Origin of the sequence: Sphingobium sp. YR768 (assembly GCF_900111125.1) — a bacterium.
Lineage (GTDB): Bacteria > Pseudomonadota > Alphaproteobacteria > Sphingomonadales > Sphingomonadaceae > Sphingobium.
The window spans coordinates 1-56,144 of the sequence record NZ_FOGE01000017.1; the positions used below are offsets into that span (position 1 = coordinate 1).

Here is a 56,144-nt window from a genome sequence, read left to right on the forward strand (position 1 = left end):
ATCGCCCAGATGAAGGCATAGGCCTTGGTGCCCGATCCCATATGCACCGACCAGGGCGGCGAGATCACCGCTTCCTCATTGGCCATGACGATATGGCGCATCGCCTCGCCTTCCCCCATATAATGGAAGACGCGGTCGGCCGGACCATCCAGCTCGAAATAGAAATAAATCTCGCTGCGCCGCTCATGGATATGCGGGGGCATGGTGTTCCACACGCTGCCCGGCTTGAGCACTGTCAACCCCATCACGAGCTGCGCGCTGTCGCACACGCCGGGGATCACCAGTTGATAGATGGTCCGCTCGTTCGATTCCTCCAGCGACCCGCGCTCCAGCGCATTGGCGTCGGCAATGCCCAGCTTGCGGGTCTGGAACCCCTTATGCGCCGGGCAGGAGGCCAGATAGAAGCGCGCACCGGCGCCAGCGAAGATCACCTCCTTCGCGCCCATCGTTACATAGAGGCAATCCTTGTTGCCCAGCGTGAAGACCTCGCCATCGACCGTAACGGTGCCTTCCACGCCCGATACATTGACGACCGCCAGTTCGCGCCGCTCCAGAAAGGGATGGCCCGCAGCGGATGCCGGTTCGCTCTGCGCGGGCAGCGCCACCGGCGCATCGACCACCGCCACGCCGCCGATCACGAACCGCTCGGCATGGGTATAGTTCAGCACGCATTCGCCATCCCGGAACAGACCCCCGATCAGATAGCGATCCCGCAACTCCTCGTTCGACACGCACTCCATCATGTCGGGATGCGTCGCATAATAGGTCTTCTCAAACATCAGGCGTCTCCGTTGCCGCTTTTGCCGCAGCTTATACCGGAGCGTGGATCGAATGTAAGCCTGTTTTCCCGTAATGTGGACTAATGTTCCTACATGCGGTTGTTATTGCCGCAGCAACAGGACATGCAGGAAGCGCGGGCCATGGGCGCCGCGAACATAGGTGCCCTCGATATCCGTGGTGCCCGATACGCCGGTGATCCAGTAATGGGCGCGCGGCTGCACGCCGGGCAGGGGTGCATCCTCCAGATAGGGCATGATATCGTCCACCCGCAGCAGCACTATATGATGCAGCGCCAGGAAATTGGGCAGCATCGGCGCCGTTGGGCCGGTTTCGAAAATCAGCGATCCGCTTTCGGCAATGCCCCGCCGCGCGACGGCGATGGCGGCGGCTTCGTCGGGCGCCGCCCGATCGTGCAGGGTGAAGCCCTGCCAGTCGCAGGCCACCAGCCGCGGGTCGGGCGGCATGCACAGCGTCAGCGCTTCATTCTGGCTCTCCAGATAGCGGGCGACCGCCGCCGGCAACTGCGCCATATCGTCGATGACGTCATGGGTCGCGCTGATGCTGGGCAGGGCAAGGCGCGCCAGAAACTCGGCCTCCAGCGCCGCTTCGTCCACCCTCGGCCGCTCCGGCGCGATCAGCAGGGCATCGGCTTCCGCCTTGCTCGGCGCATCCCCCTTCAACCGGGCGAAGATCGTGTCGCGGGCGCTCACGAACGGCGCTCCTTCTTATATTGCGCCATGAACGTGCGAGCGGCAGGCTTGGGCATGTCGCGATAACGGGTCCAGCCGCCCACCAGCGGCAACTTGTCGATCCAGCCCTTCCGCCCCAGCATCCGCATCGCCCGCACCGCCATCCCCGTCCCCAGCCGGTAGAGGCGCGGCCGGGTCGCGACCCAGGCCCACAGGCTCAGGCCCGCCCGCATCGATGTCGGCTCCAGCCCCTCGCGCCAGCTCTTCTCGCGCCAGCCGCGCAACAAGGTGGGCAGCGGAATGCGCACCGGGCACACTTCCTGGCATTTGCCATTGAGCGTGCAGGCGTTCGCCAGTTCACGACTTTCCTTCAACCCGTCGAATACCGGCGTCAGCACCGCGCCCATCGGTCCCGGATAGGTGCCGCCATAGGCATGGCCGCCAATCTGGCGAAACACCACGCAATGGTTCATGCAGGCGCCGCAGCGGATGCAGCGCAGCATTTCGGCCAGCCCTTCCTCGCGCATCTTCGTGCGGCCATTGTCGACCAGCACGATATGCATCTCTTCCGGCCCGTCCCGGTCGCCCGCCCGCTTGGGCCCGGTATAGAAGGTCGTATATTGGGTCAGCGCCGCCCCGGTGGCGGACCGCGCCAGCATCCGCAGCATATGGATGGCGTGCGGCATGCTGGGCACGATCTTCTCGATCCCCGCCGTCACGATATGCACGCGCGGTGGCACGAGCGACAATTCGGCATTGCCTTCATTGGTGACGGTGCAGACCGCGCCTGTGTCGGCGATCAGGAAATTGGCGCCCGATATGCCCACATCCGCGCCCAGCATCTGCGTGCGCAATTCCCGCCGCGCGCTTTCCGCCATGGCGGCGATCGTTTCTTCCGCATGCGGGCTGCGATGCTTCGCCTTGAACAGCGCCGACACCTGCTCGCGCGTCTTGTGCATGGCGGGCCAGATGATGTGGGACGGCCGCTCATCGGCCAGTTGGATGATATGTTCGGCCAGATCCGTCTCGACCCGGCCGATCCCGGCTTCGGCCAGCGCATGGGGCAGGCCGATCTCCTCGCCCAGCATCGATTTGGACCGCGCAACGCTCTTCGCGCCTGCCGCCTTGCAGATGTCGATCACGATCCGGCACGCTTCGTCGGCCGTGCTGGCCCAATGCACCTTCGCCCCGGCGGCGGTCGCGCTCGCCTCAAACTGTTCCAGATAGGCGCCCAGATGCGCGACGACATGATCCTTGATCGCCGCCGCCCGGTCCCGCGCAGCCTCGAAATCCGGGAAGGCATCGACCGCGACCGCCCGCTTGGCCTCCGCCGTCCCGGCCGTCCGCTCGACCGCCACCTTCAATATGCGGTCGGCCAGCGCTAAGTCAGCGCGATCCTTGAACCCACTCATGCCTCTTCCCCGATCGCCGGGCCATCCGCCATACCGGCAATCAGTTCGATCGCATGATAGGCGCGCACCTTGCTCCCCTTGCGGTTCAGTTTGCCCGCCATGTTCATCAGGCATCCCAGATCGCCTGCCAGCAACAGGTCCGCGCCGGTCGCATCGATCGCATCCGCCTTCTCGCCGACGATCGCGTTGGAGATGGCGGGATATTTGACGCAGAAGGTGCCGCCAAAGCCGCAACACGTCTCTTCCCCCTGCAACGGCGCGAAGCTCAGCCCGTCAATCGCCTTCAGCAACCGGCGCGGCTGCGCCTTGATGCCCAGTTCGCGCAGCCCCGAACAACTGTCATGATAGGTCGCCCTGGCGTCCACGCGCACGCCTTCGGGTTTCCATCCCAGCACCTCGTCCAGATAGGCCATGACCTCGAACGTCTTGCCCGCCACCGCCTGCGCCCGCGCCAGCCATAGGGGATCATGCTCGAATATCTCGGGATAATGGCAACGGATGGTTCCAGCACAGGAGCCTGACGGCACGACCACCGCTTCATAGGGTTCCAGCGCCGCGATCGTCTGCTTGGCCAGCGCCATGGCATGATCCCGGTCGCCGCTGTTGAGCGCGGGCTGGCCGCAACAGGTCTGTCCCTCCGGCACGACCACCTCGCACCCCGCCGCCTCCAATGCGCGGATCGCGGCAAAGCCGATGCGCGGCCGCATCATATCGACCAGACAGGTAACGAACAGGGCGACACTCTTGGTCATGCTATATGGCGTTTCGCAAATTGGAGGAACAGGTCGGGCCAGGGCGCCGGCGCGGCGGGCGGCGCCACCAGCCCGAAGCCATGGCCACCATTTTCGAACAAATGGCATTCGGCCGGAATCCGGCGCGCGCGCAGTGCCGCCAGCATCGCCAGACTATTGTCGATCGGCACCGCAGGATCGTCGATCGCATGGGCCAGAAAGACCGGCGGCGTTTCCGCACTCACATCCTGATCCAGCGAATAAGCGCGCATCCGCTCTGCCGTAGGATTCGGCCCCAGCAACTGGGTGCGCGATCCGGCATGGACGAACGGCCCTTCCATCTGGATCACCGGATAGAGATAGGCCGCGACCGCCGCTTTGATCGGCTCCCGGTCGGCCGCATCGATCGGCTGATAGGTTTCCATCGGCGCGCGGCTGGTCAGCCATGCGGCCAGATGCCCGCCCGCTGAAAAGCCCATCACGCCGACCCGGTTCGCATCATAATGTTCGCGTGGCGCGAGGGCGCGGACCAGCCGCAACGCCCGCTGGGCATCCTGCAACGGCGCTTCCGCGCCCGCCGCCCAGCCATCGCCGGGCAGGCGATAGAGCAGCGAAAAACAGGCATAGCCCGCCGCCGCCAGCCGCCGGGCGATATTGTAACCCTCATGGCCGATCGCCACGCGGCTATAGCCACCGCCGGGGATCAGCAACATCGCCGCGCCATTCGGCTTGGCCCCCACCGATGTCGGGCGCAACAGCGTCAGCGTCGGCGTCACCACATGGGCGAAGGCGCCATCGTCCGGCCCGCTGTCCGGGCGGCGCAGCGTCTCCACTTCCTGCACGGTCACATGCTCGCCGCCCGGCGCCTTGCCCGGCCAGATCGGGAAGCGCTCGAACCCGGCGGGCAGGGGGAAGGCGCCGCTGCTGATAGTCTGCCCCAGAACAGGCCCGGACATGGCGGCGCTTGCCACCGTTCCGGCGATCAGGCTGCGGCGATCGATCATCGGCATCTCGTGCTCCCCAAAGGCGTCGCCCGGGTCAGGTCCGGACGCTCGGCCAGAATTTTCCGCGAAACCGGCAGGTCCAGCGCCCGAAGCCCTTCTGCGACCAGATTGGCCACCTGCCGCGCGCCCAATTCGCTGAAATGCGTATTATCCTCTATCCCCTTGGGAAAGGCGGCGATCTCGTCCTGCGCGCGATAATGGAGGTAGAGCGCCTTCGACGCCTCCGGTCCCGCCCGGTCGAGCCAGACCCGCGACCGCGCTTCCAGATCGATCAGCGGCACATGCAGGGTTGTCGCCAGATCGCGCATCACCCCCGACCATGCCGGATAATCGGCGATGGCCTTGCCATCGGGGCCGAAGTTGCGCCGCGCGACCGGCGTCACCAGCACCGGAATCCCGCCTGCCGTCCGCACATCCCAGATGAAACGCATCAGATTATTGCGATAGTCGGTTTGCGCAGGCGCCCAGCGTTCGGGCTTCCCCCGCGCCTGATCATTATGGCCGAACTGGATCAGCACCGTGTCGCCCGGCATCAGATCGGCCAGCAACCTGTCCCATCGCCCTTCCGCCAGAAAGCTGCGGGTCGATCGCCCACCCATCGCATGGTTGATCACCCGCACGTCCGGCTGCAACCCGCAAGCCAGCATCTGCCCCCATCCGGTCTGCGGATAGCGGTCCGGCGCATAGCTGGCAGCGGTGGAATCGCTGGCAATCAGGATCGTGTCGCCCGGCCGCGTGGCATGCGCCGATGTGACAGCGAACAAGGCTGCGGCCATAGCGGCGATCTTCCGGGCGATCCTCATCGGTACACTCCATTGTCCGTCATCCCCGCGCAGGCGGGGACCCATCTCCCGCCTTATCCACAAGCGCAGGGGCGAGAGAGGAATTCCTGCCTGCGCGGGAATGACGCTGTTGCAAGAGTTACTGCAAATTCACATACATGCCACCGTCCACCAGCAATGCCGCGCCGGTGACATAGGCGGCCATGTCGGAGGCGAGGAAGACGATCGGCCCGGCCAGATCCTCAGGCTGCCCCAGGCGGCCGAGTGGCGTGCGCGCTTCCATATATTGGCGCTTCTCGACATCGGCCAGATCATCCTTGTTGATTTCGGTCAGGATGGTGCCGGGCAGCACGCTGTTGCAGCGAATGCCATGTTTGCCCAGCGCGATCGCCGTGGACTGCATCAGCGAATGCACCCCGGCCTTGGTCGGGGTGTAATGCGTCTGATATTCCCCGCCGACCAGCGCGGAAATGGAGGATACCGCCACGATCGACCCGCCATGCCCCTGTTTCACCATCTGCTGCGCGGCCGCCTGCACCATGAAATAGGCGCCATGCAGGTTCACCTTGAAGGTCCGCTCCACCACATCGACCGGCATGTCGAGGAAGGCGTGGAACGGGCAGATGCCGGCATTGCTGACCATCACGTCGACCTTGCCGAACGCCTCGACCGCCTTGGCGACGAAGTCCTGCGCGGTCTGCGGGTCGGCGACATCGCCCTTCACCGCGATCGCCCGCTGGCCCAGCGCCTCGATCTCCGCAACGCAGCTCTGCGCCGGGCCGTCGCTATGGGCATAATTGATCGCGACATCGGCGCCATGCTGCGCCGCGCCGATGGCGGCGGCACGGCCGATGCCGGTGGATGCGCCGGTGACGAGGACGGTCTTGCCTTCAAGCAGCTTCATGGGATCGCTCTTCCTTGAGTTTATCGCCGCGCGGGGCGGCGGGATGGTTTCACGGCCGGGGTCCAGCCCAGATCCGCGCTGATCTTCTGTGCGGTATCGCGCACCTCGCCGCTCAGGGCGGCCATGCGCTCGTCATCCATATATTGCGCCGCGCTCGACAGGCTGATGGCGGCGACGATCGCGCCGGACGCATCGCGCACAGGCGCCGCAACACAGCGAATCTGGTCCTCATTCTCCTCCAGGTCGAAGGATCGGCCGTCGCGCACATAGCCGTGCATCCGCTCCAGCCATGTGGCGCTGTCGGCATTATGAGTGCCTGCCTCGCACTCGGCCTCGAGCAGGCGGGTCCATTTCGCTTCCGGATCGTCCAGCATCAGCGCCTTGCCCAGCCCCGTCGATGTCAGCGGATGCCGGTCGCCGATCCGGCTGGAAATGTCGACGCGGCGGCGGCCGGCGATCTTGTCCAGATACAGCGCCTGATCGCCATCCAGCCGGCCCAAATGCACCGTATCCTCGCTTAGCATCGCCAGCGCTTCGAGATGCGGCCGGGCGATCTGCACCACGTCCGCCTGACTCTGCGCCAGAAACCCCAGCTGCAACAGCTTGGGGCCCAACTGATAGCCCTCACGCGGCAGGAAGATCAGGAAACCGCGCTCCACCAGCGCATTGGCCAGCCGATGCGTGGTCGATCGCGTCAGCCCCATGCGCGCCGACAGGTCGGCGAGCTTGATCGGCCCGTCGATGACCTGATCGAGCAGGTCCAGTCCGCGTTGCAGGGTCTGCGATCCCTGCACTTTCGACTTTTCCTCTCGCTCTCCCGATTCCGGGTTTGACGCATTCTGTATCATCTTCTAATACTCTATCCCACAAAATGAGAAAAACAAGGGTCAAGGAGAGGCCGGACATGATTCTTCGGATCGGTCCAATCTCCCCGTCACCCGGCTTTATGCCCATTTTGGCCATATGTTGGAAGTTTTGGTCAGATCGTCCCATATTTTGGACGTCTGGCGTGATCCGGGGAGTTTTCGCGTGCCGATCGTGACGTTGCCGAAGATCAAGCATGTCCGCGCTTTCACCGTGCGCGGCGGTGGTGCCGACTATCATGACCAGGGCGAAGGCCACTGGATCGACGACCATATCGCCACGCCCATGTCGAAATATCCCGAATATCGCCAGTCGCGGCAGAGCTTCGGCATCAACGTGCTGGGCACTTTGGTGGTGGAGATCGAGGCGGAGGACGGCACTGTCGGCTTCGCAGTGACCACCGGCGGCGAACCGGCCGCCTATATCGTGGAAAAGCATCTCGCCCGCTTTCTCGAAGGCCGCGCGCCGACCGACTATGAGAAAATCTGGGACCAGATGTATTTCTCGACCCAATATTATGGCCGCAAGGGCCTGGTCATCAACGCCATTTCCGGCGTCGATCTGGCGCTCTGGGACTTGCTCGGCAAGCTGCGGCAGGAGCCGGTCTATCATCTGCTCGGCGGCGCGGTGCGCGACGAACTGCAATTCTACGCCACCGGCGCGCGGCCCGACAAGGCGAAGGAATTCGGCTTCATCGGCGGCAAGATGGCGCTGCATCACGGCCCGGCCGAAGGTGTCGAGGGCCTCAAGAAGAACATCGCCGAACTGGCCGACATGCGCTCGAAGGTCGGCGAGGATTTCTGGCTGATGTGGGATTGCTGGATGGCGCTCGACGTCGACTATGCCACCCGCCTCGCCATCGCCGCGCATGAACTCGGCCTCAAATGGATCGAGGAAGCGATCAGCCCGGACGATTATTGGGGTTATCAACAGCTCAAGCGCAACGTGCCCAAGGGCATGCTGGTCACTACCGGCGAGCATGAGGCGACCCGCTGGGGCTTCCGCATGCTGCTGGAAATGGATTGCTGCGACATCATCCAGCCCGATGTCGGCTGGTGCGGCGGCGTGACCGAATTGCTCAAGATCAGCGCGCTGGCTGACGCTCATGGCAAGATGGTCGTGCCGCATGGCTCGTCGGTCTACAGCTATCATTTCGTCATCACCCGCCACAACTCGCCTTTCGCCGAGTTCCTGATGATGCACCCCGGACCGACGGAAGTGGTGCCGATGTTCCACCCGCAATTGCTGGGCGAGCCGGTGCCGGAAAATGGCCGGATGAAGGTGACCGCGCTCGACAAGCCGGGCTTCGGTGTCGACCTCAACCCCGACATCAAAATGCACCGCCCCTATACCCACTGATCTGACAGAGAGACTGACTCCATGAAATTCGTTCGTTTCGGCCAGCGTGGCCAGGAAAAGCCCGGCGTCATCGACAGCGACGGCAATATCCGCGACCTGTCGGGTATCGTGTCCGATCTGACCATCGAAAGCCTCGCCGCCGCCAAGGCTGCCGATATCGCCTCGCTCCCGATCGTCGAGGGCGAACCGCGCTACGGCGTGCCGGTCAAGGGCATCGGCAAGATCGTCGCCATCGGCCTCAATTATGAGGATCATGCGATCGAATCGAACCTGCCGATCCCGACCGAACCGATGATGTTCATGAAGGCGCTGTCCTCGCTCAACGGCCCGAACGACGAAGTCGTGCTGCCCAAGAACAGCACCCATGGCGACTGGGAAGTCGAACTGGGCGTCGTCATCGGCGAAACCTGCCGCTTCGTCAGCGAAGAGGACGCCCTGTCGAAGGTCGCGGGCTACACCCTGGTCAACGACGTGTCGGAACGCTTCAACCAGAAGCAGCGCGGCACCCAGTGGAGCAAGGGCAAGGGGCATGACACTTTCTGCCCGGTCGGCCCCTGGCTGGTGACGGCCGATGAAGTCGGCGATCCGCAGAATCTCGACATGTATCTGAACGTTAATGGCGAGCGGATGCAGACCGGCAACACGAAGACGATGATCTTCAACGTCGCCCAGCTCATCTCCTATGTCAGCGAATATATCACCCTCTATCCGGGCGACCTGATGATCACCGGCACCCCGCCGGGCGTGGGGGAAGGCAAGAAGCCAGAAGCCATTTACCTCAAGGCCGGCGACGTCATGGAACTGGGCATCGAAAAGCTCGGCGTCCAGACGCAGAATGTGTCGGAATGGCGGCACCTCGGCGACGTGGTGCTCGGATGAGCGTCTATGCCGGCCGTTTCGCGGGCCGTAACGCGATCATCACCGGCGGCGCGTCGGGCCTCGGCAAGCAGGTCGCCGCGCGCATCGTCGCCGAAGGCGGTCAGGTGGCGCTCTGGGATCTCAATCCCGAATCGCTCGCCGCCACGAAGGAAGAAGTCGGCGCGGCTCATGTCGTTGCACTCGACGTCAGCGACTATGCCGCCGTCGCCGCAGCGGCCAAGGAAACGGCCGCAGCCCTCGGCAAGGTCGATATCCTGATCTGCTCGGCCGGCATCACCGGCGCCACGGCAACGGTGTGGGACTATCCGGTGGACAGTTTCCAGCGGGTGATCGACATCAACCTCAACGGCCTCTTCTACTGCAACCGGGAAGTCGCGCCCTTCCTGCTCGAAAACGGCTATGGCCGGATCGTCAACCTCGCCTCGGTCGCAGGCAAGGAAGGCAATCCCAACGCCAGCGCCTATTCGGCGAGCAAGGCGGGCGTGATCGGCTTCACCAAGAGTCTCGGCAAGGAACTGGCCGGCAAGGGCGTCATCGCCAACGCGCTGACCCCCGCCACCTTCGAAAGCCCGATCCTGGCCCAGCTTCCCCAGAGCCAGGTCGATTATATGCGCTCGAAAATCCCGATGGGCCGCCTTGGCCTGATCGAGGAATCGGCCGCCATGGTCTGCTTCATGGCCAGCGAGGAATGCAGCTTCACCACCGCGTCGACGTTCGACACGTCGGGCGGCCGCACCACCTTCTAACCAAAGTTGCGCGGCGCGACCGGCCAAAAAGAGCCGGAGCGCCGCTAAACATCCTACCTCCGTTCGGGCTGAGCGAAGTCGAAGCCCCCGCCTGAGCATGGCGAAGGCTTCGACTTCGCTCAGCCAGCCCTTCGACAGGCTCAGGGCGAACGGACTTTATGTTTCTGGAGAGGATAGCCATGATCCCCTTTGTCGACGCCCATATCCATCTGTGGGATCTCAAGCATATCCGCTACGACTGGCTCAGCGCACCCTTTTCGGACGACGGGCCGAACGGCAGCGTCGAATCCATCGCCCATGATTATGGCGTCGCCCAATATCGCGCCGATCTTGCCCGCTGGAATGTCGTGGGCGCCGTCCATGTCGACGCTGGCGCCGCAGCGGACAGCGCACTGCGCGAAACCCAGTGGCTCGACGGCCTCGCCCAGATCGAAGGCTTGCCCACCGGCTTCGTCGCCTTCGCCGCGCTCAATGACCCGGATGTCGATGCCCTGCTCGCCGCGCAGGCCGCCCATCCCCGCGTCAAGGGCATCCGCCATATCATCAACTGGCATGCCGACCCGAAGCGCAGCTACACGCCCGCCGACCTGACCGTCGATCCCCAATGGCAGGCCGGCTATGCCCTGCTCGCCAAACATGGCCTGTCCTTCGACCTGCAATGCTATCCCGGCCAGATGCCGGGCCTCGCCACGCTGATCGCCCGTCATCCCGATATCCCGGTCATCATCAACCATATGGGCATGCCGGTCCTGACCGATCCCGATGGCCTCGATGACTGGCGCCGGGGCATGAAGGCGCTCGCCGCGCTGCCCCATGTCGCAGTCAAGCTGTCGGGCATGGGCTTCATCCGCCGCGACTGGACCCGCGAGACGATCGAACCGCTGGTCCGCGAAACCATCGACCTGTTCGGCGTGGACCGCTGCGCCTTCGCCAGCGACACGCCGACCGACAAGCTGTTCGGCTCCATCGACCGCTACATGGAAAGCTATCACGCCATCGTCGCGGATTTTCCGGAAGCCGACCGCCGCGCATTCTTCGCCGGCAATGCCAATCGCCTCTATCGTCTGGGACTCGACCTATGATCGCCAATCCACTGCTCGGCGTGCTGTTCCACTGGCTGGGCGGCCTTGCCTCGGCCAGCTTCTATGTCCCCTTCCGCGGCGTCAAACGCTGGAACTGGGAGATTTTCTGGATCACCGGCGGCATCTTCTCCTGGGTGGTCGCGCCCTGGTTTTTCGCCTCGGTCCAGACCCAGGACCTGATGGGCGTGATGCGGCAGGTGCCGTCTTCCGTCGTCGGCTGGTGCGTCTTCTTCGGTTTCCTCTGGGGCTTTGGCGGCCTGACCTATGGCCTCACCATGCGCTATCTCGGCCTGTCGCTGGGCATGGCGGTGGTGCTGGGCCTGTGCACCGTTTTCGGCACGCTGATCCCGCCGATCTTCGACGGCACCTTCATGACGGAGATTGCCGGCACGACCCATGGCCAGATCGTGCTGCTCGGCCTTGCCGTCACCCTGCTGGGCATCATCGTCGTGGCCATGGCCGGCGCGCGCAAGGATGAAGCGCTCTCCCCGCAGCAAAAGGCCGCTGCCGTCGCCGAGTTCGATTTCAGGAAGGGCATCGCCGTCGCCATCTTTTCCGGCATCATGTCCTCCTGCTTCGCCTTCGGTCTGGCGGCGGGACAGCCGGTCAACGAACTCAGCCGCGCGGCGGGCACCGGGCCGCTCTGGGTCGGCCTGCCCACCTTGTGCATCGTCATGTTCGGCGGCCTCATCACCAACGCGCTCTGGTGCGCCTGGCTGATCGTGAAGAACCGGTCGGCCGGCCAGTGGATCGGCGCGCCCGACGCATCGGGCCAGCGCCCGAAATTGCTGCCCAACTTCCTGCTCTGCGCGCTCGCCGGCACCGCCTGGTATTTCCAGTTCTTCTTCTACACGATGGGCGAAAGCCAGATGGGCCGTTTCGGCTTTTCCAGCTGGACGCTCCACATGGCATCGATCATCATCTTCGGCACCCTCTGGGGCTTCGCCTTCCGCGAGTGGAAGGATGCCGCCCCGGCCGTCCGCCGCATGGTGTGGACCGGCGTCGGCCTTCTGGTCTTCGCCACCATCATCATCGGCTATGGCAACCGGCTGGCGGTGTGATGCGCCGCCTTCTGCTCGCCCTGCTGCTGGCATGGACAGTCCCGGCCGGGGCGACGCAAGCGCCCTTGCTGACATCGCATCTGCGCATCCACGATCCCTGGATCGTCGCGGAGGAAAGCGCGAAGACCTACTGGCTCTTCTCGAAGAACGACCCGGCCGTCACCGGCGACCAGCGGCTTGGCATCATGGCCTATGCCAGCACCGACCTTGCCCATTGGCGCAAACCAAAGCTGGTCTTCGCCTTGCCCGAATCCAGTTGGGCCAATGAGGGCGGCTGGGCGCCCGAAGTCCAGCAGTGGAAGGGCCGCTGGTATCTGTTCGCGACCTTCCACAATGACAAGGCGCTGATCACCGCCACCGGCAAGCGCCCGCTCTACCGCCGCGCGACCCTGCTGGCGGTGGCCGATCGGGTCGATGGCCCCTACACATTGATCCACAGCGGCGACCCCGTCACCCCGCCCGGCGACATGACCCTCGACGGCACCCTGCATGTCGATCCTGCGGGCAAGCCATGGATGGTCTATGCCCATGAATGGATGCAGATGGGTGTCGGCACGATCGAAGCACTTCCGCTCAAGGACGATCTCTCGCCCGCCGGTCCGCCGCAATTGCTGTTCCGCGCCAATGAAGCCGACTGGGTCATCGGCCAGAAACAGCCCGAAGGCGAAACCGGCTATGTCACCGACGGCCCCGAACTCTTCCGCACCAAGACCGGCACCCTGCTGATGCTCTGGTCCAGCTGGGGCAAGGGCGGCTATGTTCAGGCGCAGGCGCGCTCGAAGAGCGGGACACTGGCCGGCCCCTGGGAACAGCTTGGCCCGCTGGTCGAGCAGGATAGCGGCCATGGCATGCTCTTCCGCACCTTCGACGGGCGGCTGATGCTGGTGCTGCATCGCCCGTTCAAGCGTGCGCTGGCGAAATTCTACGAGATGCGCGACGCGGGCGACCGGCTGGAAGTCATGCGCGAAGCGGTCGAGCTGGATGGCGAGGCCTATCCCACCCATGGCTGCCCTATGGAGACAAAAGATGCTGGCTGCTGATCTGGTCTGGCCGCTGCATGGCGCGCCAACGGGCGCCTTCACGCTGGAGGATGCGGCGGCCTTGCCCGAACAGGCCGTCGTCACCGCCGTCGATCGCCCGGTCCTGCTCGGCTACGCCCCCGAGACGCCCAATGGGCGCGCCATGCTGATTCTCGGCGGCGGCGGCTATACCGCGCTGATGGCGGGGCGGGAGGGGGTGCAGGTCGCCCGCTGGCTGACCGCGCTCGGCTATCACGCCTTTGTCCTGATCCACCGCTTCCCCCATAAAGGCACCGGGCCCTCCGCTCCGCTGGACGATGCGCTGGCGGCGATGGCGATGATCCGCGCCAGCGGCCTTGGCGAAGCAGGCGTCGGCGTGGTCGGCCTGTCCTCGGGCGGTCATCTCGCCGCCTGCCTGATCGCCGATTATCCGGCGGCATGGGGCCACGCACAGCCACGGTGCCCGGACGTGCTGGTCGTGGGCTATGCCCCCATCTCCACCAATGCGAAGGGGCGGACGATCATCCCGGACAAACCGCCGCTGCCACCGCTGGAAAAGCAGGCCCTCTATGATGCGCTCCAGCCCGACGCCCAGCTTCTGCCCGCCCCGCCGCCAACTTTCATCGCCTATGCCGGCAATGACCCGGTCGTGCCGGTGGCCAACGCCCATCGCCTGCACGATGCCCTGAAAGCCGCAGGGGCCAGCCCCGAACTCCACATCTTCGCCGACGCCCCGCACGGCTTCGCGCTCGATACGCCGGACCTGCCGGTATCGCTCTGGCCCCGCCTGTGCGAAGCCTGGTTACGGCAGGTGGGATTTCTCTAGACGCTCAATGCCGCGCCGGCACCGCGTCCGACTGGCGACGGATCAGCTGATAATCCAGCTTCACCTTGCCGATAATGTCGCCCGCGCCATCCTCCCGGTTGCGGAACCGCATCGCCAGCAGGCCGATCGCCTCCCGGCTCATGTCGCGGATCGGCTGGCGGATGGTGGTCAGCGCCGGCCAGATCGCGGCGGCCAGCGGCGTATCGTCAAAGCCGCAAATGCTGATTTCCGCCGGCACGTTGATCTTGCGCTGATGCGCGACGGTGATCGCGGCCGCGGCCATATCGTCATTGCAGGCGAAGATGGCGGTCGGCCGCGCCTCCAGCCCCATCAATTGCTCCGCCGCATCCAGCCCCGACCGATAGCTATAGTCGCCCGGCACGATCAGCTGCGCGTCCAGTTCCAGCCCATGGTGAATCAGCGCGTCGCGAAACCCCTGCAATCGCCGCGCGCTCGACCGGTGGCGGGGATTGCCCTCGATGAAACCGATCCGCTGATGCCCCAGCTCGATCAGGTGCCTGGTCAAATCATAGGCGGCATGGCGGTCGTCGGTGCCCACGGTCAGCATGTCCGGCCCGTCATGGTCCGGCGCGATCGCGACGATGGCGATGTCGCGCGCCCGCAGCCCCTCGATCAGTTCCGCCCAGTCGCACAGCGGCGGCGGCAGGATCACGCCCGCCACATGGCCATGGGCGACCTGATCGACGATTTCCTGCGCGAAGGCGCCCGGCGCGCATTGCTCGACCACCAGATGCAGGTGCCGTTGCGGCGCTTCGCTCAGCGCCCCCAGCAACAATTCGCCCAGATAGGCCGAAGTCGTGCTGTTGCTGTGCAACAGGGCGACCCGGTGCTGCGCGCTGCCGGCCAGCGCCCGGGCGGAGGCATTGGGGATATAGCCCAGTTCCTTGACCGCCAGTTCCACCGCCCGCTGCGCCTTGGCGCTGACCAGCGCCTTGCCGTTGATCGCGCGCGACGCGGTCATGATCGACACGCCGGCGCGGGCGGCGACCTCCTTGATCGTGGGGGGCTTTTTCTTCGGGTCGCTCTTCTGCATCCCCACCTCCCTAGCCGCTTTTACAGCCAAGGAAAATCGGGTGATTCAGGGGATCAGGCGAACATGGGTCGGCGTCTCGCGATCGACGCTGATGACGCCATCCTTCTCCGTCAGTTCGGCTATTTGCAGTACGCTGCGCCGCTTCCAGTCGGGATTGGCTTTCGCCTCCTCCTCGCCCTCCTGATGGACGAAATAGAGAATATAGGCGCGCTTGCCCGCCACGATGATGTCGGGATGCTGCCCCTTCGCCCGGTCGGTCGGCTGTAAGCCCGGCGTCGCAAGAATATGCCCCGGCTGCGTCGTCCAATGTTCGCCATCGTCGGACCGCATCACCAGCAATCCCTTCCACGCATCGGAAATCAGCCAGTATCGCCCCTTCCATCGAAAAGCCTTTGGCCCTTCGCCCGGCGTCTGGGTCAGCCGTTGTCCGACCGTCCAGTGGATCAGGTCCGGGCTGTCGGCGGTGACGATCGCCTTATTCTGCTGCTCATCGTTGAAGAACAGGCGATACCCACCTTTAGGCAGCGCCAGCACGCTCGCGTCGATCACCCGGTCGGACCCCAGCTCCAGCCGCGCGCCACAGGTCCATTGTTTCAGGTCCGGGCTGGTCAGATGAACGATGAAGCGCGGCGCGTTCCAGTCGCGATAGATGCCCGGCACCACCGTCAGCCACATATGCCATTGGCCCGCCAGCCACTGCACTTCGGGCGCCCACAGCGTCTCGCCGGTGCAGGTCTTGGGAATATCGGCCGTCCTGCCATAAGACCAGTGCGCGCCATCCTTCGACTGCGCCACGCCGATCGCGGTGCCATGCACCCAGCGCACATCCTTGGCATCGTCCATCGGCAAATCGGCGCGCCGGTTGGTGTAGAACATCACCCATTCGCCCGTCTTGCGATCCCGCACGGTGGAGGCGTCGGCCGCCCCGTCATGCACCGGATCGCGGAACAGCGGCTTGGGCGCGATCGGGCCACCGGCCGCTGCCGCCATCATCAGCAGCGCCGTGATCATCGCAGCAGCCCCAGGTCGACCGCATCGGCCATCATGCGGAAACCCGCATCATTGGGATGCAGCGCATCCCCCACATCATAGGGCTTGGCCATGCGCGCCGGATCGGCCGGATCGGCCACCGCCTTCGCCAGATCGACATGGCCATCGGCTTCCTTGGTGCTGCGGATCCAGTCATTGACCGCGATCCGCACCGCCTCGCCCTGTTCGCTCCAGTAACCGGCCCCCTTATAGGGCAGGATCGTCGCCAATATCACCTTCACGCCCCGATCATGCGCCCGCGCGATCATCTGGCGATAGGCGCCGATCAGCTCGTCGCGCGTCGGGATCGGCCGTTGCTGGGCAAAGGCGCTGCCAATGTCATTGACGCCCTCCAATATCACCACATGGGTCACGCCCGGCACCGCCAGCACATCGCTGTCGTATCGGGCGAGGGCGTTGTTCCCATCGCCTTCGGACAGCAGCCGGTTGGCACTGATCCCGGCATTGGCCACCCCCACGGATCGCCGTCCGGCCTTTTGCAAACGCTCCGCCAGCAGGTCCGGCCAGCGCCGGTTGCTGTCAGGCGTTGCTCGCACGCCATCGGTGATCGAATCGCCCAGCGTGACGATGGTCGTCCCGGCCTTGCGATTATCCACCTCGACACCCGACAATATGATGCGCGGGCCGATGATCGTCGGCGCGTTCAGGCTGGTCGCCCCGCTCTGGTCGCCCGGCGCGGTCCAGCCGGTCGCGGCGGAATAGCTGTGCACCGTCGCATCCGGCGCGCCTTGCGGCAGGTGGATGCTGATGGTCAGGCGGGTCAGCGGCTTCACCGGCATGGCGATCGGATCGCTCAGCATCGGCGCGCGCGTCGGCACGGTCGCGCCCTGCGCCCCGTTGAAGGTCACGACATGGTCCGACCCCGGCAGGATCGCGCCATCCTCGCCCGCCAGCGCGACATGCACCGCGCCCAGCAGCAGCGGCTGGGTCGACATTTCGTTCGACAGGCGCAGCCGGATGCGCGTCCCGCCGCTGCTGATCCGCACCACCTGCCGCAGCGTGCGGTCCTTGAGGTCAGGCCGCTTGTCGACCGGCGCCTTCGATGCCAGCGGCGCCGCCATCCAGCTACGCGACCAGCCTTCCGCCTGCACCGGCGCAGCGGCCAGCGCCAACAGCATCACCACCGGTCCCGCCATAGTCCGCATCACGCCCGTCTCCCTCATTGCGCCGCCGATCCGGCCACCGGGTTGTTGCCCCACAACCGGTCATAGCGCCAGCCTGACAGATCCTCGACCACATGGGCCGCGCCCGCCGAACTGGGGGTGCGCGCGCCACTGCGCAGATGCTCGATCTCGCGCATCAATATCTCGTGGGTCGCCGGGCTGAGGCGAAAGCGTCGGGACACCAGGATGCCGAACATCAGGCACCCGACCGTGCCGACCCCCAGCAGCAGGGCCATGGTCAGGATCGCGCCATCGCTCTGCACCGGCGCGCCGGACAGGAATCCGCCAGCCTGCATGATGAAGCCCACGCCCGCCACGGCCGCCGCCTGTGTCGCCTTGCGCACGAAGGTCATCACCCCGGCAAAGCTGCCCTCGCGCCGCTGGCCGGTCACGATCTCGTCGACATCGGCCATATAATTATAGGTCGCCCAGGGAATATAGTTCAGCGCCCCGCGTCCCAGTCCCACCAGCACGATCGGCAGCCAGATCCACGGCGACGTCGCCGGCACGCCCAGCAGCCACAGAGCCAGCAGCGCGAACACCCCGACCGCGAAGTCGGCGGCCGCGACCTGATAAGCGCGCGAAGGCGACGCCCGCAGCGCCAGATTGATCGCGATGATCACCGCCACGAACTGGACGATATACATGGTGCCCAGCAGCCCGGCGGCGATCGCGGTCGATCCCGCCAGCGCGAAGATAACGAAGAATGTGAAGGCCGCGTTGAAGATATCCTGACTGATATAGCCGCCCAGATACATGCCCAGATGCAGTCGGAACGCCCGGATGCGCATGGTGGAAAAGAGATTGCGATAGAGCGCCTTCAGCGCCTGCCCGGCCCCGCCGGCTTCGGCCCGCGCGGGCACCGCCTCCAGCGCGCCGGGCATATGCCGTTCCCAGCTGAACAGATAGAGCAGCCCGGCCGTCACCATGAACAGGGCCGCGAAGATCATCCCCATATAGAAGAAGGTGTCGGCGCTGTCCCGGCCCAGCGCATTGATCAGCCATAGCGGCAGGAAACCGGCGAGGATGGCCGATGCCTGTCCGAACAATATGCGCGACCCGGCGAATTTCGCCTTGGTGCGATAGTCGCTCGACATTTCCGCCGCCAGCGTCTCGAACGGGATGATCTCCATCGCATAGACCAGCTCGAACAGCACATAGCTGACGAGATAATACCAAAATCCCTGACCCGGCAGCCACATCAGCGCGAAGCTGGGCAACAGGGGAATGGCGGCCAGAATGAAGAAGCGCCGCCGCCCGAATTTCCGCCCCAGCCAGGTCGAGCCGAAATGATCGGAAATATAGCCGATCATGGGTGAGGCGAAGGCGTCCAGGATGCGCGCCACGGCAAAGATCGTCGCCGCCTGTCCCGCGCTCAGCCCGCAAAATTGGGTGTAGAAGATCAGCACCCAGCCCGAAATGACCGCCATAGATCCGGCGCCCAGCACATCGTTGGAGCCATAAGCGAGATAATTTTGCAGGCGGACCGGTCGGGTGGTTTCAGACACGTGCTATCTCATCCTCGCCTTGGAATGCGCCTGCGATTCTTATCGTCCGGCACGGCATTAAATGCCACATAGTGGACTTCTATCACGCAATATGAAATTAATGCAAGGTGGGATCGGCGTCCACAGGCAGGAAGCGGATCGCCTCGACCCTCACTCCGCTGTCCTGCGCATCCAACCCCACCAGATGCTGTCCGCCCGCCACGTCTTCCGGCAGGGTCAGGCTCAGCCGATTGTCCAGCACCCCCATCGCCCAGTCGCGATTGCCGGTTTCCCGCGCCGCCTCCAGCATCTGCACCCGCCCGTCGATATGCAGCATCAGCCGCAGCGGATCGCCATCCCGGTCGGCATAGGCGGGCAGCAGGTCCACCACCATCCGCCATCGCCCGGCGGGCAGGGTGACGCTCGCTGTCGCGCTCCCGCCCTTGCCGGTCGTCGCCAGCAAAGAACCCTGCCGCCCCAGCCCGTCAACCAGTCGCCAGCCTGCCCCCGCTACAAAATCGCGCGGCGCAACAACTGTCTCCTTCGCCGTCTCTTTAGCGAACGCCTTCGGCGCGGCCACCGGCGCAACCGCATCACCCGGTGGCAGGATCGGCGGCGTCAGCCGATAGCTGCGCCATTGCCCGTCGGCTGGCTCCATCGCCATCATCCCGCGCCATTTGCCGCCCGCAACATCCCGATTATAGCGCCGGGTCAGCGCCGCCAGCGCCTCGTCCGCACCATGGGCGATCGCCCCGCGCCGCGTCGCTTCCGCCATATCCGTGTCGCGCAGCCGGTCATGCGCCTCCGCCGCGAAGAAGCGCCGGTTCGCCGCCGCCGAAGCCAGCACCGGATAGCCCACCAGTTCGAACCAGGCATCGCGCCGCGCCTCTGGCACCAGCTTCTCGATCCGCGCCGCCTCCGCCGCCATCGCCCCGAACGCGGCCAGCCGCTCGTCTGCCTGCGGAACCGTCAGCGGGCTTGGCCGCGCCTTCTCGCCCGGCAGATAATATTGCAGATGTTCGGGCCGCCGCTCGAAATTCAGCCGATGATAATCGCGCAGCACCGTCGCGATCGGCGCCGCCTGTGCCGCATCGATCGTCTCGGCCGCCCATTTCTCCACAAACTTATCCACAGCCTGTCCCCGGATCTTATCCACATCCCAGGCCAGGCTCAGAAAATAGTCGGTGGCCAGTTCGGCGGGCTTCAGGTCGCCGACATTGGCCACCCACATATGCCGCGCGCCCTTGTCCCAGGCCCGGCCCATCTCCTCCCGGATCAGCGCCGGCGGCGTGGTCGACAGCCACAGATAGGATAAAGGCGCGCCCAGATAGGACAGATGATAATAGACGCCCGATCCGCCCTTGCGCGCGCGTTCCGCCGCATCGGGGAAATGGCGGATATAGCCGAAATTATCGTCCGGCCACATCAGCGTCACATCGTCCGGCACCTTCAGCCCGGCGCGATAGACGTCCAGCACTTCCTTATAGGGGGTGAATATCTGCGGCGCGTCGCCGATTCCTGCCTTGCCCAGCATCTTCCGCTGGTCGGCGAAGATGCGCTCCAGCGTGGCGCGCCGCTCCTCCACCGTGGTCGGCCCCACCATCCCGCTGTCGTGAATGCCCCGCATCCCCAGCGTCCAGATGCTCTCATAGGCCGCGTTGGTCCCGACCCGCTCCGCCCAGTAGCGGCGCACCCCATCGGGATTCTTCAGATAGTCGAAATCCGCCGCCGGCGCGGTCCATTCGCCCACATTGTTGCGCAACATCGGCTCGGCATGGCTTGATCCCATGACGATGGCATAGCGGTCCGCCAGCGCCGCATTGGACGGATTGGCGTTGAACGGCGCCGTCACCTTGTGCATCGCGGGCCACAACAGATTCGCCTTCAGCCGCAACAACAGTTCGAAGACCTTTTGATAGGTCTTTGGTCCCAAGGGTGTCTCGCCCGGCGCATGGGCGCCCGCCGCCCAGGGGACCAGCCCCCAATCCTCGTCATTCAGGAAGATGCCGCGATATTGCACCGATGGCGGACCAAAGCGCCGCGTGCCCCGCGCCACATAGAGTGCATCCCGGTGCAGCGGCGCGACATCTGCCCACCAGTGCCAGGGCGACACTCCGATCGCGCGCGACAATTCATAAGCGCCATAGGCCGTGCCGCGCCGGTCGCTGCCGATGATCAGCAACGCGCGCGCCACGCCCGGCGCGGGCCGCTCCACCGGCACGATCAGGAAGCTCTCCCACGCGCCCTTCAACTTGCTGACGTCGATCCGCCGCGCCGCCACCAGCCGGTCGATCGCGGCATTGCGGCCCAGCGTGCCTATCCACAACTGCGCCGCGCCACCCTCCCGCGCGCCCGTCACCGCTTCTATGTCGGTGCGCAGGTCCGCGGCGGCGATCCGCACCACGTCATGATCGGCCGGGTCGGTGACGATCCGTGCCGCCTGTCCATCCGCCGCCAGCGCAAAGTCGCCGACCTGCGCCTTGTCATGCACCCATGTCCCGGCCAGCGCAGGCGCGCCGCACAAAAATGCCGCCAGCCCGATCAGGCCGGCGGCACCTCTGGGCAGAAAGCGAAAGAGGCACAGTCCTTCCACAGCCGTCCCCTCGTCGCCACCCGTCTCAGATATAGGTGCGCAGGAATTCGCCCAACGCACAGATGGCCAGGCTCTGGCCATAGGGCATGGAGGTCAGCGCAATATCCTTGTAGAATTGCTGGGTGTCGCCCATCGCGGTGCCAAAGCTCACCTGCTGCAACTCGCCCGCCGCGTCGATATTGGCCAGCACGCCACGCACGGCCTTGATCCCGACATCTTCATAATGGCGCGGAAGATAGCCCTTCCGCACCGCCTTGAGGATACCATAGGCAAAACCGGCGGTGGCGGATGCTTCCAGATAGCTGGTCGGGTCGACGATCAGCGTATGCCACAGGCCGGTGTCCGCATCCTGCGTCTCGGCCAGCGTCTTCACTTGCGCCGCCAACGTGTCGATCAGGAAAGTGCGGAAGAAATCGCCTTCCGGCAGGTCCAGTATCTCGATGATTTCCGGAATGGCGATCGTCACCCAGCAATTGCCGCGCGCCCACAGCGCCTCGGCAAAATTATGCCGACCGTTAAAGTCCCAGCCATGGAACCACAAGCCCGTCTTCGTATCGAACAGATATTTGATATGGACCAGGAACTGCCTTTTGGCTTCCTCGATATAAGCCGGGCGGTTCAGCAGCAGGCCGATCTTGGCCAGCGGCAGCACCGACATCATCAGTGTGTCGTCCCACATCTCGCCGGGATTCACATCATTATAGACGATATGCTGGAACCCGCCCTCTTCGGTCTTGGGCAGGCCGTCCGGCGCCATCAGCCATTCGGCCCAGATATCCAGATAGGGGATGTAGCGCGGGTCCGGCTCATGCTCGTACAGATAGGCCAGCGTGATGAACGGGGCCATGGTGTTGATATTCTTGGTCGGCGTGCCTTCGGCAAAACGATCCTCGAACCATTGTTTGATGATCGTCAGCGCCTTCTGGTCGCCGGTCTGCTCATAATAGCGCCACATGCCGAACAGGCCGACGCCATGGGTCCATTCCCATCCGGCCCATCCCTTGGTGTCGATGATGCGGCCGTCTTCCAGATGCAGCAGGAATTCGCCCGTCTCGTCCTTGATATTGACCAGATTGTCCATCAGCCGGTCGATGGCTTCCACCACCGCGCCGCGCGGGACATCATGATTGAGAGCGGCCACTAATTTACTCCTTGAGGTCTGAAGGTGCAGAGGGGGCGGTAACCATCTGCACTGGCAGACCGCCTTTCACATTATGCAGGGTGACGAGGCGCACGGTTTCGAGCGCATCGCCGGGCGCGCCGTCGGACGTGACCGCCAGCGCGACATGATTGCGGCCCCTGTGGTTCAGGATGCCTTCGGGAATGGGGAAGGTGCGTTGCGGCCCGACATGGGCGACGAACTGCCCCATATTCCAGCCATTGACGAAGATCAGCACGCGGTAACGGACCGGCGATCGCGGCTTGCTCGCATCGCCGAAGCTCAGGCCAATGGTGGCATCCTGCCCCTTGGGCACGTTCAGCGCAAAGCTGGTGCGATACCAGTTCGTCCCCGCATCGGCCTGCGTCGTCGGCACGCTGGCCTTGGCCCAGCTCCGGTCATCGAAGCCCGGCAGGTGCCAGCCCATCCGCTCGCCATATTGGCCGCCATTGTTGGCCGGGCCGCGCGCCGGATCGGGCAGGGTTTCGCCACCCTGCTTGCCCTGAATCTTCCACTGGATCGGCACCGCGAAGCTGCGGCCGCTCGGCCCGCCCTCCAGCGATGCAGAGATCAGTCCGCGCGCTTCCTTGTGGAAATCGTCGCTGTCCAGATCCCAATTATGGCCATTGTTGCGGACCATGACGGAGAGCATATGCTCCCCGCTCTGCGCCGCTGCGGGCAGGGGGAAGCGCGCCGTGCCGGTCGTGATGGGGCGCGGCAGGCCGCTGGGCGTTTCCGCCTCGCCCACAAACTGCCCGTCGACAAAGGCCTGCACCAACCCCGCGCCGCCCGCACCATAATAAAGCGACAGCGCCCTGGCGTCCGGCGTCCCGGTGAAGCGCCCGCGATACCAGACATCGCCATCATGAAAGCCATAGGCGTCCATGCTCATATTGGGCTGTCCGTCCGGCCGCGCGGTGGTGCTGGCATAGGGGCGCTGGTCGATCGCCTGCCATTTGCTGTCGTCAAAGGCCGGATCGGTTTCCGGCGATCCCTTCGCCATGCGCCAGTCGGTCAGGACGGGCAGGGCAATGTCCGCCGGCCCGGCCAGCGGCTTGACGGCAACCAGATGGCCCGCGCCGCCCGCCTTCGTCGCGATCGCCGCGCCATTCCAGGTCAGGGATCGCACGGCTCCCGGCGCCCAGACTTCCAGCGGACCTTGCGCCGCCATGTCTCCGGTCAGCGCCAGCGTGCCGCCTTTGACCGTCGCGCTGCGTACCAGCGCCGGCCCGCGCACCAGCGCATCGCCCTGCCGCCAGTAGAGCGCACCCTCGGCTTCATCCGCCAGAATCAGCGTCAGCGCCGGTCGCCCGCCACCCTCGATCCGCAGCACAACGCGGCCCTGATGGGCGTAATCGATCTTCAAATCGCCCTTTGCCGCGTCGAACGCGCTGGTCGCCTGACCCTCCAGCACCGTCACCGTCGGTGCGGAGGCATAGCGCAGCACCGTCTCGCCCGGCTCCCCCGCCCGGCCATAAAGCAGCATCACGCCATCCTGCGACGATTGCAGTTCGGACGTCGAATAGACCAGCCGCTGCCCGTTCAGCTTCACGCCCGCGACCAGCCATTTCGCGTCGAAGCCGTTCAACTGCATCGGCACAGTGTAGCGCCCGTCGGGCAGGTCGGCAGTGAAGCGGAAAGCATCGTTCGTCTGCCCGTTGGACGGCTTGTGCGTCACCATCAGGAAGCGCGCGTCCGTCTCCGGGCTCTTATTGTGATAGATCTGGATATCGGGCGATGAAATCGCCACCGGCCCGGCCGGGACCATCCCCGCCAGATCGGGGACGGACGCGATCAGTCCGCCCAGTTGCTTCATCTCCGCCGCCTTCTCGCGCAATTCGCGCGGCTCGGAAATGGCCGACCCATAATCATAGCTGGTGAACACCACCGGCGCAGGCAACCAGCCCCAGCTTGTGCCGCCATAGGTCATGTAGAAGCTCTGGATGCCGATCCCGTTGGCCAGATTGGTGCCATAGAAGACCCGCTGGAACCGCTTGCCGCGCTGGATCGCGTTGCACTCATAGCCGCCGTTCGATCCCCAATAATCGAACCAGCCGCCACCGAACTCTGCCAGAAATCCGGGCGTGTCAGGGGAGGCGGACGCACCCCCCTTCGCCCCGCCCGGACCATAATAGCCCCAGTCGGGCGCGGCCACGTCGCGGGTCGGCTTGCCCTCCACCGTACAGGTGCCGCCGGGATAGCCGTCAAACGCATACATGTCGTTGGGGCCGGTCACGACCTTGTCGATCTTGCTGCTGTCCGGCGTCCAGTAGCCGTTGCGCCCCTGATCATTGTGGAACAGCGGCACGGTGATGCCGTCGGCCCGCGCCTTGGCATAGAGATGGTCCATATAGCGCCGCTGCGCCGGCGTGGTCAGCGCCAGCTCATTTTCGATCTGGTGCAGGATGACGCCATATGTGCGTTTGGGATCGGCGTTGATCTGATGCTTCGCCACGATCGCATGGATATGCGTCAGCCACTCGTCCACCGCCGCCAGATAGGCCGGATCGTCGGTCCGGGCGCGGGCGCGCTGGTTGACCAGCCAGCCGGGAAAGCCGCCGCGCGACAGTTCCGCATTCACATAGGGGCCCGCGCGGGTGATGACATAGAGGCCTTCTTCCTCCGCCATGGTCAGCAGCCGGTCGATGTCGCGGATACCGCTAAAGTCGTACACGCCCTGTTTCGGGCTGTGATAGCCCCAGTCGAAATAGAGGGCGACCGTGTTGAACCCGCTCGCCTTCATCTTTTGCAGGATATCGCGCCATAGATCGGGGGAGGGCAGGCGGAAGGGGTGGAATTCCCCGCCCCACACCACCAGCCGCTTGCCATCGATCATCAGCGACCGGGCGTCATAGGACACACGGCCGAATGTCTTGACCGGAGCAGCCAGATTGGCGGTAGGCTTCGCCTGCTGCGCCAGCGCCGGGGTGGCGAGGGCAGTGGCGATCAGCAGGGCTGGCATGAACGCGCGCATCGGCTCAATCCATGTGGAACAGCAGGGGGAGCGGCCATTCCTTCGGCTGGTTGCCGGGCTGCACCTCCATCAGCGGCGCCATATAGTCCCACCAGCGCTGCATCACCGGATGGCCGGGCAGCGTGTCGCGGCTATTATCCTCGCGCAGCTTCAGCACCGCGAACAGGCTCAGCGTCTCTTCGTCCAGAAAGATCGAATAGTCGTAAATGCCCGCTTCCGTCAGCAGGGCGGACAGTTCCGGCCAGATTTCGTCATGCCGCTTGCGATATTCGTCCACCACGCCGGGCTTTAGCTGCATCTTGAAGGCATGGATGGACATATTCTCTCCCCTCGCTCCCGGTCGTTAAACCATATTGTGGAACGTTCTACCTATATTTGGTAACACTGTCCCATATGTTCGTCAACGCCAGAGCGGCGTGTTCCGCACCGAAAAGCGCTGCACATCCTCCAGCACAAGGGGCGGTCGTTGGTCTGCCGTCATCGTCTCGGCGGTCAGCCGGTCGATCGTCAGCCCCTCCGCATGCCGCGCCCACAATGCCCAGCCCGGCAGTACGCCGAACATGCTGGGTTCGGGATAGGCGTCGGCCAGTTCCGCCGGCACCCGCGCCGCATCCGCCGCCGTTCCGCCACCGCGATAGGCCAGATGCACGTCGCGCAGGGTTATGTCCCGGATCGGATGGCCCGGCAGCCCGGCGATCGCGGCGGGAAAGCGATGGTCTATCCCGCGCGCATCCACTTCGCTGATCCTCACGTCCCTGATCGCGCCGATGCCCGTCCCCTCCGGCCCGCGCCGCCGGTCGCCCAGCCGCAGGAACAGCGGCGCGGTCGTCACGTCCCGCATGGTCAGGCCGCGCGCGACGACATGCTCCATCACCCCGCCGTCCACCGTCTCCAGCGCCAGCCCACGGCAGCGGGTGAAGCGGCAATCCTCGATCCGCACATTGCGATATCCGCCATTGCTCTCGGTGCCGAGCTTGATACGGCCCGTCACCCGGTCCCGGTCCGGCGCGATCTCCTGGGTCATGCGCTTCGTCCCGTCGATCAGCGACCCCATGTCATAGCCCGACACGTCGCAGTCGCGGATCAGGATATTCTCCGCCGCGATGGCCCGGCCCAGCGCATGGCTGCTCTTGACCACGATCCCATCATCATTGGGCGAATTGACCCGGCAACGCTCCACCAGCACGTCGCGCACGCAATCCAGGTCGATGCCGTCGCGCTCCGTGTCGATGGTCAGCCCGTCGATCCGCAGGTCGCGCGTGCCCGTCGCCAGGATCGCGAAATGCCCGCCTTTCAGGATCGTAAAGCCCGACAATCTGATGTCGCGCCCATTTTTCAGCGCGATCGCCTTGTTGCCCAGTCCCTGCATCGCGGCGGCATCCGGTTCCAGATGGCCGATCTCCGCCGCGCTCATCCCCTGCATCGACAAGGGCCGCTCGCCCGCCTGTTTCTTCCAGCGCGCGCCCGGCCCATCGCGGGTCAGGCCGATCCCGTGGATCAGCCCCGGCCCGATGATCGCTACCTGCTCCACATCCTCGCCCCAGATCAGGCTGTTGTGCCAATGGCTATGGCCGAAATCCTGATAAAGCTGCTCGATCCCCGCTTCGGGCAGGTCATAGCGTCCGGCATGGCGCGCCGGATCGGCCGCCTCGATCACCGCACCCTCGCTCAGCAACAGCGTGACCCGACTCTGCAAGCGGATCGAAAAGCACAGATAGCGCCCGCGCGGCAGGATCACCGTGCCACCCCCAGCGCGGGACGCCGCCGCGATCGCCGCATTGATCGCGTCGCTATCGATCGCCACGCCATCGCCGCGCGCCCCGAAGTCGCGCACATCCTGCCGACGTGCGGCATGGACCGGAAAGGGCAGGGCGGCCAGCGCCAGCCCTATCGCTACATCGCGGCGACTCATCCGCATCAATTGCCTGCCGGCCGCTGGTCGCTTCGGATCAGACTGGGGGCAATGGCTACGGCGCTGGCGGCTGGCGGCCGATCGGGCACGAAAGCCGGCATCGTCACATGCGCCGCCAGATCCGGCACCTGCGCCCTGATCCGTTCCGCCACCGCGCTGGCCATCAGCCAGGCGCCATAATTGTCATGATGCGTCTTGTCCCTGCCGCCATCGTTGAAGGCGGTCGGCGCCACTTCCGGCCCCAGCGCTTCATAAATGGCCCGGCTATCGGCATTCAGGTCGATCAGCGGCACGCCATCCTCCGTGGCGACCTTGCGTACCGCCGCCGCATAGGCGCCCAGCGTGTCGCTGATCTTCCCCTGCGCATCGAAATTGCGCCGTTCGGGGGATGTCACCAGCACCGGATGCGCCCCGCGCCGCCGCGCTTCGGCCATGTAGGCGCGCAGATAGGCGGGATAGGTCGTCGCCGGATCGGCATAGGTTTGCGGCCATTCCGCCTTCTGGTCATTATGGCCGAACTGGATGAACAGCCAGTCGCCCGGCTTCATCCCCGACAGAAGCTTGTCGAATCGCAGGTCGGTCAGGAAGGATTTCAGTGTCGCGCCCGACTTGGCATGATTGGCCACCACGATCTTGTCGTCCAGCATCGCGGGCAGCATCTGGCCCCAACTCGCCGCCGGCTCGGCATATTGGTCTGTCACGGTCGAATCGCCGGCCAGAAAGACGGTCGGCGCCGTCACCGGTTCGATCCGCACCGATTGGACCGTCGGCCGGCCCAGAAATTCCAGCGTCAGCTTCTCGTCCCACGTATATTCCTGCGCATCCCGCGCATCGATCCGCACCTTGTCGCCGCCCGGCGCATTGGCGGGCGGCGGGGCCAGTGCCGGGGTACGGATATTGACCAGGAAACTATGCTCGATCGTCTCGCCCCGGCGGGTGATGACATGGTTCAGCATCAGCCGCCGGGCCTCGGCCTTGACCGTCATGTTGCCTGCCTGGCGCCGGTCGCCCAGCCGCACCGTCACCCGATAGTCGCCTTCGGGCAGTGCCACGGAAAACAGGAAAGCCTGCGCGTCGCCGCCCGGCTCCATGCCATGGCCGCCTTTCTCATACAGGCGCTGCCGCTCGGCCGACTGAGGGCGCAGGTCGAAGCTCTGCGTCGCAGGCAGCGACGCGGCGGTCAGCATCAGCGCAAGGGCGGGGGCGATCGGCATCAGGACAATCCGAAAGAGGCAAAAATAAGGGGAGCGCCACGGAGTCGCAGCGCTCCCCTCAGATCAACCGCCCGTGCAGGGGCGTGTCGATCTATATTCCCTCTAAATAATCCCATTGTCCATATAGAGGGATAAATAATCTCGTTCATGATAGCGGACCTCCCGACACCAGCCGTCCGGGCAAGGCCAATCGGCAATCTGCCGCCGAGTGGGATATCAGCAATGGCGGAACGCACCACAGCCGGACCCCCTAAAAATGATCCACATTGTGAAATCGAAAATCACATGATGATTTTTCTGGCAATTGTCCGGCCAGCGTTATAGGATGACACAAGAGTTCACATAGTGGAACATTCAGGCCGCCACCCGATGCGGGGGCGACCGTGCATAGGGGAGGATATATGATGTCTTTGCGTTCCGCGTTCGCTCGCCGCAGTTCGGCCCTCGCGATCGCCTCTACCCTCCTGGTCGCCGCACCGGCACTGGCGCAGGATCAACCTGCCGCCGCCCCGCCCACGCCGCAAGCGGATCAGCCCGCCGATCAGGCAACGGCCGATATCGTCGTCACCGGCTTCCGCGCTTCGCTCAACAGCGCGCTCGGCATGAAGCGTAACGAGGCCGCCGCCGTCGATTCGATCGTGGCGGAGGATATCGGTAAATTCCCCGACTCCAACCTGGCTGAATCGATGCAGCGCGTGCCTGGTATCGCGCTGGCCCGTGGCGACGGCGGCGAAGGCCGCAATATCTCGGTCCGTGGTCTTGGCGCCGGCTTCACCCGCGTCCGCATCAACGGCATGGAAGGCACGTCGCAGACCGGCTCGTCGGATATCTATGGCGCGGGCAATAATGGCCGCAGCTTCGACTTCAACGTCTTCCCGACCGAAATCTTCTCGGCCCTCTCGGTGCGCAAGACCACCTCGGCCGATGTCGAGGAAGGCTCGCTCGGCGCCACCGTCGACCTTTCCGCGCCCAAGCCGATGGACCAGAAGGAGGACTTCGTCCTCGCCGCCACGATGCGCGGCGTCTATAATGAGCTGTCGAAAAAGGCCGATCCGCGCGCTTCGCTGCTCATTTCCAAGAAGTTCGGCGACAGCGGCTTCGGCATCCTCGGCTCGGTCGCCTATCAGAAGCGCAACCTGCGCGAAGTCGGCTATTCGGCGGTGGATATCCTGTCGGCCAACACCAATGGCGGCTTCTGCTCGCCGCTGGGCGCGCCGATCAACACCGCCGGCCAGACGGCTGCGCAGCTTGAAACACGGGGCGTGACCGCCGAAAATTGCAGCACCGGCAATCCGCGCACCAGCGATGCCGCCGCCTATCAGACGATCCAGGATCTGCGCCGGGACGATCTGCCGGGCGTTGCGGGCAGCGGCGCCTTCCTGCCGCGCCTGCCGCGTTACCTCAACAGCCAGCAGAAGCAGGAACGCATCGGCGGTTCGCTGACGCTTCAGTTCCAGCCCGACGATGAAACCGACATCTCGGTCGATTTCCTCTATTCGCGGTTCGAAGTGACCCGTCGCGACAATTATATCGCGGCCGTCTCCTTCGCCCGCAACGCCTCCAACCTCGGCCAGCCGATGACGTCGGTGCGGGACATTGAGTTCGATGACAATGGTTCGCTGGTCTATGGCCTGTTCGACGGCGTCGACGTCCGGTCCGAAGGGCTGGTCGATCACTTCGTCTCGACCTTCAAGCAGGCCAATATCAACTATAAGCGCCAGTTGAACGACAGCCTCGAAGTCAGCGGCATCGTCGGCTTCAACCAGTCGGTTTGGGACGGCAAGAGCCGCCTTCAGACCTTCATGGATGCCATCGACACCGACGGTTTCTCGATCGATTATCGCGATGGCGGCTCGACGCCCAAGCTGGGCTTCGGCGTCGACGTCAACAATCCCGCCAGCTTCGCCTACGCGCCGACCGTCAACGGCACGGTGCGTGGCGGCTTCAGCTTCCAGGGCAAGCCGTCGAAGAACACCACCGACAACATGACCGCCGAAACGAACCTGAAATGGACGGTCAGCGACGCCGTCACCATCCGCGGCGGCGCGCAATATCGGCGCAGCGACTTCCTCTCCACCTTCCTGCGCCCCTATAATGCCGACACCGTCGTGCGCGATCTGCCGGCCGGCACCACCCTGGCCGACATTACCACCACCATCAGCGGCGTGGACAAGCTGTGGGGCAATGGCGCCCCGTCCAGCTGGGTGGCGATCGACCCGGCGAAATGGGCCAGCACCTTCGGCTTCGACGATGTCCGCTATTGCGGGGTGGAATGTGGCGGTGGCCGCAGCCGGGTCCGTGAAGAGGTGATGAGCGGCTATCTCATGGCCAATTTCGACCTCGAAAACGCAATCGGCTTCGGCGTACGCGGCGATGTCGGCGTGCGTTACGTCAAGACGGACATGTCCTCTTCGGGCTATATCGCGGTGGCCGCCGCCAGTTCGCCGACCGGCCTGACCGGCCAATATGCCGCCGCGAAGAACAGCTATGACGACTGGCTGCCCTCGGCCAATATCGTGATCGAACCGATCGACAACCTCCTTGTCCGCTTCTCCGGCGCAAAGGTTCTGGCCCGCCCGGAACTCGGCCTGCTGACCCCCACCAGCGGCGTCAATCCCGTCACGCGCGTCGGCAACATCAACAACCCGTTCCTGGACCCGATCCGCGCAACCACCTTCGACGTCGCCCTGGAATGGTATTTCCGCCCCGGTTCGCTGCTCTCGGCTGCCTTCTTCTACAAGGATATCAAGAGCTTCATCCAGAATGTGAACAGCCAGATTCCCTTCAATCAGCTGGGTCTGCCTGTTGCGCTGCTGGAAAACAGCAATACCTCGCCGGAGGAACTGTTCACCGTGTCGCAACCGTTCAACACGCCGGGCGGCAAGCTGAAGGGCATCGAGCTGAACGCCCAGATTCCCTTCACCTTCTTCGACGGGTTCCTGAGCAATTTCGGTGTTCTGGCCAACTACACCCATGTCACCTCGAAGATTAACTACATCCTCGCCAGCGTGAACGGCACGCCGACCGTGACCACCACGGCGGACCTTGTCGGCCTGTCGCCCAACACCGCGTCGGCCACGCTCTATTATGAGGATGATAAGTTCTCCATCCGCACGACCGGCAACTTCCGCGACCAGTTCATCCGCGGCATCCCGGCTTCGCCCGGCAGCGACCTTCAGGGCAACGCCAAGACCTTCTACATGGACGCCTCGGCCAGCTACAATGTCACCGACCGGCTGAAGATCATCGTGGAGGCGACCAACCTGACCGACGAGCAGAACCGCCTCTATATCGACAGCCAGCGTCAGGACACTTTGTTCGAAACCCGGATCGGCCGCACCTTCACCTTCGGCGTGACCTACCGGATGTAATTCCTTTCTCCCCCCAACTGGAGGGCGCGGTCAGGCAACTGGTCCGCGCCCTCATTGTTTGGGGATTCTGTCCTACCCGGCACACGCGGCTTATGGTGCCGGACAGGATATCAGGCCGGGTAAGATAATATCCAACATTTGATCGAAAATGTCGAAATGCGCGGGAAATATGCGAAGCTAAGCGCGACAAATCCTATTCAGCGCGGCCCGCTATAGCCTACGGCGGCGCTGATCTGCTCGGCCGATCGCATCACCTGCTCGGCCAGCGCCGGGCGGACATCGTCGGTCAGATAATGGGCTGCGCTGGCAATCGATATGGCGACGCAGATCTGCCCCTTGGCATCGCGCACCGGCACCGCGATCGACCGCACGCCATCGCCCAGTTCGCTGTCATGCAGCACCTCGCCTTGCGCCTTGTGCGCACGCATTTCCTCGACATAGGCGGCAATTTGCGGCGCGCTGGCCTTGCCATTTTTCGCCTCGACATAGAGGCGTTCCCACGTACCTTCTTCCTCGTCCAGCAACAGCGCCTTGCCCAGACCCGTCTCGGCGATCGGCCGCCGGTCGCCCGGCGCGGTCGCGACGCGGAGCCGCTGCGTGCCCGTCACCCGATCCAGATGGCGCGACCAGTCGCCCTCGCGCTTGCCGATGAACACGCAGAAGCCGGTACGTTCGGACAACAACTCCATGAAGGGGCGGGCCACCCGCACATAATCGATCTGCTCGGTCGCCAGCACGCCCAGCTGCAACAGCTTGGGGCCGAGCGCGAAACCATCCCGCGTCACCGACAGATAGCTGCGCGATTTCAGCGCCTGCACCAGCCGGTGCGCCGTCGTCTTGCTCATGCCCAGCTTGCGCGCCAGATCGGCGGCGCGGATCGGTCCGTCAATCACCTCGTCCATGATGTCGAGCGCGCGCATCAGCGTCTGCGTACCCTTCACCGTTTCCTGCTTTTCGTCGCCGTCCTGCATCTTGTCCTACCCTGATCGCACCGGCTTGGTGGTGCGTCCCATATATAGGAAATGCTATCGGCCAGTTTGGGCGGATTGTCAGCTTCTTTGTTGGCGCCCACGAAAAAGCCCGCCGGTCACGCGACCGGCGGGCTTTTTCGTCATCAAAGGCGCGAAGCCCTCAATATTGGATGGTGACAGTCACCGCGCGGCGATTCTGCGCCCAACTGGCTTCGTCCGATCCCAGCGCCGCCGGCCGTTCCTTGCCATAGCTGACGGTGGTGATCCGGCCCGCGTCGATCCCCAGCGAGGCGAGGTAATTCTTGGCTGCATTGGCGCGGCGTTCGCCCAGCGCGATATTATAGTCGCGGGTGCCGCGTTCGTCGGCATGGCCTTCGATCGTCACGCGGACCGACGGGTTCTGCTGCAACCAGGCGGCCTGGCTCTGCAACGTCGCCTGATCCTCGGCATCGACATCATATTGGTCCAGGCCAAAGAAGATGCGGTCGGACGAGACGGAGGCCACGAAATCCTCCTGGCTGCCCTTGCGCGGACCGGTCTGCCCGGTGGGGCCGCTGGGCACGGTCGTACCGCTGGTGCCGCCGGGGGCGGGGGGAAGTTCGGCCGGCGGCTTTTTCGAGCAGGCGGCAAGCGCGATGATGGCGGTGGCCATGACCACGGTCCGGGACAATTTCATCGGGGTCTCCTTTTTGCGCTGTCAGCCGCTGGTAGGAACGGGGACAGGGTCCGTGAGTTTCGTTACGCTGTCAAGACGATTAGGTTCCGTAGCGGTCAGGGCAACAATGGCCCCCAGGCCGGGTCGGAACCGCTCAGCGGCGTCGGGATGCGTCGTTCGTTCACGCCCGTCAGATCGACCTGCCACACCTGGCTGCTGCCCTGCTTGCCGGGCGTCGTACGGAAGAATTGCAGCACACGGCCATTGGGCGACCAGGTCGGCTGTTCATCCTGCCAGCCATTGGTCAGGATGCGCTCATTGTCGCCGCTGGGCGTCATCACTGCCACCTTGAAGTCGCCCGACAGCTTGGTGAAGGCGATCAGGTCGCCGCGCGGGCTCCATTCGGGCGTCGCATAGCGGCCGCCGCCATGGCTGATCCGCCGCTGGTTGGAACCGTCGGCGTTCATGACATAGATTTGCTGCCCGCCCGACCGGTCGCTTTCGAACACGATCTGCCGGCCATCCGGCGAATAGCTGCCGCCCACGTCGATGCCGGGCGATGTCGTCAGCCGCACCGGCGCGCCGCCATTGGCCGACACGCGATAGATATCGGTATTGCCGGCAACCGCCATCGAGAAGAGAATGTTGCGGCCATCGGGCGACCAGCGCGGCGCGAAGGTCGTGTTGTTGCTTTCCGTCACCAGCTTCTGCTGCCCGGTGCCGATGTCATAGATATAGATGCGCACCCGGCTGCCCAGATAGCTCACATAGACGATCGACTTGTAATCGGGCGAGAAACGCGGCGTCAGCGCGATCGACTGGCCATTGGTGATGAAGCGGTGGTTGGCGCCGTCGCTGTCCATGATGGCCAGCCGCTTCACGCGATTCCCCTTGGGGCCGCTCTCGGCGATATAAGCGATGCGGCTGTCGAAGAAGGGGCTTTCGCCCGACAGGCGGGCATAGATGGCGTCGGCGCATTTATGCGCGGCCCGGCGCCAGTCGCGTGGGCTCACGACATAGCCCTGCCGCGTCAGTTCCTGATGCAGCGCCACGTCATACAGGTAACAGCCCACGGTAATGTCCGCCTCGCCGCCGGTGGTGCGCACGAAACCCTGCACCAGCGCCTGATAGGCATTCCATTTGTCATAGACCGGGTTCGTCACCTCGGGGAAGGCGACCGCGGGCATGCCGCCCGGCCCCGACGGATCGAACAGGCCGGAGCCTTTCAGGTCCGAAGCGATCACTTCGGCGATCTTGCGGCCCAGTTCGCTGGCGGTGCCGGCCGGTGTGGCGACATCCTGCTGCGCGGGCAGGGTGGGCACCGCGATCTTCAGATTGCTGTCGATATTGCCGGTCACGTCGACCGACAATTGCGCCATGGCGGGCGCAGCCAGCGCGACCGCGACCATGCCGGCAGCCAGCGTCAAACGGCGAAGGAGTGTCTTGGTCATCGTGCTTTCCTCGCATCCACTCGTAGCTTGAGCCACTTCCATTGTTCATAATATTCGGGGGGCAGGTTGCGGAATGGCGATGCCGCCATCACGGCCTGGATCGCCCGCTCCTTATACACGGAAACCTGCGGCCGGTTGCTCGCCGTCTCCCCCTGCACGTCGATGACGGTCGGTTTGCCGAGAACACGCCCGTTCTGGTCCAGCTTAACGTCCAGCAACGCCACAAGTTGCTCGACATCCGCGCCCGACGGCAGCCGCAGATGCGGATAGATTTGCTCGCTGATCACCCGATCCAGCGCCGCCTTCTGCTGCGGTCCCATGGCCGCGGCCGGTGGTGGGGCGGCCTTGCGCGGCGCATCTGAGCTGGTGTCGATGCCCTTCAGGAAATCCTTGCCCAGCAACGAACCCTTGGGCTTGTCCGCCTTGCCCTGGCCGGATGCGCGCGCGGGTGCATCCGCCTTCGTCTTGGCATCGCTCTTGCTCGACTTGGCTGGCGCGCTCGCCGCCGCTTTGGGCTTGTCAGGCGCAGGCTTCGCCTTGGCCGCCGGCTTTTCGGGCGCGGGCTTGGCCTTGGGCGCCGGTTTTTCCGGTGCCGGCTTCGGCTTGGCCGGGGTCTTGGCGACCTCCTTCTTGGGCGGCGCCGGCTTTTCCCTGGGCTTGGGCGGCTGCTCCTTCACCACCGGCTTGGGCGGCGGCGGGGCAGGGGTGGGTTTCGGCTTGGGCGGCGCAGGTGTCGGCTCCGGCTCGGGCGCCGGTTCGGGCAGGGGCGCGGGCTTGGCGTCCTCCGTCGGTCCCTGCTCCGGCGCAACGCTGGGCGGGGGCGGCTGGGTCGACACTTGCGGCGCCGTCGATTGCAGCGCCACCTCGTCCACCAGGTTCACGTCCATCGGCGGCGACTTCAGCTTCAGCGGATTGGGAGTGGCCAGGAAACCGGCCGACAGCAGCCCGAACAGCAGGACATGTCCCACCGTCGCGACGCCAAGGCCGATTTTTTCCGCACGATTCATATGGCTGACCTATGGCCCCTATTCTGAACTGCCGCTGTCCGCACCCGCGCCGGACCCGGCATCGGTGCTGACCAGCGAAACCTTGTTCAGGCCCGCCCGGTTGAGCTCACCCATCACCCGCATCACCCGGCCATAATCCAGCGCGGTATCGGCGCGCAGGAAGATTTGCGGCGGCTCGGGCTGACCGGCATGGGCCGATGCGATCTCGGCGAAGCGGTCGGGCAGGTCGGCATCGCTCACCTGATCCTCGTTGATGAACAGGCCGCCGTCGCGGTCGATCGACACGACGGTCGGCTTGGCATCCTGATCCAGCCCCTTGGCGCGGGTTTCGGGCAGGTTCACCGGCACGCCCGTCACCAGCAGCGGCGCGGTCACCATGAAGATGATCAGCAGCACCAGCATGACGTCGACCAGCGGCGTCACATTGATGTCGGCCATCGGCGCACGCCCGCGCCCGCGACGGCCGGAAGGAGGGCCGGACATCGCCATCAGCGTTGGGCCTCCAACTCACGGCTGAGCGTCGAATAGAAACCATCGGCAAAGCGCGTCAGCCCTGATTCCAGCCGGTTGATGCCATGGCTGAAGCGGTTGTAGGCGATGACCGCCGGGATCGCCGCGAACAGGCCGATGGCGGTGGCGAACAGCGCCTCAGCAATGCCCGGCGCCACGACGGCGAGCGAACTATTCTGCTCCGCCGCGATCGACGTGAAGGCGCGCATGATGCCCCACACCGTGCCGAACAGGCCGACGAAGGGCGCGACCGACCCGATCGTCGCCAAGATGTTCAGCCGGTCGGAAAGCCGGTCGATCTCGGCCGCGATCGCGCTCGACATGGCGGTCGACAGGCGGTCGCGCGTGCCGTCACGGTCGATCACGCGCTGCGCGGTCGACCGGCGCCATTCGCCGACGCCTGCCGCCATTACCTTGGCAGCAGGAAAATCGGTCTTGCCGCGCGATTCATAGAAGCGGTCGATATCTTCCGCCTTCCAGAAATCCGCCTCGAACTTGCGGCTTTCCTTGTTCGCTTTGCGCAGTGTGACGCTGAAGCCGACGATCATGGCCCAGGTCCAGATGCTGGCCAGCAACAGGCCGATCATCACCCCTTTGACGACGATGTCGGCCTGCAAAAACAGGGCGAGGGGAGAGATGGTCGCGGCGTCGGTCATCGCGCCGGCAGGCAGGTTGAGGGTCATGGGTGGATGTCTTCCCCTTGGAGCAGGCGAGTGAAAATGGCGGTCCAGGCCTTGGGCTGTCGCTGCGGGCGACCCTGCGGCGTCAGCCAGGCGACGGTGACGGTGGCGTCGGTCAACTGTTCCTCGCCGCGCATGACTGACTGATGAATGGAACAGCTTGCCGCGCGCACATCGGTCACGCGGCTGACCACCATCAGGTCGTCGTCCAGCCGGGCCGGGCGGCGATAGCGGATATGGAGGTCGGTGACGGCATAGACGCCGTCGCCCGCTTCATGATTGCCGCGCTGGTCGATCCCGGCGATGCGCAGCATGTCGGACCGGGCGCGCTCCATATAGCGTAGATAATTGGCGTGATAGACCAGACCCGACAGATCGGTATCCTCGAAATAGATGCGCAGCGGGAAATGATGCACGGCGGCAAGGAAGCGTCCGGTCGCCGGCGCTGGCATCAAATCGAAAACGGGCATGCCGGGCTTTTAACCATGGCCGCCGCGCCGCGCAAAGCCGGAAATGATGGGAATGTGCGCATTCCGTCCTTCCTGCCCCTTCGCACCATCGCCACTGGCCGACCGCCGGTGCCGCAGTTAAGGGATAAGGGACGCATTCAAGCATGGAGAGCAGGATATGACGGATATTCGCACGGTGGGCGTGATCGGCGCCGGACAGATGGGCGCTGGCATCGCCCAGGTCGCGGCGCAGGCCGGCTATGCCGTCATCCTGTCCGACATCGACCTTGCCCGCGCGGAAAAGGGCGTGGCCGGCATCGCCAAGCTGCTCGCCCGTGCGGTGGAGAAGGAAAAGATCAGCCAGGCGGACGCCGATGCCGCGCTCGCCCGAATCACGCCGGTCGGCGACATCGCCCCGCTGGCCGATGCGCAACTGGTGATCGAGGCTGCGACCGAGCGGGAAGAGATCAAGCGCGCCATCTTCGCCAATGTCGGCAAGATCCTGGCCGATGACGCGATCCTCGCCACCAACACCTCCTCCATCCCGATCACCCGTCTGGCCCAGGCCGCGCCCGATGCCGGGCGCTTCGTCGGCGTCCATTTCTTCAATCCGGTGCCGGTGATGGTGCTGGTGGAGGTCATTCGCGGCCTCGCCACCACACCCGAAACGGTCGCGGCGGTCGAAGGCTTCGCGTCGAAGATCGGCAAGACCACCGTCCATGCCTTCGACGCGCCGGGCTTCGTCGTGAACCGCATCCTGCTGCCGATGCTGAACGAAGCGGTGTTCGTGCTGGGCGAAGGCGTGGGCAGCGTGGTCGATATCGATCAGGGCTGCAAACTGGGCCTCAACCATCCCATGGGTCCGCTGACGTTGCTCGATTTCGTCGGCCTCGACACCGCACTGGAAATCCTCAACGTCTTCCTCACCACCACCGGCGACCCCAAATATCGCCCCGCGCCGCTGCTGGTCAAATATGTCGAGGCTGGCTGGTACGGCCGCAAGACCGGGCGCGGCTTCTATGACTATTCGGGTCCGGAACCCGTGCCTACGCGCTAACCCGCATATTCATTTTCGTCATTCCCGTGAAAGCGGGAATCCATCTCTCGACACTATTTTATGACGCGAAGGCGAGGGGATGGTCCCCGCCTTCGTAAGGATGACGGCGTTATATGGTGGCGCTTGGGTGCTCTTTACCCCGCACTCAACCCATGTTTCTTCATGCAATGGCGCAACTGGTCATAGGTCAGGCCCAGCCCCTTGGCGGTGGCGCGCTGATTATAGCGGAACCGGTCCAGCGCGGCGCGGATGATCGCCGCCTCATGGCTGTCCACCGCCAGACGCAGGTCGGTAATCTCGTCATAGGCCGTGGGCGCTGCGACGGGCGCGGCGGCAGGCATATCTTTGGGCGCCGCTTCGGCCCTGGGCATCATCGGCTTTGGTTTCCATGGCGAAGCGAAGGGATCGAAGGTGATGCGGCTGATCGGTCGCGCCGGCTCGTGCCAGCGATAGACGGCCCGCTCCACCACGTTGCGCAATTCGCGCACATTGCCCGGCCAGCCATAGCCTTCCAGTTCCGCTGCGCAGGCCGCCGCAAAACCCGGCCATTGCGGCCAGTTGAGTTCGGCCGCCATGCGCCGCCCGAAATGGTCGGCCAGCACCGACACATCCCCCTCCCGCGCGCGTAGCGGGGGCAGGGTGATGACCTCGAAACTCAGCCGATCCAGCAAATCGGGCCGGAACCGCCCGGCCTCCGCAGCGGCGGGCAAATCCTCATTGGTCGCCGCCACGATCCGCACATCCACCCGCTGCGGTCGCGATGCGCCGATCCGTGTCACCTCGCCATATTCGACCACGCGCAGCAGTCGTTCCTGCGCCGCCATCGACAGCGTGCCCAGTTCGTCCAGAAACAGCGTGCCGCCATCGGCTTCCTCGAACCGCCCCGGCCGCGCCTTGGTCGCGCCGGTAAAGGCACCCTGTTCATGGCCGAACAATTCAGCCTCGATCAGCGTTTCAGGCAAAGCTGCGCAGTTCATCGTGATCAGCGGCTCACCCCAGCGCGGCGACAGATGGTGCAGCCGTTCGGCGATCAGTTCCTTGCCGGTGCCGCGCTCGCCGATCACCAGCACCGGCCGGTTCAGCTCGGCCGCGCGGCCCGCCTGCTCGACCGCGTCGAGAAAGGCGAAGCTTTGGCCGACAAACTGCGTATTTTTCTCCATGCGCCAACTTATGGTGAAATTTCCCACCTTTCGGCAAGTCAAATTCTGGCACGGGCCCCTCAGCTGAACCGAAAATGAAGGAAATCCGCCATTTCCTCAAATTGGCACGCTGTCTGCAAAGCTATGGGCAATCCGCAGCGAAATGCGGAACACACATGAAGGCCAAGGTTCAGGGAGCTAAGAAATGGAAAAGCAGACCAACAGCGTTCGCGAAATCGGCCAGCTTATGTCGGTCGCCATCGCCGCCGTCCTGTTCGGATCGACTCTGATCCTTTCGGCGGTCGGTCCGGCCCGCGCCAGCGAAGGCGTGGTTCTCGCGACGCAAGACACCCCCGCGACCCTGCGCTATCTTGCGTAAGGATCGCAAACCCCGGCCGGGGCGGGAATGCCCCCCTCTCGCCCGCCCCGGCACCTGACCATGAGATACGACCAGGAGTGACGTTAAAATGGGTATTTTCTCCCGCACCCGCGACATCATCGCCGCCAATGTCACCGACTTGCTGGACAAGGCGGAAGACCCGGCGAAGATGATCCGCATGATCATCCTCGAAATGGAGGAGACGCTGGTGGAAGTCCGCGCCTCGGCCGCTCGCACCATCGCCGACCAGAAGGAAATGCGCCGCCACATCGCCAAGCTGAATGCCTTGCAGGATAGCTGGACGGAAAAGGCGCAGCTTGCCCTGTCGAAGGATCGCGAAGACCTCGCGAAGGCCGCGCTGGTCGAGCGTCAGAAGGCGGCCGACATGGCCGACCATCTCAATCATGAGATAGAGACGCTGGACGAAGCGCTGCGCGCCTCGGAAGAGGATATCGCCAAGTTGCAAGGCAAGCTGCGCGAAGCCCGCGTCCGCCAGAACAGCCTGGTCACCCGTATGCAGAGCGCCGAAAACCGCCTGCGCGTCCGCGAAGCCTATGCCGGTGAGAAGGTCAATGACGCCTTTGCCCGCTTCGACATGCTGGAACGCCGCGTCGATCTGGCCGAAGGCCGCGCCGATGCCGTGACGCTGGGTGGCCAGCCCAAGACGCTGGAGGAGGAAATCGCGGAATTGAAGTCGGCCGACAAGGTCGATGCCGATCTCGCCGCGCTCAAGGCCAGCATGAACAAGGGAGCCTGATCCGATGGAAGACGTGTTCCTGCCGATCATGGTCTGCGGCATGCTGTTCATCGGCATGCCCTGGCTGATCTTCCACTATGTCACCAAGTGGAAGCAGGCGCCCAAGATCACCGACGAGGATGAGAAGCTGCTGGACGATCTCCACCTTCTCGCCCGTCGCCTCGAAGAACGGCTCCAGACGGTCGAACGGATCGTCGCCGCCGACAACCCCGATTTCCGCCCGCAGCGCCCGGCCCAGGAGCCGGACGACTATAGCTTCGACCGGAGGAACTGACATGACCGCCCGCCGCACCAAATTCTATCTCGACAAGGCCAATGGCAAATGGATGGGCGTATGCTCGGGCATTGCCGACTATAGCGGGATCGACGTTGTCTGGGTTCGCGTGGGCGCGGTGCTCATCACCCTGATGGGCGCCTTCCCCTGGACGCTGATCGCCTATGGCGTCGTTGCCTATTTCGCGGAAAACAAGCCGTCCGGCCTCTATGCCGACCGCGATGATGAAAAATTCTGGCAGGGCGTACGCAGCAACCCGGCGCGCTCCACCCGCGATGTCCGCTCCAAATTCCGCGATATCGATCGCCGCCTGGCCGACATCGAAATCTATTATACCAGCCGCAACACCCGGCTCGCCGACGAGATCGACAGCCTGCGCTGAGCGCCCGGCTGGGGCACATAACAGGGAGAGACAGTCATGAGCTTCGCTGGTCCTGCTTTCATTCTATCCATCATCGCCATGTCGACGTTGGGCTGGGTCGTCACCACCTGGGTCCGTGCCCGTCACGGCTATCCGGTGGAAAATGAATGGTCGGGCGTCGCTCATCGAACCGATCCCGACGCCGGTCGAAAAATCGACCTTCTTTCAAACGAAAACGAAAAGCTGGTTGGCCGCATCAGCCGTCTTGAAGAGCGCATCGCCGTGCTGGAGAGGATCGCCACCGATCCCGCCACCCGCACCGCGCGCGACATCGAAGCGCTACGCTGACCGACCAGGCAAGGGAGTAGATCAAGATGTTTCCATTCGAAGCTTTCGCGCCGGTCGCCGTCATCGTCGGATCGCTGGGGGTCGCCGGTTGGATCTTCACCACCTGGCTCCGCATCAAACATGGCTATCCGCTGGAAAATAGCTGGGGCAAGGCGGTCTATCCGCAAAAAAATGCGGAAATGATCGAGCGCATCAAACTGCTGAGCCAGGAAAATGCCCAGCTTCGCGCCGAAATCGGATCGATGAAGGATCGGCTCATCGTGGTCGAACGCATCGTCACCGACGAAAGCCACCAACTCAATCGCGAAATCGAACGGCTGCGCAGCCCGGCCAACTAACGGCATCATTCGAAAAAGTGGGAACCGGTTTTTCGGCAAAATGATGCCAAACCAAACTGCGCGCGCCATAATCTTGTCAGGGAGTGATCAAAATGGGCCCGTTTGAAATGGTCGTCGCCATCGTCGCGATCACCGCCGTCGCCAGCATCGTCCGCGCCAAATATGGCGTCGTGCGCCATGGCAAGGGCGAAGCGCTGATCCAGCGCGGCCCCGATCCGGAAACGGAAAGGCTGCGCGCGGAAGTGAAGGCACTCAAGGACCGCGTCGCCGTGCTGGAACGGCTCGCAACGGATGGCTCCACCGCGCTGGAGCGGGAATTCGAAAAACTCCGGGACCGCGACTGAGCGCGCACCGACCGGACAGGGAGGCTTATATGCAAGACCCCTATCTTTACGTGACTCTGGCCGGGGCCAGCCTTGTCGGCCTCACCATCCTGACCCTCGCGGGCCTGCGCGGCTGGAATGGCTGGCTGGACCTCAAGCGCGCCGAACTGATCCGTTACGGCCAGAGCGAGGACAGCGGCCCACCCACCGCCGCCGCCCGGATCGAGGTCGCCGACCTCAAGGAACGCATCCGTAAGCTGGAAGCGATCGCAGCCGGCGTTGATCTGTAAGCAGTAACCCATCCGCTTGGGCTGGGCAAAGCCCTCCACCGGGCGGAACTTTTATACCGTTGCGTTTCCCCGCGTAGGCCGGGGTCCAGTCCCACGCTCTGAACTGGACCCCGGCCTGCGCCGGGGAACGTTCACATGATTTAGCGTCATGGGGCGTCCTGATATTGGCCCCCGCATACGCGCAGGGCCAGCGGAGGAAAAAAAGGGCGGGGTGACTGCTCACCACGCCCTTTATCTTGTCCAGCAATGCCGGTTCAGCCCCGCAAGCTGCCGCCCAGCTTCTGCGCCGCCTTGACCACGGCCGCGCTGATCGCTTCCAGCTCTTCCTGCGAAAAGCTCTTCTCGCCGGGCTGCAACGTTACTTCGACCGCCAGCGACTTATAGCCATCCTCAACGCCCGGCCCGACAAAGATGTCGAACAGGCGCACGTCGACGATGTTCTTCTTGTCCGCCCCCTTCACGCCGCGCACCAGCGCATCGGCCTCGACCATGTCCGGCACGATGAAGGCGAAGTCGCGCTTCACCGCCTGCAACGCTGGCGGCGCATAGGGGGCACGCATGAAGCCGCTCTTGCGCTTGCCCGGAATCGCATCGAGGAAGATTTCGCCCGCGACCACCGTGCCCGACAGGCCGAACTGCTTGGCCAGCGACGGATGCAGTACGCCATATTCGGCCAGCACCACCTTCGGCCCCAGCCGCAGCGTGCCCGATTGCCCCGGATGATAGGCGGCCGACGCCTCCCCGAAATTCTGGAGATTGCCCACCGGCGCACCGGCGGCCGCCAGCAGTGCGATCACCTCGGCCTTGGCATCGAACGCATCGAAGGCTTGCGCCTTGCCGCTCTGCCAGCCACGCGCGGTCTTCTCGCCCGCCAGCACGAAGCCCACGGTGGCCCGCTCGCCCTGCTTGAAATAGCGACGACCCAGTTCGAACAGGCGGATGCTGGTCGCGCTGCGATCGACATTGCGCTTGGTCGCCGACAGCAGGCCGGGCAGCAGCGAAGGCCGCATGACCTTCAGATCTTCGGAGATCGGATTGGCCAGCGTCCAGTCGCCCCCGCCCACGGCATCAGCTTCCTTTTCGGACAGGAAGGACCAGTTGATCGCTTCGGCCAGCCCGCGCGCAGCCGCCGTGCGCCGCACCCGGCGCTCCACCAGCTGTTCAGGCGTCGCGGTCGGGCGGGCGACGCCCGGCACGCGCGGCAACGGGGTGGAGGGCACATGGTCCAGCCCCACGATGCGCACCACTTCCTCGACAATGTCGGGCCAGCCATCGACATCGCGCCGCCATGTCGGCACGGTGATGGTCCAGCTTGCCGGCACGCTGACGGGCATCCCGTCCTGATATTCGACGCCGCCGCCCGACGCGACGACACCAAAGCCCAGGCTTTCCAGGATGCGCTGCTGTTCATCAGCGGGCACGTCCACGCCGGCCAGCGACAGGCACTGGTCAGGGGCATAGGCGACGGTCTTCGGCGTCGCGGGCGGCGTCCCGGCGCGGGTCGCCTCGCTGGGCGTGCCTCCGCACAGGCTGACCACCAGGCTGGTCGCGATCGACAGGCCATCGTCCAGAAACGCCGGATCGACCCCACGCTCGAACCGGCCACGTGCGTCGCTGGTCAGGGTCAGCTTCTGCCCGGTCACCGCGATCCGCTCCGGCGTGAAATAGGCGCATTCGATCAGCACGTCGGTCGTGCCGTCCTGCGCGCCCGAATGCTCGCCGCCCATGATGCCGCCGATATCGTGCACCGCTTCATCGTCGGCGATGACGGTCATGCTCTCATCGATGGTGTAGGTCTTGCCGTTCAGCGCCAGCACCTGCTCGCCGGCCTTGCCCTTGCGCGCGACGAGGCCGCCCTTCAGCGTCGCCATGTCATAGACATGGAGCGGCCGGCCAAGGTCGATCATGATGTAATTGGTGATGTCGACCAAAGTGCTGATCGGCTTCTGTCCGATCGCCTTCAGGCGCTTGGCTATCCAGTCGGGCGACGCGCCATTGGTCACGCCGCGCACGGTGCGCGCGAAGAAGGCGGGGCAGCCGTCCACATCGTCGGTGCGAACGTCCGGTCCCGGACCCACGCCGGCAATCTCCGGCACGATGATGGCGTTCAGCGTGCCGAGGCCCGCCGCAGCCAGATCGCGCGCGATGCCGCGCACGCCCATACAGTCCTGCCGGTTCGGCGTGATGCTGACGTCGATGACCGGATCGTTCAGCCCCGCCCAATTGGCATAGACCTGACCCACCGGCGCGCTTTCGGCCAGTTCGATGATCCCATCATGATCCTCGCCCAGCTCCAGTTCGCGGAAGCTGCACATCATGCCGTTGGATTCGACGCCGCGAATGGCGGTCTTCTTCAGCACCATGCCGTTGACCGGCACCACCGCGCCCTCGACCCCGAACACGCCGATCAGACCCGCCCGCGCATTGGGAGCGCCACACACGACCTGCAACGGAGTCCCGTCACCATGGTCGACGCTCAGCACCTGCAACTTGTCGGCCTGCGGATGACGCTCGGCGGTCAGCACCTTGGCGATCTTGAACGCGCCCAGCTTCTCCGCCGGATTCTCCACGCCCTCGACCTCAAGCCCGATGGCGTTCAAGGTCTTGAGAATGGTGGCCAGATCAGCGTCGGTATTGAGATGCGTCTTGAGCCAGCTCAGGGTGAACTTCATGCGCCGACTCCTCCCGACAGCGTGGGCACGTCGAGTGCCGAGAATCCATAATGTTTCAGCCAGCGCAAATCGCCGTCGAAGAAGGCGCGCAGATCGTTCATGCCATATTTCAGCATGGCGAGGCGATCGACGCCGGTGCCGAAGGCAAAGCCCTGCCATTCGTCGGGATCCAGGCCGCACGCCTCGATCACGCGACGGTTGACCATACCGCTGCCCAGCACTTCCAGCCAGCCGCCGCCCGGCGCATCGCCGTCGCCGCCGATCACGCGCTGACCATTGGCCAGCGTATAGCCGACATCGACCTCGACAGACGGTTCGGTGAAGGGGAAATAGCTGGGGCGCAGGCGCAGGACGATATCCTCGCGCTCGAAAAACGCCTTGAGGAAGGTCTCCAACGTCCATTTCAGATGACCCAGGGTGATGCCCTTGTCGATCACCAGACCTTCGATCTGGTGGAACATCGGCGTGTGGGTCGCATCGGAGTCGCTGCGATAGACGCGGCCGGGCGCGATGATGCGGATCGGCGGCTCCTGCGTCATCATCGTGCGGATCTGCACCGGCGATGTGTGGGTGCGCAGCAGCATCTTCTTCTGTCCCTCTTCGTCGGGGAAGTAGAAGGTGTCGTGCATCGCCCGCGCCGGGTGCGTCTCGGGGATGTTGAGCGCGGTGAAATTATGCCAGTCGTCCTCGATCTCCGGTCCGGTCGCGACCGAGAAGCCCAGGTCGGCGAAGATTTCCGCGAGTTCGTCCATCACCTGCGAAACGGCGTGAACGCTGCCCTGCGGCCCCAGATCGGCCGGCAGGGTCATGTCGACCTTCTCCGATGCCAGCTTGGCGTCCAGCGCAGCCTGCTCCAGCGCAGCCTTCTTCTCCGCCAGCGCAGCGGTGACGCTCTCGCGAAGATCCTGGATCGGCGGGCCCTTCTCCATCCGCTCGTCCGGTGACATGGGGCCAAGCGTCTTCAGAAGGCCGGTGACGACCCCGCTCTTGCCCAACGCCCCAACCCGCAGCGCCTCCAGCGCGTCGAGCGTGCCGGCGGCGGCGATGTCGGCGATCAGGCCGGCTTTCAATGCGCTAATTTCGGTCATTCTTTTCAAACCTTCGTCATTCCCGCGAAAGCGGGAACCCATCTCCTGACCTGCCGGTCAGTCGCTACGTAAAGAGGACAAAGGCTCAAAGCCAAAGCCCAGCGCCAGATCATCCCAGTCAGGATTGCCAGCTTCGATCAGCTCAATCTTCCACTGCCTGTTCCATTTCTTGATCCGCTTTTCCCGCAAGATAGCGCTGTCCATGCTGTCATGCGGTTCGAACCAGACCAGGCGCTTGACGCCGTAGTCTTTCGTGAAGCCTTCGATCAAGCCGTTTCGATGCTCGTAGAGGCGCTTTATGAGGTCAGCGATGACACCTGCGTAAAGTGTACCGTTTCTGCGGCTCGCAAGAATGTAAACGGTTGGGTTGATCTCGCGCGACATGGCTACCTCGGGAGATGTTTGACCGAGGCACGTGACTCGGTCAAACCCGCTTTCGCTGGAATGACGGCGGGGTGGTCAGGCGCGTGCGCCCAGCAACGCCCCGCCAAAGCCGATGAACATCAATCCTGTGCCACGGTTGAACAGCTTCTGCCGATTGACGGGCTCCAGCCAGCGGGCAAGGCGCAGGCCGCCCAGCGCATAGACGCCATACCAGAAGCTCTCGATCACCACGAAACTGACGATAAGGATCGCAAGCTGTAACCAGAAGGGGCGCTCCAAATCAATGAACTGGGGAAAGAGCGCAGCGGCGAAGATGATCAGCTTGGGATTGGCCAGCCCGGTCAACAGGCCGGTGCCATAAAGAGCCCGCGCCGATCGCGCGTTGGTCGCCCGCGCCTCGCTGCCGCCCACGGGCGCGCGCCAGGCCTTGATCCCCAGCCAGACCAGATAGGCGACACCGGCATAGCGCAACACGTCGAACAGGCGCGGCGAGGCCTTCAGCAACGCTCCAAGCCCCAGCGCAGAGGCGATCAGGCACAACAACACGGCGCTCATCAGCCCCGCCATCGTGGCCGTAGCCTTGCGCGGGCCATGGGCGATGCTCTGCGTCATCACATGCAACATGTTCGGACCCGGCGTGGCCGAGATCAGGAAAACCGCCGTAACGTACAACCACCAGAGATGCAGCGACATGGGATTGGCCCCCGATGTTCAGGCTCAACCAATCTCCGTTCGCCCTGAGCCTGTCGAAGGGCGCGCGCTTGCCTCGAAAAGCAGAGCGCGAACGGAAAGAAAATCCGAAAAACAAAAAGGGCGCCGAAGGCATCTGCCCCGGCGCCCCTTTCAAGACGATCTTGCGATCAGTCCGCTCAGGCTGCGGGCAGCGCAGCCTTCGCCTGGGCGATGATGGCGCTAAACGCCTCGCCTTCGTGCATCGCAATGTCGGCCAGAACCTTGCGGTCCAGCTGCACGCCGGCCAGCTTCAGGCCATGCATGAACTGCGAATAGGTCAGGCCTTCAGCGCGGACACCCGCGTTGATGCGCTGGATCCACAGGCCACGGAAAGTGCGCTTCTTAACCTTACGGTCGCGATACGCATACTGGCCGGCCTTTTCGACAGCCTGACGGGCGACACGGATCGTATTCTTGCGACGGCCATAATAGCCCTTCGCCTGATCTAGAATCCGCTTATGCTTCGCCTTCGTGGTTACACCACGCTTGACACGTGCCATGGGTCAGGCCTCCTTACTTCAGGCCGTACGGCGCCCACAGGCGCACGTGACCGACATCCGAATCCGACAGCACGCTGGTGCCGCGGTTCTGGCGAATATATTTCGAGTTATGGCTGATCAGGCGGTGACGCTTGCCAGCGACGCCGTGCTTGACCTTGCCGGTAGCGGTGAACTTGAAGCGCTTCTTCACACCGCTCTTGGTCTTCATCTTGGGCATTTTCGTCTCCTTGTTCAGCGCGACGATTACAGACAGCCACGGCAGCCCTAGTTAGCCGGGCGGTCTCACTGAATATCGCGAAGGGCGGCCCTTAGGGGGCTGCGCCGCAAAAGGCAAGCGATTCGGGGTCGTTTTCAATGGTGGTGATGATCATGCCCATGGTCGTCACCCGCGCCATGGATCGCTTCCAGCACATCCTCCAGCCGCGCCGGATCGCCCAGCGCCAGCACATGGCCTTCGCTGTCGGCGGTCAGCGGCTCGCCATTCCAGTCGCACATCAGGCCGCCCGCGCCCTCGACCACCGGCACCAGCGCCGCGAAATCATAGCTTTGCAGGCCCGATTCGATGACGATGTCCAGGAACCCGGACGCCAGCAGCCCATAATTATAGCAGTCCCCGCCATAGACCGGCCCCTGCCGCGGCGACCCGCCCGAAACGGCGGCGACCAGCGCCAGATAATGGGGCACATCGCCATCGGCGAAGAGGTGCGGGCTGGTGGTGGCGATGCCCGCGCCCCCCAGCGCCTTGCAGGCCCGCGTGCGCACCGGCTTGCCGTTGAAGGTGGTCGGCTGCCCGCTCATCCCGGCCCAGCGTTCCTGCGCGATCGGCTGGTCGATAATACCGATCGTCGGCCATCCCCCCTGCGTCAGTGCGATCAGCGTGCCGAAGATCGGCCGCCCGGCAATGAAGCTGCGTGTCCCGTCGATCGGATCGAGAATCCACACCCGCTCGGCATCGGTCCGCACCGATCCATATTCCTCGCCGATGATGCCGTCGTCGGGCCGTTCCTTTTCCAATATCGCGCGGATCGCCGCTTCGGCGGCACGGTCGGCCTCCGTCACCGGCGACTTGTCCGCCTTGATCTCCATGTCATAGCGCGCACGAAAAAAGGGGCGGATGGCGGCGCCAGCGGCGTCGGCAAGGCGGTTGGCAAGGGCCAGGTCATCGCGGGTCGTCATGCCCCTTCGCCTAGCGGTTGCGCCGGCTTTGCGCTAGACTGGAGAATGTCCGGATAAGGAGAGGATCATGCCCGGTTCGCCTGCCATTCCCTGCCTGCGCTATGCCGATGCGCCCGCCGCGATCGATTTTCTGTGCGACGCCTTCGGCTTCACCCGCCACGCCGTCTATCCGGACGATGCCGATCCGACCATCATCCACCACGCCCAACTGATATTGGGGAAGGGGATGGTGATGCTGGGCAGCGTCAAGGATATGGAGGACGAATCGCTCTATACCTGGTCCACCGCGCGCGATCTGGGCGGCGTCACGGCCTGCGTTTATGTCGTGTTGGCCGATCCTGACGCCCATTGCCTCCACGCCCGCAACGAAGGCGCCGTGGTGGTGGACGAACCGCATGATAATCCGGGCTATCCGGGCCGCGGCTACACGGCGCTCGATCCGGAGGGCAATGTCTGGAGTTTCGGCAGCTATGATCCCTGGTCTGATCCCGCTTAAGTCTTTGGCAACCTTGCCGTCCTAGCCTGCATCAGGAAAGGGATGATCATGGCGCTGGTCGGCTGGATATTGAGCTTCATCGCATTGCTTGCGGGGCTGGCGCTGCGGCAGGACATGCCGATCGGCGGATCGGTAACGATTTCCAACCTGCTGATTATCTTCGCCCTATTGACCTGCCCGATGATCTGGCGCGACCTGCCGCTGGGCGTGTCGCGCGGCCAGCGCATCGTCACCGGTCTGGCGCTCGTCTTCGCCCTGCCGATCATCCTCTTCCCGACGCACTGACCCCATAAACGACAACGCCGGCCGAGCGAGGCTCGACCGGCGTGTATCCCGTCTTGATCAAAGGAGCAGGCCGCAGAAAGGCGCTCAGCCCATGCGCCTGATCAGTCGAACAGGCTCGAAACCGAGCTTTCGTCCGCGATGCGCTTGATCGCTTCGCCCAGCAACGGGGCGATAGGCAAATGCCGGATGCGCTGGGCGCCGATAACCGCATCGGTGCCCTGGATCGAGTCGGTGATGACCAGTTCCAGCAATTCCGACGCTTCGACACGGGCGACTGCGCCGCCCGAGAGCACGCCATGGCTGACATAGGCGATGACGTCTTCGGCGCCCTGCGCCTTGAGCGCGGCGGCGGCGTTGCACAGCGTGCCGGCCGAATCGACGATATCGTCGATCAGGATGCAGAAGCGGCCCTTCACGTCGCCGATGATGTTCATCACTTCCGATTCGCCGGCGCGCTCACGGCGCTTGTCGACGATGGCGAGCGGGGCGTTGTCGAGTCGCTTGGCCAGCGCACGGGCGCGCACCACGCCGCCCACATCGGGCGACACCACCATGATATTCTTGTCACCAAAACGGGCCTGAATATCGGCCGACATCACCGGCGCACCGAACAGATTATCGGTCGGAATGTCGAAGAAGCCCTGGATCTGCCCCGCATGCAGGTCGACCGACAAGACGCGGTCGGCCCCAGCGGTGGTGATCAGGTTGGCGACCAGCTTGGCCGAGATCGGCGTGCGCGGGCCGGGCTTCCGGTCCTGCCGGGCATAGCCGAAATAGGGGACGACAGCCGTGATTCGCTTGGCCGACGCGCGCTTGAGCGCATCGATCATGATCAGCAATTCCATCAGATTGTCATTGGTCGGATAGGCCGTCGACTGGATCACGAACACGTCCTCGCCGCGGACATTCTCATGAATTTCCACGAAAACTTCTTCGTCGGCGAAACGACGGACGCTGGCGTCGGTCAGGGGGATTTCGATATAGTCGGCGATGGCGGCCGCAAGCGGCTTGTTCGAATTGCCGGTCATGAGTTTCATGGCGAAAATCCCCAGGCTAATGGCGTGACGAATTGATGACGATGCGCGAAACGCGGCCCCTTTAGCGGCGCATGTCGCATGTGGAAAGGCGCTTTTGCGCCCTGCGACAAAATGGACTAGTGGCCAAACCATGACCGACAAACTCGTGATCGCGCTCGCGCAGATGACCCAATATATGGGCGACCCCAAAGCCAATGCCGACGCCATGCTGGAATGGCGCGCACGGGCGCAGGGCGCGGACCTGATCGTCTATCCCGAACTGCAACTGATCGGCTATCCACCCGAAGATCTGGTGCTCAAGCCCGCTCTGGTCGATCAGGCCAATTATCATTTGGACCGGATGGCGCAGGAGACGGCGGATGGCGGCCCGGCCATGCTGGTCGGCACCGTCGTCGCTTCGCAGGGTGTGCTGTTCAACGTCGTCGCCCTGCTGGAAAATGGCGCCGTCACCGCGATCCGGCAGAAGCGCGAACTGCCCAATTATGGCACCTTCGACGAAAAGCGCTTGTTCGCCCCCGGTCCGCTGCCCGCGCCGATCACGTTCAAGGGCGTGAAGATCGGCGTGCCGATCTGCGAAGATATCTGGTTCCCCTTCGTCACCGCCCACCTGCGGGCCGAGGGCGCGGAAATCCTGATCAGCCCCAATGGCAGCCCGTTCGAAGTCGACAAGGATGATCGCCGCCTGAACATGGTGGCGGGAACCCGCGTCCGCGAAACCGGCCTGCCGCTCGTCTATCTCAACCGCGTCGGCGGGCAGGACGAACTGGTGTTCGACGGCGCCTCCTTCGTGATGAACGGCGACCTCAGCCTCGCCCAGCAATTGCCCGACTGGGAAGAATCGCTGGTGCTGACGACATGGGAGAAATGGGACGGCCAGTGGGTCTGCCTGCCCGGCGACAAGCATGATCTCGATCCCCGCCCGGCCGACATCTACAACGCCATGGTGCTGGGCCTGCGCGACTATGCGAACCGCAACCGCTTCCCCGGCGTGGTGCTGGGCCTGTCGGGCGGCATAGACTCCGCGCTCTCTGCCGCCGTCGCCGTCGATGCGCTGGGCGCCGATCGCGTCTGGTGCGTGATGATGCCCTCGCGCTTCACCAGTCAGGAAAGCCTGGACGATGCGGTCGAATGCGCCCGCCTGCTCGGCGTCCGCTACGACACGATCCCGATCGAACCGGCCGTCGCCGCCTTTGACACCATGCTCGCCCCCGTCTTCGAAGGCCGCAGCCGCGACCTGACCGAAGAGAATATCCAGTCGCGCATTCGCGGCGTCACGCTGATGGGCCTTTCCAACAAATATGGCCATATGTTGCTGACCACCGGCAACAAGAGCGAGATGTCGGTCGGCTATGCCACCATCTATGGCGACATGGCGGGCGGCTATTCGGTGCTGAAGGACGCTTACAAGACGACGGTGTTCGATCTCTGCCGCTGGCGAAACGACAATATGCCGTCGCTCGGCGAAGGCTTCGGCCCCGCCGGTCCGGTGATGCCAGAGCGAGTCATCACCAAGCCGCCCAGCGCCGAACTGCGCGACAATCAGCGCGACGACGACAGCCTGCCGCCCTATGAGGTGCTGGACCCGATCCTCTACGGTCTGGTCGAGGAAGAATTGTCGGTCGACAAGTTGGTCGAGCGCGGTTTCGAGAAGGAGACGGTCGCCCGCATCGAGCGCCTGCTCTACATTGCCGAATATAAACGCCGCCAGTCGCCCCCCGGCGTGAAACTGGGCATCCGCAATTTCGGCCGCGATCGCCGCTATCCGATCACCAACGGCTTCCGCAGCATTTAACCCATGAAAAGGCCGTTCGGGCTGAGCGAAGTCGAAGCCCGGCACTGAGCGAAGCGAAGTGACTTTGCTACGCTCAGCCCGAACGGGTCTGGAATCAAGATATGACCGTCATCACCCGCTTCGCCCCGTCGCCCACCGGCCACCTCCATGTCGGCAATATCCGCGCGGCGCTCCATAATTGGCTATGGGCGCGCAAATCGGGCGGCCGTTTCCTGCTGCGCCTCGACGATACCGACCTCGAACGCTCCCGCCCCGAATATGCGGATTCGATCAAGGCCGACCTGAAATGGCTCGGCCTCCATTGGGATGGCGAGGAAAAACAGTCCGACCGCTTCGCCCTCTACGAAGCGCGGTTCGAGGCGCTCAAGGCATCCGGCCATGTCTACCCCGCCTGTGAAACGAGCCAGGAACTGGAGCTACGCCGCAAGATCCTGCTCGGGCGCGGCCTGCCGCCGGTTTATGATCGCGCCGCCCTCTCGCTGACCCCGGACCAGATCGCCGCTTATGAAGCCGAAGGCCGCACCCCGCACTGGCGCTTCAAGCTGGACCATGATCAGCCGATCACCTGGACAGACCTGATCCGGGGCGATCAGCGCTTCGATCCCAAGTTGCTGTCTGACCCGGTCATTCGTCGCGCCGACGGTTCCTGGCTCTACATGCTCCCCTCGGTCATCGATGATGTCGACATGGGGATCACCCATGTCCTGCGCGGGGAGGATCATGTCTCCAACACCGCCACCCAGATTCAGATGTTCACGGCCTTGGGAGCCCCGTTGCCCCGGTTCGCCCATGAAGCACTGCTGACCGGCAGCGAGGGCAAGCTGTCCAAGCGTCTCGGTTCGCTCGGTGTTGCCCATTTCCGCGAGATCGGGCTGGAACCGTCCGCCATCGCCTCGCTGCTCGCCCGCCTCGGCAGTTCGCAGTCCATCGAGCCCTTCGCCGACATGGCGCCCCTGATCGACAGCTTCGACTTCGGCCATTTCGGCCGCGCGCCTGCGCGCTTCGATGAGGCCGAACTGGCGACCCTCAACCAGAAGATCGTCCATCTTCTCCCCTATGCAGCGGTCGCCGATCGCCTCCCCGAAGGCGTGGGCGAAGCGGCATGGGATGCGATCCGCCCCAATCTGGAAACGGTAGCGGGCGTGGCCGACTGGTGGCGGATCGTCACCGGCCCGATCGACGCGCCTGCCGTCGCCGAAGAGGACCGCGATTTCCTGACCGCCGCCCACCGCATCCTGTCCGACGCGGCTTTCGACGCCGATATCTGGCGCATGCTCACCAACGCGCTGAAGGAAGAGACCGGCCGCAAGGGCAAGACACTCTTCCTGCCCCTGCGTCGCGCCCTGACCGGTCTGGACCATGGCCCCGACATGGGCCAGCTTCTGCCGCTGATCGGCAAGGAAGAGGCTTTGCAGCGGCTTTAGTCCTGAGCGCTACTGCCAAACAGACGAAGCCCCTCCTTCCTCGGCTTTGATCCGGGGCCTAGTTCTTTTTTGGCTTTTGCAGAGAAAAGCGGAATGCCGGGTCAAGACCGGCATGACGAGCAAGGAAATGTCTCGAAGCGACCCGTTGCAGACACGCTGTGCTCCTGCGAAAGCAGGAGCCTAGGGCGGCCTAGCGCCTTGTTACCTGGGGGGCTGCGTTCGCAGGAACACGGTTGATTTGGAACAGGAGCGTCCGCCCCCTCCTATTCCCCTTCCAAAATAGGATTTTGCCTGATCTATCCTGAAGGATGGAGCAGTCTGCCCTTCACCGCCGCCCGTCCCCGCAAACGCCCCTCTATCAAGGACGCGCCTTTGACCTATCCAGTGCGTTCCCGGTGCACAGGCGGCGCGCCACGATGACCCAACAGGCGCGCGCCCGGCGCGTCGGCGGCGCACGGCCGTCGCGTTTCCGGCTCAAAAGCGCGGAAATACGACGCCATCGACGATGTGAACTTTGGTGCAATGACCCTGTCGGTCGAATCCGCCACCCTGAACCCGACGTCTCCGTCAGCCCCGCATCGCCTCCAGCGCCTTGCCCACCGCCGCAATGCCCTCCGGCGCGGCGGCAAAGCCCATATGGGTGCAGTCGACCTCGATCGCCTTGTCCCGCTCGCCAGCACGGCCGCGCGCGCATTCCGGCAGGATCACGCCATCCCGGCGCGACCATAGAGCCACGGTCGGCACCGGCGGCTTTTCCTCCCGCGTGCAGGGAAAGGGCGGCCGGTCGACCGGGAACCCGGACACCAGCTGATAGAGTCGCCAGGCATGATTGGCGCGCGGATCGCCGGAAAAGGGCGTCCCCATCGACACCACGCCGCCGACCTTGTGGGCGGCGAATTTCGCATATTCGCGGGCATAAAGGCCGCCCAGGCTCCAGCCGACCAGCGTCACCGGCGCGCCAGTGCCCCGGCGGATCGCGTCGATCCGCTGGTCGATCCGCTCCAGACTGTCAGGCTTCGGGCCGAAATTGCGGCCCATGTCCCAGCCATGGGCGCGATAGCCCGCCGCCTGCAATATCGCGCGCAGAGGCTCCATCCGCTGTTCCGACGCCAGCAGGCCGGGGATCAGCAGCACATGCCGCCCATCGCCGCGCATCGCGCCTGCCAGCATGGGCGCTTGAGCGCGCGTCCGTGCCAGATCGAACGGCACCGACATATTGGCCAGCAATTGCTGGATGCCCGGCCGCTCGGCCGCCCGCGGACCGCCGGTCAGGCGATCTTTCCAGAAACTGGCAATGGCGTCGGCATAGGGGGGCACGAAAGGAGGAACCTCTTTCCAGATGGAAAGATGACATTCCCATGACATGGCCCGCCGCGTCCATGGCTTTTGTCGATCAGATCAAACGGTTCGTCGTTTGTGACAATCTTCGGATCGATGCCCTGTCAGGGCGTCAG

57 protein-coding genes (1 of these 57 running past the window's edge) are annotated in these 56,144 nt (G+C 64.4%); 21 read left to right on the forward strand and 36 right to left on the reverse strand.

What is annotated here, in order from left to right:
* From kduI to BMX92_RS17600, 8 genes are all read right to left on the reverse strand, one after another.
* Positions 1 to 779 (reverse strand): 5-dehydro-4-deoxy-D-glucuronate isomerase (gene kduI / locus BMX92_RS17565; protein ID WP_093018882.1); only part of this gene is annotated, 779 nt, incomplete at its 3' end.
* 102 nt (positions 780 to 881) lie between these two features.
* On the reverse strand, positions 882 to 1,490 hold the full coding sequence (locus BMX92_RS17570; protein ID WP_093018884.1) for a LutC/YkgG family protein: 609 nt from the start codon (positions 1,488 to 1,490) through the stop codon (positions 882 to 884).
* The gene (locus BMX92_RS17575; protein WP_093018886.1) at positions 1,487 to 2,881 is read right to left on the reverse strand and encodes a lactate utilization protein B; all 1,395 of its coding nucleotides are present in this window, start codon (positions 2,879 to 2,881) and stop codon (positions 1,487 to 1,489) included. The genes BMX92_RS17570 and BMX92_RS17575 overlap by 4 nt, the downstream gene beginning before the upstream one ends.
* Entirely contained in the window at positions 2,878 to 3,633 is a 756-nt protein-coding gene (locus BMX92_RS17580) for a (Fe-S)-binding protein (protein ID WP_093018888.1), read from the reverse strand. The genes BMX92_RS17575 and BMX92_RS17580 overlap by 4 nt, the downstream gene beginning before the upstream one ends.
* The gene (locus BMX92_RS17585) at positions 3,630 to 4,622 is read right to left on the reverse strand and encodes an alpha/beta hydrolase (RefSeq protein ID WP_093018890.1); all 993 of its coding nucleotides are present in this window, start codon (positions 4,620 to 4,622) and stop codon (positions 3,630 to 3,632) included. Before BMX92_RS17585 ends, BMX92_RS17580 begins: the two co-directional genes overlap by 4 nt.
* Positions 4,613 to 5,419 (reverse strand): rhamnogalacturonan acetylesterase, encoded by an 807-nt coding sequence (locus BMX92_RS17590; protein ID WP_093018892.1) that lies wholly within the window; start codon positions 5,417 to 5,419, stop codon positions 4,613 to 4,615. Before BMX92_RS17590 ends, BMX92_RS17585 begins: the two co-directional genes overlap by 10 nt.
* A gap of 118 nt (positions 5,420 to 5,537) precedes the next feature.
* Positions 5,538 to 6,302 (reverse strand): SDR family NAD(P)-dependent oxidoreductase, encoded by a 765-nt coding sequence (locus BMX92_RS17595; RefSeq protein ID WP_093018894.1) that lies wholly within the window; start codon positions 6,300 to 6,302, stop codon positions 5,538 to 5,540.
* A 20-nt stretch (positions 6,303 to 6,322) separates the two neighbouring features.
* Entirely contained in the window at positions 6,323 to 7,150 is an 828-nt protein-coding gene (locus BMX92_RS17600) for an IclR family transcriptional regulator (RefSeq protein WP_093018896.1), read from the reverse strand.
* A gap of 190 nt (positions 7,151 to 7,340) precedes the next feature.
* Here BMX92_RS17600 and rhmD point away from each other — a divergent pair, with 190 nt between their 5' ends.
* From rhmD to BMX92_RS17635, 7 genes are all read left to right on the forward strand, one after another.
* A complete protein-coding gene (gene rhmD, locus BMX92_RS17605; protein ID WP_093019077.1) occupies positions 7,341 to 8,525 on the forward strand; it encodes an L-rhamnonate dehydratase in 1,185 nt (394 codons plus the stop codon).
* A 21-nt stretch (positions 8,526 to 8,546) separates the two neighbouring features.
* Positions 8,547 to 9,404 carry a fumarylacetoacetate hydrolase family protein gene (locus BMX92_RS17610; protein ID WP_093018898.1) on the forward strand — a complete coding sequence of 286 codons (858 nt, stop codon included), beginning with the start codon at positions 8,547 to 8,549 and terminating at the stop codon, positions 9,402 to 9,404.
* Positions 9,401 to 10,150: an SDR family NAD(P)-dependent oxidoreductase gene (locus BMX92_RS17615; protein WP_093018900.1), complete on the forward strand. Its 750-nt coding sequence runs from the start codon at positions 9,401 to 9,403 to the stop codon at positions 10,148 to 10,150. The genes BMX92_RS17610 and BMX92_RS17615 overlap by 4 nt, the downstream gene beginning before the upstream one ends.
* Positions 10,151 to 10,329: 179 nt before the next feature.
* The gene (locus tag BMX92_RS17620) at positions 10,330 to 11,232 is read left to right on the forward strand and encodes an amidohydrolase family protein (protein ID WP_093018902.1); all 903 of its coding nucleotides are present in this window, start codon (positions 10,330 to 10,332) and stop codon (positions 11,230 to 11,232) included.
* On the forward strand, positions 11,229 to 12,293 hold the full coding sequence (rhaT, locus tag BMX92_RS17625) for an L-rhamnose/proton symporter RhaT (protein ID WP_093018904.1): 1,065 nt from the start codon (positions 11,229 to 11,231) through the stop codon (positions 12,291 to 12,293). Before BMX92_RS17620 ends, rhaT begins: the two co-directional genes overlap by 4 nt.
* Positions 12,293 to 13,333 (forward strand): glycoside hydrolase family 43 protein, encoded by a 1,041-nt coding sequence (locus BMX92_RS17630; RefSeq protein WP_093018906.1) that lies wholly within the window; start codon positions 12,293 to 12,295, stop codon positions 13,331 to 13,333. Before rhaT ends, BMX92_RS17630 begins: the two co-directional genes overlap by 1 nt.
* Positions 13,320 to 14,138, forward strand: a complete 819-nt coding sequence (locus BMX92_RS17635) for an alpha/beta hydrolase (RefSeq protein WP_093018908.1) — start codon at positions 13,320 to 13,322, stop codon at positions 14,136 to 14,138. Before BMX92_RS17630 ends, BMX92_RS17635 begins: the two co-directional genes overlap by 14 nt.
* A 4-nt stretch (positions 14,139 to 14,142) precedes the next feature.
* Here BMX92_RS17635 and BMX92_RS17640 read toward each other — a convergent pair whose 3' ends face one another.
* The 10 genes from BMX92_RS17640 to BMX92_RS17685 all read right to left on the reverse strand — a co-directional run bounded on the left by BMX92_RS17640 (position 14,143) and on the right by BMX92_RS17685 (position 28,744).
* Positions 14,143 to 15,192, reverse strand: a complete 1,050-nt coding sequence (locus BMX92_RS17640) for a LacI family DNA-binding transcriptional regulator (protein WP_093018910.1) — start codon at positions 15,190 to 15,192, stop codon at positions 14,143 to 14,145.
* Between the two features lie 45 nt (positions 15,193 to 15,237).
* On the reverse strand, positions 15,238 to 16,203 hold the full coding sequence (locus BMX92_RS17645; protein ID WP_093018912.1) for a family 43 glycosylhydrolase: 966 nt from the start codon (positions 16,201 to 16,203) through the stop codon (positions 15,238 to 15,240).
* The gene (locus tag BMX92_RS17650; protein WP_093018914.1) at positions 16,200 to 17,387 is read right to left on the reverse strand and encodes an SGNH/GDSL hydrolase family protein; all 1,188 of its coding nucleotides are present in this window, start codon (positions 17,385 to 17,387) and stop codon (positions 16,200 to 16,202) included. Before BMX92_RS17650 ends, BMX92_RS17645 begins: the two co-directional genes overlap by 4 nt.
* A gap of 14 nt (positions 17,388 to 17,401) precedes the next feature.
* Entirely contained in the window at positions 17,402 to 18,913 is a 1,512-nt protein-coding gene (locus BMX92_RS17655) for an MFS transporter (protein ID WP_093018916.1), read from the reverse strand.
* A 97-nt stretch (positions 18,914 to 19,010) separates the two neighbouring features.
* Complete coding sequence (locus BMX92_RS17660) at positions 19,011 to 21,485, reverse strand: glycosyl hydrolase 115 family protein (RefSeq protein WP_256213487.1); 2,475 nt, start codon at positions 21,483 to 21,485, stop codon at positions 19,011 to 19,013.
* Between the two features lie 25 nt (positions 21,486 to 21,510).
* On the reverse strand, positions 21,511 to 22,626 hold the full coding sequence (locus tag BMX92_RS17665; protein ID WP_093018919.1) for a beta-galactosidase BglB: 1,116 nt from the start codon (positions 22,624 to 22,626) through the stop codon (positions 21,511 to 21,513).
* Positions 22,627 to 22,630: 4 nt separating this feature from the next.
* Complete coding sequence (locus BMX92_RS17670; RefSeq protein WP_093018921.1) at positions 22,631 to 25,618, reverse strand: glycoside hydrolase family 35 protein; 2,988 nt, start codon at positions 25,616 to 25,618, stop codon at positions 22,631 to 22,633.
* 4 nt (positions 25,619 to 25,622) lie between these two features.
* Entirely contained in the window at positions 25,623 to 25,937 is a 315-nt protein-coding gene (locus BMX92_RS17675) for an L-rhamnose mutarotase (protein ID WP_093018923.1), read from the reverse strand.
* Positions 25,938 to 26,018: 81 nt separating this feature from the next.
* Complete coding sequence (locus BMX92_RS17680) at positions 26,019 to 27,530, reverse strand: rhamnogalacturonidase (protein ID WP_093019079.1); 1,512 nt, start codon at positions 27,528 to 27,530, stop codon at positions 26,019 to 26,021.
* Positions 27,531 to 27,535: 5 nt separating this feature from the next.
* A complete protein-coding gene (locus tag BMX92_RS17685; RefSeq protein ID WP_093018925.1) occupies positions 27,536 to 28,744 on the reverse strand; it encodes a rhamnogalacturonan acetylesterase in 1,209 nt (402 codons plus the stop codon).
* A 401-nt stretch (positions 28,745 to 29,145) separates the two neighbouring features.
* On the opposite strand from BMX92_RS17685, the gene BMX92_RS17690 reads away from it, so the two are divergent.
* Positions 29,146 to 32,115 (forward strand): TonB-dependent receptor, encoded by a 2,970-nt coding sequence (locus tag BMX92_RS17690; RefSeq protein ID WP_093018927.1) that lies wholly within the window; start codon positions 29,146 to 29,148, stop codon positions 32,113 to 32,115.
* A 197-nt stretch (positions 32,116 to 32,312) separates the two neighbouring features.
* Here BMX92_RS17690 and BMX92_RS17695 read toward each other — a convergent pair whose 3' ends face one another.
* The 7 genes from BMX92_RS17695 to BMX92_RS17725 all read right to left on the reverse strand — a co-directional run bounded on the left by BMX92_RS17695 (position 32,313) and on the right by BMX92_RS17725 (position 37,859).
* Entirely contained in the window at positions 32,313 to 33,086 is a 774-nt protein-coding gene (locus BMX92_RS17695) for an IclR family transcriptional regulator (RefSeq protein WP_093018929.1), read from the reverse strand.
* Positions 33,087 to 33,246: 160 nt separating this feature from the next.
* A complete protein-coding gene (gene pal / locus BMX92_RS17700) occupies positions 33,247 to 33,762 on the reverse strand; it encodes a peptidoglycan-associated lipoprotein Pal (RefSeq protein ID WP_093018931.1) in 516 nt (171 codons plus the stop codon).
* Positions 33,763 to 33,857: 95 nt separating this feature from the next.
* Entirely contained in the window at positions 33,858 to 35,192 is a 1,335-nt protein-coding gene (gene tolB / locus BMX92_RS17705; protein WP_093018933.1) for a Tol-Pal system beta propeller repeat protein TolB, read from the reverse strand.
* Positions 35,189 to 36,199: a cell envelope biogenesis protein TolA gene (locus tag BMX92_RS17710; protein WP_093018935.1), complete on the reverse strand. Its 1,011-nt coding sequence runs from the start codon at positions 36,197 to 36,199 to the stop codon at positions 35,189 to 35,191. Before BMX92_RS17710 ends, tolB begins: the two co-directional genes overlap by 4 nt.
* An 18-nt stretch (positions 36,200 to 36,217) precedes the next feature.
* Complete coding sequence (gene tolR / locus BMX92_RS17715) at positions 36,218 to 36,688, reverse strand: protein TolR (RefSeq protein WP_093018937.1); 471 nt, start codon at positions 36,686 to 36,688, stop codon at positions 36,218 to 36,220.
* Positions 36,688 to 37,392, reverse strand: a complete 705-nt coding sequence (gene tolQ, locus BMX92_RS17720; RefSeq protein WP_093018939.1) for a protein TolQ — start codon at positions 37,390 to 37,392, stop codon at positions 36,688 to 36,690. Before tolQ ends, tolR begins: the two co-directional genes overlap by 1 nt.
* Entirely contained in the window at positions 37,389 to 37,859 is a 471-nt protein-coding gene (locus BMX92_RS17725; protein ID WP_093018941.1) for a YbgC/FadM family acyl-CoA thioesterase, read from the reverse strand. The genes tolQ and BMX92_RS17725 overlap by 4 nt, the downstream gene beginning before the upstream one ends.
* A gap of 157 nt (positions 37,860 to 38,016) precedes the next feature.
* Here BMX92_RS17725 and BMX92_RS17730 point away from each other — a divergent pair, with 157 nt between their 5' ends.
* Positions 38,017 to 38,895 (forward strand): 3-hydroxybutyryl-CoA dehydrogenase, encoded by an 879-nt coding sequence (locus BMX92_RS17730; protein WP_093018943.1) that lies wholly within the window; start codon positions 38,017 to 38,019, stop codon positions 38,893 to 38,895.
* 134 nt (positions 38,896 to 39,029) lie between these two features.
* On the opposite strand, the gene pspF is transcribed toward BMX92_RS17730, so the two are convergent.
* Entirely contained in the window at positions 39,030 to 40,055 is a 1,026-nt protein-coding gene (gene pspF / locus BMX92_RS17735; protein ID WP_093018945.1) for a phage shock protein operon transcriptional activator, read from the reverse strand.
* Positions 40,056 to 40,239: 184 nt separating this feature from the next.
* Between pspF and BMX92_RS27430 the strand changes: the two genes are divergently transcribed.
* The 8 genes from BMX92_RS27430 to BMX92_RS17770 all read left to right on the forward strand — a co-directional run bounded on the left by BMX92_RS27430 (position 40,240) and on the right by BMX92_RS17770 (position 43,104).
* Positions 40,240 to 40,413, forward strand: coding sequence for a hypothetical protein (locus BMX92_RS27430; protein WP_177185125.1), 174 nt, complete (start codon positions 40,240 to 40,242; stop codon positions 40,411 to 40,413).
* 88 nt (positions 40,414 to 40,501) lie between these two features.
* A complete protein-coding gene (gene pspA, locus BMX92_RS17740; protein ID WP_093018947.1) occupies positions 40,502 to 41,170 on the forward strand; it encodes a phage shock protein PspA in 669 nt (222 codons plus the stop codon).
* Positions 41,171 to 41,174: 4 nt separating this feature from the next.
* Positions 41,175 to 41,444: an envelope stress response membrane protein PspB gene (gene pspB / locus BMX92_RS17745; RefSeq protein WP_093018949.1), complete on the forward strand. Its 270-nt coding sequence runs from the start codon at positions 41,175 to 41,177 to the stop codon at positions 41,442 to 41,444.
* 1 nt (position 41,445) lies between these two features.
* On the forward strand, positions 41,446 to 41,826 hold the full coding sequence (gene pspC, locus BMX92_RS17750; protein ID WP_093018950.1) for an envelope stress response membrane protein PspC: 381 nt from the start codon (positions 41,446 to 41,448) through the stop codon (positions 41,824 to 41,826).
* A 36-nt stretch (positions 41,827 to 41,862) separates the two neighbouring features.
* The gene (locus BMX92_RS17755; RefSeq protein WP_093018952.1) at positions 41,863 to 42,153 is read left to right on the forward strand and encodes a hypothetical protein; all 291 of its coding nucleotides are present in this window, start codon (positions 41,863 to 41,865) and stop codon (positions 42,151 to 42,153) included.
* Positions 42,154 to 42,179: 26 nt separating this feature from the next.
* Positions 42,180 to 42,491 carry a hypothetical protein gene (locus BMX92_RS17760; RefSeq protein ID WP_093018953.1) on the forward strand — a complete coding sequence of 104 codons (312 nt, stop codon included), beginning with the start codon at positions 42,180 to 42,182 and terminating at the stop codon, positions 42,489 to 42,491.
* A gap of 92 nt (positions 42,492 to 42,583) precedes the next feature.
* Positions 42,584 to 42,835 (forward strand): hypothetical protein, encoded by a 252-nt coding sequence (locus tag BMX92_RS17765; RefSeq protein ID WP_093018955.1) that lies wholly within the window; start codon positions 42,584 to 42,586, stop codon positions 42,833 to 42,835.
* A 29-nt stretch (positions 42,836 to 42,864) separates the two neighbouring features.
* Positions 42,865 to 43,104: a hypothetical protein gene (locus tag BMX92_RS17770; RefSeq protein WP_093018957.1), complete on the forward strand. Its 240-nt coding sequence runs from the start codon at positions 42,865 to 42,867 to the stop codon at positions 43,102 to 43,104.
* A 254-nt stretch (positions 43,105 to 43,358) separates the two neighbouring features.
* On the opposite strand, the gene pheT is transcribed toward BMX92_RS17770, so the two are convergent.
* From pheT to BMX92_RS17805, 7 genes are all read right to left on the reverse strand, one after another.
* Positions 43,359 to 45,776, reverse strand: a complete 2,418-nt coding sequence (gene pheT, locus BMX92_RS17775; protein WP_093018959.1) for a phenylalanine--tRNA ligase subunit beta — start codon at positions 45,774 to 45,776, stop codon at positions 43,359 to 43,361.
* A complete protein-coding gene (gene pheS, locus BMX92_RS17780; RefSeq protein ID WP_093018961.1) occupies positions 45,773 to 46,864 on the reverse strand; it encodes a phenylalanine--tRNA ligase subunit alpha in 1,092 nt (363 codons plus the stop codon). Before pheS ends, pheT begins: the two co-directional genes overlap by 4 nt.
* Positions 46,865 to 46,921: 57 nt before the next feature.
* The gene (locus BMX92_RS17785) at positions 46,922 to 47,248 is read right to left on the reverse strand and encodes a GIY-YIG nuclease family protein (protein WP_093018963.1); all 327 of its coding nucleotides are present in this window, start codon (positions 47,246 to 47,248) and stop codon (positions 46,922 to 46,924) included.
* 75 nt (positions 47,249 to 47,323) lie between these two features.
* Positions 47,324 to 47,941, reverse strand: a complete 618-nt coding sequence (locus tag BMX92_RS17790; RefSeq protein WP_093018965.1) for a LysE family translocator — start codon at positions 47,939 to 47,941, stop codon at positions 47,324 to 47,326.
* Between the two features lie 176 nt (positions 47,942 to 48,117).
* Positions 48,118 to 48,480, reverse strand: a complete 363-nt coding sequence (gene rplT / locus BMX92_RS17795) for a 50S ribosomal protein L20 (RefSeq protein WP_093018967.1) — start codon at positions 48,478 to 48,480, stop codon at positions 48,118 to 48,120.
* Positions 48,481 to 48,493: 13 nt separating this feature from the next.
* On the reverse strand, positions 48,494 to 48,697 hold the full coding sequence (rpmI, locus tag BMX92_RS17800; protein ID WP_093018969.1) for a 50S ribosomal protein L35: 204 nt from the start codon (positions 48,695 to 48,697) through the stop codon (positions 48,494 to 48,496).
* Between the two features lie 134 nt (positions 48,698 to 48,831).
* The gene (locus BMX92_RS17805; protein ID WP_093018971.1) at positions 48,832 to 49,656 is read right to left on the reverse strand and encodes an inositol monophosphatase family protein; all 825 of its coding nucleotides are present in this window, start codon (positions 49,654 to 49,656) and stop codon (positions 48,832 to 48,834) included.
* 67 nt (positions 49,657 to 49,723) lie between these two features.
* Here BMX92_RS17805 and BMX92_RS17810 point away from each other — a divergent pair, with 67 nt between their 5' ends.
* Positions 49,724 to 50,152, forward strand: a complete 429-nt coding sequence (locus BMX92_RS17810) for a VOC family protein (protein ID WP_093018973.1) — start codon at positions 49,724 to 49,726, stop codon at positions 50,150 to 50,152.
* A gap of 48 nt (positions 50,153 to 50,200) precedes the next feature.
* Positions 50,201 to 50,437 (forward strand): hypothetical protein, encoded by a 237-nt coding sequence (locus BMX92_RS17815; RefSeq protein WP_093019081.1) that lies wholly within the window; start codon positions 50,201 to 50,203, stop codon positions 50,435 to 50,437.
* 101 nt (positions 50,438 to 50,538) lie between these two features.
* Here BMX92_RS17815 and BMX92_RS17820 read toward each other — a convergent pair whose 3' ends face one another.
* Entirely contained in the window at positions 50,539 to 51,474 is a 936-nt protein-coding gene (locus tag BMX92_RS17820; protein WP_093018975.1) for a ribose-phosphate pyrophosphokinase, read from the reverse strand.
* Positions 51,475 to 51,604: 130 nt separating this feature from the next.
* Here BMX92_RS17820 and BMX92_RS17825 point away from each other — a divergent pair, with 130 nt between their 5' ends.
* On the forward strand, positions 51,605 to 53,266 hold the full coding sequence (locus BMX92_RS17825; protein ID WP_093018977.1) for an NAD+ synthase: 1,662 nt from the start codon (positions 51,605 to 51,607) through the stop codon (positions 53,264 to 53,266).
* Positions 53,267 to 53,367: 101 nt separating this feature from the next.
* Positions 53,368 to 54,690, forward strand: a complete 1,323-nt coding sequence (gene gltX / locus BMX92_RS17830; protein ID WP_093018979.1) for a glutamate--tRNA ligase — start codon at positions 53,368 to 53,370, stop codon at positions 54,688 to 54,690.
* A gap of 567 nt (positions 54,691 to 55,257) precedes the next feature.
* Here the strand turns inward: gltX and BMX92_RS17835 are convergent.
* Together BMX92_RS17835 and BMX92_RS17840 are read right to left on the reverse strand one after the other, a co-directional pair.
* Positions 55,258 to 56,007, reverse strand: coding sequence for an esterase/lipase family protein (locus BMX92_RS17835; protein WP_093018981.1), 750 nt, complete (start codon positions 56,005 to 56,007; stop codon positions 55,258 to 55,260).
* A gap of 125 nt (positions 56,008 to 56,132) precedes the next feature.
* Positions 56,133 to 56,144, reverse strand: the 3' end of a protein-coding gene (locus BMX92_RS17840; protein ID WP_093018983.1) for a hypothetical protein. The gene runs 876 nt beyond the window's last position; 12 of the gene's 888 nt are visible here — the last part of the coding sequence; its start codon lies off the right edge, out of view; the stop codon is at positions 56,133 to 56,135.

Excerpts from the sequence above, each read along its gene's own strand:
- rpmI (WP_093018969.1), bottom strand. The coding sequence starts at position 48,697 with ATGCCCAAGATGAAGACCAAGAGCGGTGTGAAGAAGCGCTTCAAGTTC.
- BMX92_RS17685 (WP_093018925.1), bottom strand. The coding sequence starts at position 28,744 with ATGCCGATCGCCCCCGCCCTTGCGCTGATGCTGACCGCCGCGTCGCTG.
- BMX92_RS17590 (WP_093018892.1), bottom strand. The coding sequence starts at position 5,419 with ATGAGGATCGCCCGGAAGATCGCCGCTATGGCCGCAGCCTTGTTCGCT.
- BMX92_RS17765 (WP_093018955.1), top strand. The coding sequence starts at position 42,584 with ATGGGCCCGTTTGAAATGGTCGTCGCCATCGTCGCGATCACCGCCGTC.
- tolR (WP_093018937.1), bottom strand. The coding sequence starts at position 36,688 with ATGGCGATGTCCGGCCCTCCTTCCGGCCGTCGCGGGCGCGGGCGTGCG.
- pspF (WP_093018945.1), bottom strand. The coding sequence starts at position 40,055 with ATGGAGAAAAATACGCAGTTTGTCGGCCAAAGCTTCGCCTTTCTCGAC.
- BMX92_RS17790 (WP_093018965.1), bottom strand. The coding sequence starts at position 47,941 with ATGTCGCTGCATCTCTGGTGGTTGTACGTTACGGCGGTTTTCCTGATC.
- BMX92_RS17785 (WP_093018963.1), bottom strand. The coding sequence starts at position 47,248 with ATGTCGCGCGAGATCAACCCAACCGTTTACATTCTTGCGAGCCGCAGA.
- rplT (WP_093018967.1), bottom strand. The coding sequence starts at position 48,480 with ATGGCACGTGTCAAGCGTGGTGTAACCACGAAGGCGAAGCATAAGCGG.
- BMX92_RS17580 (WP_093018888.1), bottom strand. The coding sequence starts at position 3,633 with ATGACCAAGAGTGTCGCCCTGTTCGTTACCTGTCTGGTCGATATGATG.
- BMX92_RS17615 (WP_093018900.1), top strand. The coding sequence starts at position 9,401 with ATGAGCGTCTATGCCGGCCGTTTCGCGGGCCGTAACGCGATCATCACC.
- BMX92_RS17635 (WP_093018908.1), top strand. The coding sequence starts at position 13,320 with ATGCTGGCTGCTGATCTGGTCTGGCCGCTGCATGGCGCGCCAACGGGC.
- BMX92_RS17610 (WP_093018898.1), top strand. The coding sequence starts at position 8,547 with ATGAAATTCGTTCGTTTCGGCCAGCGTGGCCAGGAAAAGCCCGGCGTC.
- BMX92_RS17820 (WP_093018975.1), bottom strand. The coding sequence starts at position 51,474 with ATGAAACTCATGACCGGCAATTCGAACAAGCCGCTTGCGGCCGCCATC.
- BMX92_RS17595 (WP_093018894.1), bottom strand. The coding sequence starts at position 6,302 with ATGAAGCTGCTTGAAGGCAAGACCGTCCTCGTCACCGGCGCATCCACC.
- BMX92_RS17760 (WP_093018953.1), top strand. The coding sequence starts at position 42,180 with ATGTTTCCATTCGAAGCTTTCGCGCCGGTCGCCGTCATCGTCGGATCG.
- BMX92_RS27430 (WP_177185125.1), top strand. The coding sequence starts at position 40,240 with ATGGAAAAGCAGACCAACAGCGTTCGCGAAATCGGCCAGCTTATGTCG.
- BMX92_RS17690 (WP_093018927.1), top strand. The coding sequence starts at position 29,146 with ATGATGTCTTTGCGTTCCGCGTTCGCTCGCCGCAGTTCGGCCCTCGCG.
- rhaT (WP_093018904.1), top strand. The coding sequence starts at position 11,229 with ATGATCGCCAATCCACTGCTCGGCGTGCTGTTCCACTGGCTGGGCGGC.
- BMX92_RS17640 (WP_093018910.1), bottom strand. The coding sequence starts at position 15,192 with ATGCAGAAGAGCGACCCGAAGAAAAAGCCCCCCACGATCAAGGAGGTC.
- pheT (WP_093018959.1), bottom strand. The coding sequence starts at position 45,776 with ATGAAGTTCACCCTGAGCTGGCTCAAGACGCATCTCAATACCGACGCT.
- BMX92_RS17710 (WP_093018935.1), bottom strand. The coding sequence starts at position 36,199 with ATGAATCGTGCGGAAAAAATCGGCCTTGGCGTCGCGACGGTGGGACAT.
- BMX92_RS17575 (WP_093018886.1), bottom strand. The coding sequence starts at position 2,881 with ATGAGTGGGTTCAAGGATCGCGCTGACTTAGCGCTGGCCGACCGCATA.
- BMX92_RS17805 (WP_093018971.1), bottom strand. The coding sequence starts at position 49,656 with ATGACGACCCGCGATGACCTGGCCCTTGCCAACCGCCTTGCCGACGCC.
- pheS (WP_093018961.1), bottom strand. The coding sequence starts at position 46,864 with ATGACCGAAATTAGCGCATTGAAAGCCGGCCTGATCGCCGACATCGCC.
- BMX92_RS17815 (WP_093019081.1), top strand. The coding sequence starts at position 50,201 with ATGGCGCTGGTCGGCTGGATATTGAGCTTCATCGCATTGCTTGCGGGG.
- tolQ (WP_093018939.1), bottom strand. The coding sequence starts at position 37,392 with ATGACCCTCAACCTGCCTGCCGGCGCGATGACCGACGCCGCGACCATC.
- pal (WP_093018931.1), bottom strand. The coding sequence starts at position 33,762 with ATGAAATTGTCCCGGACCGTGGTCATGGCCACCGCCATCATCGCGCTT.
- BMX92_RS17810 (WP_093018973.1), top strand. The coding sequence starts at position 49,724 with ATGCCCGGTTCGCCTGCCATTCCCTGCCTGCGCTATGCCGATGCGCCC.
- gltX (WP_093018979.1), top strand. The coding sequence starts at position 53,368 with ATGACCGTCATCACCCGCTTCGCCCCGTCGCCCACCGGCCACCTCCAT.
- pspA (WP_093018947.1), top strand. The coding sequence starts at position 40,502 with ATGGGTATTTTCTCCCGCACCCGCGACATCATCGCCGCCAATGTCACC.
- BMX92_RS17630 (WP_093018906.1), top strand. The coding sequence starts at position 12,293 with ATGCGCCGCCTTCTGCTCGCCCTGCTGCTGGCATGGACAGTCCCGGCC.
- tolB (WP_093018933.1), bottom strand. The coding sequence starts at position 35,192 with ATGACCAAGACACTCCTTCGCCGTTTGACGCTGGCTGCCGGCATGGTC.
- BMX92_RS17620 (WP_093018902.1), top strand. The coding sequence starts at position 10,330 with ATGATCCCCTTTGTCGACGCCCATATCCATCTGTGGGATCTCAAGCAT.
- BMX92_RS17695 (WP_093018929.1), bottom strand. The coding sequence starts at position 33,086 with ATGCAGGACGGCGACGAAAAGCAGGAAACGGTGAAGGGTACGCAGACG.
- pspB (WP_093018949.1), top strand. The coding sequence starts at position 41,175 with ATGGAAGACGTGTTCCTGCCGATCATGGTCTGCGGCATGCTGTTCATC.
- BMX92_RS17650 (WP_093018914.1), bottom strand. The coding sequence starts at position 17,387 with ATGCGGACTATGGCGGGACCGGTGGTGATGCTGTTGGCGCTGGCCGCT.
- BMX92_RS17600 (WP_093018896.1), bottom strand. The coding sequence starts at position 7,150 with ATGATACAGAATGCGTCAAACCCGGAATCGGGAGAGCGAGAGGAAAAG.
- BMX92_RS17825 (WP_093018977.1), top strand. The coding sequence starts at position 51,605 with ATGACCGACAAACTCGTGATCGCGCTCGCGCAGATGACCCAATATATG.
- BMX92_RS17680 (WP_093019079.1), bottom strand. The coding sequence starts at position 27,530 with ATGAGTCGCCGCGATGTAGCGATAGGGCTGGCGCTGGCCGCCCTGCCC.
- pspC (WP_093018950.1), top strand. The coding sequence starts at position 41,446 with ATGACCGCCCGCCGCACCAAATTCTATCTCGACAAGGCCAATGGCAAA.
- BMX92_RS17645 (WP_093018912.1), bottom strand. The coding sequence starts at position 16,203 with ATGATCACGGCGCTGCTGATGATGGCGGCAGCGGCCGGTGGCCCGATC.
- BMX92_RS17725 (WP_093018941.1), bottom strand. The coding sequence starts at position 37,859 with ATGCCCGTTTTCGATTTGATGCCAGCGCCGGCGACCGGACGCTTCCTT.
- BMX92_RS17585 (WP_093018890.1), bottom strand. The coding sequence starts at position 4,622 with ATGCCGATGATCGATCGCCGCAGCCTGATCGCCGGAACGGTGGCAAGC.
- BMX92_RS17675 (WP_093018923.1), bottom strand. The coding sequence starts at position 25,937 with ATGTCCATCCATGCCTTCAAGATGCAGCTAAAGCCCGGCGTGGTGGAC.
- BMX92_RS17755 (WP_093018952.1), top strand. The coding sequence starts at position 41,863 with ATGAGCTTCGCTGGTCCTGCTTTCATTCTATCCATCATCGCCATGTCG.
- BMX92_RS17730 (WP_093018943.1), top strand. The coding sequence starts at position 38,017 with ATGACGGATATTCGCACGGTGGGCGTGATCGGCGCCGGACAGATGGGC.
- BMX92_RS17670 (WP_093018921.1), bottom strand. The coding sequence starts at position 25,618 with ATGCGCGCGTTCATGCCAGCCCTGCTGATCGCCACTGCCCTCGCCACC.
- BMX92_RS17770 (WP_093018957.1), top strand. The coding sequence starts at position 42,865 with ATGCAAGACCCCTATCTTTACGTGACTCTGGCCGGGGCCAGCCTTGTC.